The sequence below is a fragment of the Hymenobacter piscis genome (assembly GCF_018760735.1).
Classification (GTDB): domain Bacteria; phylum Bacteroidota; class Bacteroidia; order Cytophagales; family Hymenobacteraceae; genus Hymenobacter; species Hymenobacter piscis.
In genome coordinates this window covers 1-56290 of sequence record NZ_JAHHZN010000020.1, presented here as the reverse complement: position 1 = coordinate 56290, position 56290 = coordinate 1, and the positions used below count along the sequence as shown (strand labels likewise).

Sequence of the window (56290 nt, the reverse complement as noted above, 5' to 3'; positions counted from 1 at the left end):
GCCGCTACCAGTTGCTGCTGCGGAGCTTTTCGGGGTGCAGCAGGTGCACGTAACCGGGCGCCACATCCAGAATCCCACCCTGGCGGAACTCGCTGAGCGTGCGGCTCAGTGATTCGGGCGCCGTGCCGATGAGGGCGGCCATGTCGTCGCGGCCCAGCGGGATGCGCGGGTCGGCGGGGGTCAGCTGCTGCTGCTGGGCGTGCAGGTGCAGCAGCGTGTCGGCCACCCGGCGGCGCAGGGAGCTGTAGGCCAGCTCGAGGCGGTGCCCGGCCTGCTGCTGCACCTGGCCCACCAGCAGGCGCACAAAGCGGCGGCTCACCTCGGGGTGGCGCAGCAGCAGCCGGCTGAAATCGGTGGCCGGGATGTAGAGGATTGCGGCTTCGTCCAGGGTCACGGCCGTATCGTGGTGGGCGGTGCCGGCCAGCAGGGCCTGGTAGCCCAGAAACTCGCCGGGGCCGAGCAGGGCCGTAATCAGCTCCTTGCCGGCGGCGGTGGTTTTGCTCACCTTCACGCGGCCGCTCTGCACGAAGTACAGGCGGGTGGCCTCGTCCCCTTCGGCGTAGAGAATGTGGCGGCGGGGCAGCACGTGGGGCCGCCGGTCGGCCACCAGCGCGTCCAGGCCATCGGCGCGGCCGGCATCGGCCAGGAAGTCGTGCACGCCGGCGGCGGTGGCGGGGTAGTCGGGGCGCAGGTGCTGAAAGCGGGCCAGACGGCCGGCCACGGCCGATAGCAGCTCCGAGTCGTCGAAGGGCTTGGTGAGGTAGTCGTCGGCGCCCAGCTCCATGCCCCGGCGCAGGTCGGCACGTTCGGTTTTGGCCGTGAGGAAGATAAAGGGCACCCCCGCCAGCCGGGGATTCTGGTTGAAGATGTGCAGCACGCCGTAGCCATCGAGCACGGGCATCATGATGTCGCACACCACCAGGTCGGGGCGGGTTTCGAGGGCTTTTTCCACGCCCGCCTTGCCGTTTTCGGCCGTGAGCACCCGGTAACCGGCCATTTCCAGGATTTCGGCCGTGTTCTCGCGGATGTCGTCGTGGTCCTCAATCAGCAGGATGGTTTTCATAGGGCAGGGTGAAGGTGATGGTAGTACCATTGCCCAGCGCACTGCGCAGGGCAATGGTACCGCCGAGCAGCTCCAGGTAGCGGGCCACGATGTAGAGGCCCAGGCCGGTGCCGGGCAGGTTGGTGGCGTTGCGGGCCCGGAAGAACCGCCCGAACAGGTGCTGCTGGTCTTCCGCGGAGATGCCGATGCCCGGGTCCTGCACGCTGATGGTGAGCTGCCCGGCCCGGGCCTGGGCGCGCAGGTGCACCACGGCCGCGGGGCCGGAGTACTTGAGGGCGTTGGAAAGCAGGTTGACGAGCACCTTACGCAGCAGGGAGGCATCGAGCCAGAGCTGCTCGTCGCCGCTGAGGGCCAGTTCCACGCGCTGGCCGGGGCGGGCCAGGGGCTGCACGTCGGCCACGGTTTCGGCCAGCAGGGTGGGCAGGTGCACGCGGCCGGGCCGGGCCTGCACCTGCCCCTCCTCGATGCGCCCCACCGAGAGAAACTCCTCCAGGATGCTGTTGAGGTGGTTCACCGCCTGGCGGATGCGGGTCAGCTGGCGGGGGCGGCGGGCTTCCAGCTCGGCCAGGGAGTATTTTTCGAGCAGGGCAACTGAGGTGAGCACCACCGTGAGCGGGGTGCGGAACTCGTGCGAGGCCATGCTCACGAAGCGCGACTTGAGCTCGCCCAGCTCCTGCTCGGCCTGCAGGGCCTGGGCCAGCTCCTGCTGGCGCTGCTCCAGCTGGGCCAGCGTGTGGGTCAGGGCCAGGGTGCGGTCGGCCACCTTCTGCTCCAGCTCGGCATTGAGGCGCTCCACGCGCCGGCGCTCGGCCACCAGGGCCTGGTCGGCCTGGCGCTGGGCCGTAATGTCGAGGATGTAGGATACCACGAACAGCTCCTCATCGAGATAGAAATAGCTCAGGCTGACTTCGACCGGAAACACGGAGCCATCCTGGCGCTGGCCTTCCAGCTCGCCGCGGTGGGCCCCCATGGCCCGCACCGAGGGGTTGGCGTTGAAGCCCTGGCGCAGCTGCTCGTGGTGGCGGCCGGGTGCCGCGGGCACCAGCTGGTCGAGGCTGCGGCCGGGCAGCGAGCCGGCCGCGTAGCCGAACTGCTGGTGGGCCATCTGGTTGGCCGACACCATGCGGCCGGCCCGGTTGCAGACAATGATGCCGATGGTGGCGCTGGCCACCACGGCCTCGAAGCGGCGCACGCTCTGGGCCAGCTGCTGCTCGGCCTGGTGCAGGCGCTGCTGCCCGCTCAGGCGCACCAGCAGGTAGTCGTGGCCGTCGGCGGCGAAGGGTGTGAGCACCACCCGGGCCGGGAAGGTACTCCCGTCGAGGCGGGTTACGTCCACGTCGGTTTCCTGGAAGCCGTGGCGGCGGGCCTGGGCCAGCAGGTCCGTCCAGGCGGGCGGGCCCAGGGTGGGCGTGCGCAGCAGGGGGCGGGCATCAGCCAGCAGGGCCTGCTCGGAGGGGTAGCCCAGCAGCTGCACGCCGGCCGGGTTGACCTGCACGAAGCGCCCGCGCCGCACCTCGAACACCCCCACAAAACCGGGCGCCTGAGTGGTGGCGGCCTCCGTAAGGGCCTGGGAAAACGTGGCGGAAGGCATAGTGGGAAGGGAGTAGATGACGGGAGAGGCCGGGCGGCGGCCCGCGGGCGGAGCGCAAAGTAACCGGTTGGCGCCGGCATGACCAAGGTCACGGCCGCGGGTGAGCATGCTCATGGGGCCGGGGGATGGACGACGGTAGTTTTGCGGCTGTTCCCTTCCACTCATTTGTCCCTGGCTGTTGCGGCGTCCTCCCCTCCCGACCGAACCGGCACCCGCCGGACCGGCTCCCGCGGCGGCGCCAGGTGCCGCACCGTGTACGAACTGCCGGCCGCTGCGGGCAACGAGCCGCCGATTAAACCGGGCGCCATGAGCCAGTGGCCCCGGCATTCCGCTTCCGAACCTTGCTTCTCATCTGTTAACCCCTAACTCTTATGCTGACCCGTCGCTCCGCTTACCTGCTCGCCGCCGCCCTGCTCCCGGGCTTCTCCGCTGCCGCCCAGTCCGCCCCGTCCGGCCCGCAGGGCACCGATATTCTTACCTGGGCCGTGTGGTGGCTGGCCAGCCTGGTCCTGCTGCTGGTGCTCGTCACGGGAGCTTCGCTGGCGTCGGGGGCCCGCCGGTATGTCCGTCAAGCGCAAACGTCCGCTCCGGAAGCGGCCACCGCCCCGGCTTCGGCGCCGATGGCGGGCCCCGCTGCGCAGCCGGCCTTGCCCCGCCCGGTAGTGGCAGCGCCGGTTGAATACGCCGCCGCCTAAAGCTACGGTCTGCCTTCTGACGGCGGCCAGGCCGGGGCCGGGAGGCCGTGGCCCCGGGCTGTAGCCTGCTGCCACGACCTGCTGCCCCGGCCCCGCCGCCCTGAGCCGTGCTTCTGCTTCCGGCTTCTCACTTCCAGCTTCATCTGCCCATGCCTACCCTACTGGTTCCCATTGACTTCACGCCGGCCTCCGAAAACGCCCTGCGCTACGCCAACAAGCTGGCCCTGCGCCTGGGGGCCGATGTGGTGCTGGTACAGGCCGCGCCCGACGCCTACCTGCTCCCCGAACGCCAGGAAAACGCCCTGCAGCGCCTGAGGGCCCTGGCCGAGCGTCTGCGCTACCAGCAGCTCACCCGCCAGAATGGCCGCCGCATCAGCTACCATTACCACCTGTGCTCGGAGCCCCTGCCCGAGGGCCTGCAGGTGCTGGTGCAGGGCTACCGGGCAAGCCTGGTGGTGGCCGGCCTCACCCTCACGGACTGCGCCGCCGCCCGGGCGGCCGGTGAGCCAGTTACCCGGTTGCCGGAGCTGGTCAGCTGCCCGGTGCTGCTGGTGCCCCCCGGCCACCACGAGCTGGCCCGCCGCGTGGCCTTCACGGCCGACTTCGCGCGCCTCGATGCGGCCCACTGGCTGCCCCGCGTGGCGGCTTTCACCCGCGCCAGCGGCGTCTGCTTCGACCTGGTGCAGTTCTACGCCGCTGACCGCCGCGAGTGGCCCGCCGCCCAAATGGCCCTGCAGCATGCCACCGCCCTGCTGCCCGACGCCACGCCCCACCTGCTGCCCGAAGAGGACCTGCTGGAAGATTTCAGTGAGTTTGCCGAGCAGCGCCAGGCCCAGCTGCTGGTGCTCGGCACCACCGACGGCTGCCTCACCCGCCGCTATTTCAGCCCCCGCTACCGCCTCACCGCGGCCTATCACCTGCGCGTGCCGGTGCTGGTGCTGCCGCTGGCCCGCCAGCCCTCGGCCGCCCGCTGCGCCCGGTGTGGCCTGCTGCCGGCCGTGGCCACTCCCCTCCCGCTCACGTTCTGAGGTCGGACTTTCGGTTCCTGGTTTGGCTCGTCTGAGGTGGTCCAGTTACGATGGGCAGTTTAGGACACTGAATAGAAGAAGCTGTTGGCGCGTGGGATACGGTGTCTGATAGTCGATGCCGGAGTGCAGGCACTCGTGCTTGTAGCAGTCAAAATAGCCAGCCGCGCTGGCCTGGGCGTCGGTTAGGTCGGCAGCAGCGGGCCGCCCGCAGACTTCGAGCACCTCCGTTCTGAGGCGCGACCACGGACACAAAAACCTTTATGCGGTTTTCAGCCTGCGCATTATCGTAGCCGTTGCCCCGGCGGCTCTGTGAGCGCAGCGCCCGGTGGCAATGCAGCAGCCTGTGGTAGGTGTTGCCGCAGTACCGCCCTCCCCGGTCGGAGTGGATGACGAGGCCCGAGGTGGGCGGCTGCGACCAACAGGCCCAGCACTTACCTGCTGGCCAGGTCCTGAAAAGCGCACGGGAAGGCCTAATCGCCGTTGGCCAGTGGCAGGTAGCGCAGAGGCTCCGGCTGCCCCGGACGCGGTTGGCCGGAGTGGATTTGAGCTGATTCAGCCGCCGGTTCGGCGCGCAGCGCAGCCCGTGGGTCGAACCGGGGGCGTGCGACGTAAACGCTTCCGGACGGTTTTCGAGCTGACAAACTCTCTACCTGTTTCCGGACAAGACCCGGGTCGGCGTGCTGTGCAGCCTGATTTTCAGCGTAAAATACTCCTCACGTCCGCATCAACTTGTCCGGCGTCAGTGGCAGGGAACGGAGGCGCTGGCCCGTGGCGTGAAACACGGCGTTGGTGATGGCCGCGGCGGTGCCCACGCACCCAATCTCGCCGATGCCGCGCGCGCCCAACTCGCTGATATGGGGGTCGGGAATGTTGAGCCACTCCACCTGCATGTCGGGCGTGTCGGCCATGCTGGGCACGTGGTAATCGGCCAGGTTGCGCACCACGGCGCGGCCGTTGCGCGCGTCGTAGTGCGTCGCCTCCATCAGCGTGGCGCCCACGCCCATGGCCATGCCGCCGATGATCTGGGAGTGCGCCGTTTTGGGGTTCATCAGCCGGCCCACATCGTAGACCCCGCACAGCCGGGCCACGCGAATCGAGCCGCTGGCTTCGTCGACCCGCACCTGGGCAAACACGGCCCCGAATGAATAGAACGAGTACTTGTCGCGCTCTTCCCCCGGCTTGGCCCCATCGGTGGCCACGATGGAGGGCAGCCTGGCCCGGCGCAGAATCGCGCCGTACTCTTCCCCGGTACCAGGCTGGGCTTTCAGCACCAGGCGCCCTTCCCGGGCGTCAATCGCCTCGGCCGTCGCGCCGAACAAGGGTGATTGCGCGTCTCGTACAGCCAGGCTTATGAGCGCTGCCAGCACCGCCCGGGCGGCGGCCTGCGCCGCCGGACCCACGGTGGCCGTGGTGGTGGAGCCTCCCGACGTGGGCGCCGGCGGCAGGGCGGAATCTCCCAGCTCAAACCGCACCCGATCCACGGGCAGGGCCAGCGCGTCGGCGCTGATTTGGCGAAAGATGGTGTAGGCGCCGTTGCCCAGCTCGTGGGTGGCGCTCTGCACCAGGGCCCGGCCGTCGGCGAAAATAGTTGCCCGGGCCTGGGCCTCCTTCCGGCCGGCCGGGTACATGGTGGTGGCCATGCCGTAGCCCACAAGCTGGCTGCCTTCGCGCATGGAGCGCGGCCTGGGGTTGCGCTCATCCCAGCCGATGAGTTTGCGGCCCCGGGCGTAGCACTCGCGCAGGTGCTTGCTGCTCCAGGGCTTGCCCGTTTCCGGATTCTTGTCGGCGTAGTTGCGCAGGCGCAGCTCCACCGGGTCCAGGTTCAGCTCGGTAGCCAGCTCGTCGATGGCACACTCCAGCGCCCAGCCGCCCACGGTTTCGCCCGGCCCGCGCATGGGGCAGGGCGAGGGCAGGTGCAGGTGGGCCAGCTGGTGGGCAAAGCCCAGGTTGGGCACGGCGTACATCATCCGCGACACCCGGGCGCAGGGCTCGGTATAGCCGCTGGACTGGGAAGAGTGCGTCAGCGTGTCGTGGCGCAGGGCGGTGATGTTGCCGGCCCGCGTGGCGCCCAGCGACAGGGTTTGGCGGGTGGCGGGACGATGCCCGGCCACGGCGAACATGTCCTGGCGCCGCCACTCGATTTTTACCGGCCGCCCGACCACCCGCGCGGCCATGGCCGTGAGCAGGGCGGGGGCGTAGAGCCAGCCCTTGGCTCCGAACGCGCCGCCCACAAAGGGGCAGATGACGTGCACGCTTTCCTTGGGCAGGCCCAGGGACGTGGCCATGATTTCCTGCAGGATTTCCAGGCCGCGGGTGGTGTCGTAGAGGGTGAGGAAATCGGCGCCGTTGCGCTTTTCCCAGCGGGCGATGGAAGCCAGCGTCTCGATGGGGTTGTGGTGGGTGATGGCCGACTCGTAAACCCGCTCCAGCTTCACGGGGGCGGCAGCCAGGGCACCGGTGGGGTCGCCGACGGTCACCTGCAGCTTTTCCTCGTTGTTGCCCAGAAACGTTTCGGGCAGGGTTTTGCGGCTCGCCGCGGCCATGGCCAGGTCGGGCTCCTGCCCGGCGTAGCTCACGCGCACCAGCGAGGCCGCGTACCGGGCCCGCTCGTGGGTGTCGGCCACCACCACGGCCAGGGGCTGACCGGCGTACTCGATGGCAGCGCTTTGCAGGGGCTGGCTGGTTTCGGTAATGCCGCCTTCGCCCCGAAACAGGGTGCCGCCGATTTTCTCGGGAATGGGCTGCAGGCGGGGGGCGTTATCGTGGGTGAGCACGGCCAGCACCCCGGGGGCCTGGCGGGCGGCCGCCACGTCGATGCTTTGCACTGTGCCACGGGCCTGGGCGCTGTCTACCACGGCCCCGTACACCAGGCCGGGCACTTCCCACTCGGCGGTATAGCGCGCCGCGCCGGTGACTTTGAGGCGTCCGTCTACGCGGTCGAGGGATTTTCCGGTGGCTGGCATTGCGGGGAGTTAGGCTAAGAAGGGAACAGGTTAACGGGGCACGGCGAACTGGCCGGCCACGCCGCCCACACTGGCCGCGAAGGCCGTGCCGGCGGGTCCCTGCAGGGGCTGCAGGCCATTGGTTTCCAGCAGGGCGCGCACCATCAGGTTACGGCCCATGGGAATTTTATAGGCGTTGTGCTCCAGGGGCCTGGCGTCGGCAAAAGCGGCGTCGGCCGCGGCCCGGAACAGCGGCTCAGTCGGCACCTGGCCCGCGAGCAGGGCTTCGGCGGCCGTGACCCGCCAGGGCTTGGAGGCGACGGCCCCCAGCGCCACCCGCGCCCGGCCAATCGTGCTGCCGTTCATTTCCAGGGCCACGGCGCACGAAACCAGCGCATACGCGTAAGAGGCCCGCTCCCGCACTTTCAGGTAGTGGGAGCGGCCGCTGAAAGCCGGCAGATCGATGCTGGTAATCAGCTCGCCGTGCGCGAGCACCGTATCCCGGTGGGGCTGGTCGCCGGGCAGGCGGTGCAGGTCGGGAAACGCAATGGTGCGGGGGCCGTCCGGGCCCAGGGTCTGCACGCGGGCGTCGAGCGCGGACAAGGCCACGGCCAGGTCGCTGGGGTGGGTGGCCACGCAGGCCGCCGAGGCTCCAAACAGGGCGTGTACGTGGTTGTAGCCGCCGATGGCCGCGCAGCCGCTGCCCGGTTCCCGCTTGTTGCAGGCCTGGGTGGGGTCGCGGAAATACGGGCAGCGCGTGCGCTGCAGCGGGTTGCCGCCCATGGAGGCCATGTTGCGAATCTGCGTGGAAGCTCCCGCCAGCAGGGCCTCGCTCACGGCCGGGTAGCGTTGCCGGATGTCGGCGGAGGTGGCGGCCGCGGTGTTGGAGACGCCCGCACCGATGCGCACCCCACCCTCATGGGCGGTAATCTGCTTAAAGGGCAGTCCCGAGACGTCAACCAGCAAGCTGGGGTGGAGCACACCTTCCTTCATCAGGTCTACGTGGGAGGTGCCGCCGGCAATGAAGGTGCCGGCAGGGTCTTGGGCCACGGCGGCTACCGCCTGGTCGGCGGTTTCGGTGCGCTGGTACTGGAACGGATGCATGGGCAAGGTCGGGGTTAAGCGCGCTGGACTTCCTGAATGGCCGCAAGGATGTTGGGGTAAGCGGCGCAACGGCACAGGTTGCCGCTCATGGCCTCCCGGATCTCAACGGCCGAACCGAGCTGCGCAGTCTGATCCTGCAGCAGCGCCGTAGCCGCCATCAGCTGCCCCGGGGTGCAATAACCGCACTGGAACGCATCGTGCCGGAGAAAAGCGGCCTGTAGCGGGTGCAGCTCCTCCCCTTTGGCCAACCCTTCGATGGTCGTGATTTCCTTGCCCTGGGCCATGACGGCCAGCGTCAGGCACGAGAGGGCGCTTTGCCCATCGAGGTGTACCGTGCAGGCACCGCACTGGCCGTGGTCGCAGCCTTTTTTGGTGCCGGTCAGGTGCAGATTTTCCCGTAGCGCATCGAGCAGGGCCACGCGCGGGTCGAGCTGAAGCTGGTGGGTTTGGCCATTGATGCGTAGCGACACGGCAAGCGTGCTGTCGCCGCCGGCTGAATCTGCGGCAGCGTCGGCGCGCTGGTTGTCGGCATCAGCCGACACCGTACAGCCCGGCAGCAACAGGAGCGCGCTGGCCGCCAGGGTGGCGGTTACGAACGTGCGGCGGGAGAGCCCGCCGCCGGAGGCGTCCGTTTCGCGGGTGGCCGGCGCGGGTGCGTGCAGGGCTTCCAGCGCGGCCAGCACCTGGCCGGGCCGTAAAGGCTGGCCGGGCGCCACCACGGTTTTCCACCGCACTACGCCGTGTTCATCAAGCAGGAAGAGGGCCCGCTGCCCGGCCACGCCAAACTGCGCCGCCAGTGTTCCGTGGCAGTCGAGGGAATGCCACTCCTCGGCGGCAGTGTCGAGAAAGGCGGCTCCGTTGCCAAATTCGCTTGTAAGCCGCGCAAACAGCTCGCTTTGGTAGGCCCGCGTTGGGTCCCAGGCTTCGGGAGCGAAGGCCAGGATAACGGGGTGGCCGCGCAACGCCAGCAACCGGGACCCGTCGGGTAACACGCAGTCCGGAGCGAGGTCGCCGGTTTGCAAAGTAACTGGTGCTTCTTGCCTCATGCCGCTGACCTTACCTGAATGATTGAGTTGATACGCCCTATCCTTGGATACGTATGGGCGTGCGCAGCGTTGGATGAGCAACTGCTGTTACGGACGAGTGGCGCTGAATTGCTGGAAAAATGCTGTAATAAATAAAGGGGAAGAGTGGTCGAGGTGGTCGGGTTAATCCGGACAGAATTGAGGGGTAGCTTGCTGCTGCCATGCCCTAGAACTCATCTGAAAAAATCGACAAGCAGTTCAGGTGCGATGCCGCCTACCGTGCCGCGGCGCAGCGCCTGGCCGAGCAGAGCCGCCGCGGCGAGTGCTACGGCAACGCTCAGGCCGAGAACCGGAAGTCCCGCCTCAAAACGGAGGTGCTGGAACTGTGCGAGTGGCCTATGTTCGCCGCGCTGGCCGACGCCCAGACCAGCGCGGCCGGTTATTCTGACTACTACAGCTATGCCCGACTGCACGCTGGCATCGGCTACCAGATATCGTATCACGCTCACCAACAGCTTCTTCAATTTAGTGTCCTAAACTATCCAGCGTAACCGGACCACCTCAATTGTACCATGAGTGGGGAGCTGCCCATGGGCGTGTTGGCCCTTGTGCAGGCCTTTGGTGAGGTGTAGGGGCGCACCTACGGCGCCCAGATGCGCCGCAACGCCACCCGGCAGGGGCTGCGCCCCGGCGTGAAGTGGGCGCCGGCGGCGGCCGGCCCACGGGACACGCGCCGAATTCGGGCGCATCGGGAACAATTTAGTGAGCTGGCTTGTATACATGAACAAATGATCATACATTTGCCCTACGATATGACTCCGATGCCCGCTGCCGCCCCGACTGATCTGAACCTGACCACTGAGAAGATGGAGAAGGTGGCCTTTATTCTCAAGACCACGGCCCACCCCACCCGTATTGCCATTGTGCAGCTGCTGGCGGCGCACGAAAGCCTGTCGGTGACGGACATCAGTGAAAAGCTGAGCGTGGAGCAGAGTCTGCTCTCCCACCACCTGACGGGCATGAAGCTCAAGGGCATCCTCAGTTCCTCGCGGGAGGGCAAGAATATCTTCTACTCGCTGAAGATGCGCGAAGTGGTGGACGTGATTCAGTGCCTGGCCGGCTGCACCTTTCTGTAGGAGCGCGGCCTTTTTTTACCGCAATACATGAACACCCATTCATAATTACATACATTCACCTGTTCTCCAATGCTTCCCTACTTCGGTTACTTCGCGGCCATCTTCATCGGGCTTTCTTTGGGTATTATGGGCGGCGGCGGCTCCATTCTCACCGTGCCGGTGCTGGTATACCTGATGGGCGTGAGCCCGGTGCTGAGCACGGCCTACTCGCTGTTTGTGGTGGGCAGCACTTCCGTGGTGGGGGCTTCGGGCTACTTCCGCAAGGGGCTGGTGTCCATCCCCACGGCGCTGGTGTTTCTGCTGCCCTCGCTGGCGGCCGTGTTTGCGGTGCGCAAGCTGCTGATGCCGGCCATTCCGCACGAGCTGTTCACGGTGGGCAGCCTCGTCTTTACCAAGGATTTGCTGGTGCTGGTGGCCTTTGCCGTGCTGATGGTGGTAGCCGCCACGTCCATGATCCGCAGTAAGCAGGCCGAAGAGGTGCCGGAGCATCAATCAGGTGGCAAAGCACCGCTCAACTACCCGCTGATTCTGGGCATTGGCCTGGTGGTGGGCACGCTCACGGGCTTCGTGGGGGCCGGCGGGGGCTTTCTGATTATTCCGGCCCTGGTGCTGGGCGCGCGCCTGCCCATGAAGCTGGCCGTGGGCACTTCCCTGGCCATCATTGCCCTGAACTCGCTCATCGGCTTTACCGGCGATTTGAGCGCGGGCACCCCCATTGCCTGGAGCTTTCTGCTCGGCTTTCTGGCCTTTGCCCTGGTCGGCATCGTGCTGGGCACCTACCTGGCCCGCTTCATTCCGGGCGCCAAGCTCAAGCCGGCCTTCGGCTGGTTCACGCTGGCCATGGGCACATTTATTCTGCTGCGCGAGCTGATGTTCAGTCACGCGTAATCTTTTCTCCTCCAGCAACCGATCATCTTTTCCCACTCCACTTTTTTCAACCCGTTTGCCGTTATGAAAATCGAACAGTTTGAAGACAAGGGCCTGGCTCACTTTTCCTACGCCATCCTGAGCGAATGCGCCCGCGAAATCGTGCTCATCGACCCCGCCCGCGACCCCCAGCCCTACTACGACTACGCCAACGCCAATGACGCCAGGATTGTGAGCGTCATCGAAACCCACCCCCACGCCGACTTCGTGAGCAGCCACCTGGAAATTGCCCAGGCCACCGGCGCCATTATCCGCGTGAGTAAATTGCTGGGAGCCGATTACGCCCACGAGGCCTTCGATGAGGGCCAGGAGTTCACCGTGGGCAAGCTCACGTTCCGGGCCCTGAACACGCCCGGCCACTCGCCCGACTCCATCAGCATCGTGGTGAGCCGCGAGGGCCAGGACGAGGCCGTATTTACCGGCGACACGCTCTTCATCGGCGACGTGGGCCGCCCCGACCTGCGCGAGAAGGCCGGCAACATGACCGCCAAGCGGGAGGAGCTGGCGAAACAGATGTACCACTCGCTGCGCGACAAGCTGATGCCCCTGGCCGGCTCGGTGCTGGTGTACCCGGCCCACGGGGCGGGCAGCCTCTGCGGCAAAGCCCTGAGCGGGGCCAGCAGCAGCACCATCGCCGACGAGAAGTTCGGCAACCCCATGCTGCGGGACATGAGCGAGGAAGAGTTCGTGCGCGAGCTGCTCCAGGACCAGCCCTTCATTCCCAAATACTTCGGCTACGACGTGGCCCTCAACAAAGCCGGCGCCCCCGCCTACGCCCCCAGCGTACAGCAGGTGCCCCGCCTGGCGGCCGGCACCGAGCTGGAGGCCGGCGTGGTCGTTATCGACTCGCGTCCTGAAGCCGAGTTCAAGCAGGGTCACGTAGAAGGCGCCATCAACATCCAGCAGGGCGGCAAGTTTGAAACCTGGCTGGGCTCCATCGTGGGCCCCGAGGAGCGGTTCTACCTGCTGGCCGCCGACGAGGCCACGCTCGAGGACCTGATTCAGAAAACGGCCAAAATCGGGTACGAAGCCCTGATCAAGGGCGCGCTGGTGGGTACCCCGGCGACCGAGGCCACGATTCCTCAGCTGGATGTGGACCAGTTCCGCCAGCACCCCGAGAACTACACCATCGTGGACATCCGCAACGCTACCGAGCACCGCGACGAGCCCATTTTTGCCGAGGCCCTGAGCATTCCGCTGCCCGAGCTGCGGGAGCGGGCTTCTGAAATCCCCTCCGATAAGCCCGTGGTGGTGCACTGCGCCGGCGGCTACCGCTCGGCGGCGGGCTCCAGCATCGTGGCCGACGCGCTGGCCGAGGAGGCTACGGTCTACGACCTGGGCGAGGCCGTGAAGTCGTTTCAGTCGGCTTCGGCAGCTGCTCACTAGCAAGCGCGTTGATTCGCGCCCGGGGGAAACGGTGGCCCCGGTTGTCCGCCGCCTTGCTCATTTGCCTTTTCTCGTTTGCCATGTTTGACTTTTTGAAACCCTCGGCCCCGGCCTATCAGAACCTGACGCCCGCCCAGTTTGCTGAAGGGCTGCGCCGCGAGCCCGGCGCCCTGCTGCTGGATGTGCGCCGCCCCGACGAGTTTGCCGGCGGCCACCTGCCCGGAGCGGTCAATATCGACGTGACCGGCCCCGACTTCGCCCGCCGCGTGGCCGCCCTCGACAAAACCAAGCCCACCTACGTGTACTGCCGCAGCGGGGCCCGCTCGGCCAGCGCCGCCACGCAGCTCACCAAGGCCGGCTTTGCCGACGTGGCCAACCTGCTGGGCGGCGTGCTCGACTGGCCCCACGCGCTGGTGCGCTAGATTGGTCACCCAGCCTGTTACCTGCCAACCCGCCCGGCCGGCGGCCCTGCTGCCGGTCGGGCTTTCGTTTCCCCACTTTTCTTCTGAACTGCTTTCTATGCTGGAATTACTTCGTCAGCCCTGGCCCTGGTACGTGGCCGGCCCGCTGATTGGCCTGACGGTACCCGCCCTGCTGCTGGTGGGCAACAAGGCCCTGGGCATCAGCTCCTCGCTGCGCCACGTATGCGCGGCCTGCGTGCCCGCGGGCATCCCGTTTCTGAATTACAACTGGCGCGCCGAAATCTGGAACCTGTGGTTTGTGCTCGGCATCGGCCTGGGCGGCTACGTGGGCTACCAGCTGCTGGGCCACCCCGACACCATTGCCATTTCGGCCGAAACCGTGCGCGACCTCAAAGCCCAGATGGGCCTGACCGACTTCTCGGGTCTGCTGCCCCGGGAGCTGTTTGCGCTGGAAAACCTCGCGAACTGGAAGGGCTGGGTGTTTCTGGTGCTGGGCGGCTTTCTGGTGGGCTTCGGCACGCGCTACGCCGGGGGCTGCACCTCGGGCCACGCCATTTCGGGCCTCTCCAACTTGCAGTGGGTGTCGCTGGTAGCCGTCATTGCCTTCTTCGTGGGCGGACTGCTGATGACCTGGGTGTTCTACCCCATGATGTTCTAACCTCACTTGCCATGAGCGCCTCTTCGCTGCCCGTCGAGTTCTGGGATGCCCGCTACGAAAGCGAGCAGTACGCCTACGGTACCGAGCCCAACGCCTACTTCCGCCAGCAACTGGATAAGCTCGTCCCCGGCCGCCTGCTGCTGCTGGCCGAGGGCGAGGGCCGCAACGCGGTGTACGCCGCCCGCCAGGGCTGGCAGGTGACGGCCGTGGACTTCAGCCACGAGGCCCGGGCCAAAGCCCAGCGTCTGGCTGTGGCCCAGGGCGTGCACCTGGACTACCAGGTGGCCGACCTCACAGCCCTGAGCTGGCAGCAGCCGGGGCACTACGATGCCATCGGGCTGATTTACGCGCACCTGCCGCCCATGGCCCGCTGGGCCGTGCACGCGGCCGCGGCCGCCAGCCTGGCCCCGGGCGGCCACCTGCTGCTGGAGGCCTTCAGCCCCCGCCAGCTGGGCTTGTCTTCGGGCGGCCCCAAAGTAGCCGAGCTGCTCTACGAGCCGGCTGATCTGGCCAGTGACTTTGCCGCGCTGCGCGTGCTGCACAACCAGGAAGCGGCCGTGGTGCTGCACGAGGGCGCCTTCCACGCCGGCCCGGCCCGGGTGGTGCGCCTGCTGGCAACCCGCGCCTGATTTTCACTTCTTTTCTTACTTGATATGAAAAACCTTAAATACCTGGTGCTGGGCGTGTTGTTCGGCATTATCCTGACCAAGAGCGAAGTCATCAGCTGGTTCCGCATCCAGGAGATGTTCCGCTTCCAGGCCTTCCACATGTACGGGGTCATCGGCTCGGCCATTGTGGTGGGCATGCTCTCCATTCAGCTCATCAAGCGCAACCGCCTGCGCACCATCAACGGCGAGGAAATCAAGCTGGCCGATAAGAAGTACAACCACGGCACCTGGATCGGGGGCACCATCTTCGGGCTGGGCTGGGCCCTGACCGGCGCCTGCCCCGGTCCGCTCTTTGCCCAGCTGGGCAGCGGCGTGGCCTCGGCCGCCGTGCTGATTCTGGCCGCCCTGGCCGGCACCTGGACCTACAGCGCCCTGCGCGAGCGGCTGCCTTTGTAGCGGCTGCCGCCGCAGCGCCGGCTCCCCTTTTCCCGTTTCTCGTATGTCTCGTTGGTTTCTGCTGGGAGCCGCGCTGCTGGCCGGCGCCCGGCTCAGTGTGGCTCAGTCCGCCCCTCCCGATCCGCTGCTGACCCACCCGGCGCCGGCCGCCCCGGCCGCCGCTACTGCCAGTAACCGGAAGTTTCCGGAGGCCGATTCGGCGGCGGCTCGCACGCCGGGGGAGGCACTGCGCCGGGGCGAATTCAACGCCCACGCCCGCACCATCTTCATGGCTACCCGCAACCGGGGCGCGGCCGCCGACTACTACGCACTGGGCGCGGGCGCGGGCCTGCGCTACGAGAGCCGCGCCTGGCATGGCCTGCAAGTGGGCGTGGAAGGCTTCTTTCTTAAAAACCTCTTTTCCAGCGCCCTGGCCGCTGCCCCCGGGCGCCCGGCCAGCCGCTACGAGCTCAGCCTCTTCGACCAGGAGCACCCCCACCACCGCGAAATCCTGCACCAGGTGGAAGAGCTCTGGGTACGCTGGCAGCCCCGCCCCGGCCTGCAGCTCACCTACGGCCGCCAGCGCCTCGACACGCCCCTGCTCAACTCCCAGGACTCGCGCCTGAGCCCCAACTTCGTGCAGGGCCTGTGGCTGGTGGCCCGGCCCGGGCCCGCAACCACCGTGCAGGGCGGCTGGCTTACCCACGTGGCGCCCCGCTCCCTGGACCGCTGGTATTCCCTGCGTGAGTCCATCGGGCGCTACTCCATGGGCCTGGCCCCCGACAGCAGCCGCGCCGACTACCTGAGTCACGTCTCGACCCGCGGGCTGGCCGTGCTGGGCCTGCGCCACACCTGGGGCCAGCGCGTCAGCGGGCAGGCCTGGCAGTATTTCGCCGACCACCTGCTGACGACCACCTGGCTGGAAGGCTCCGTGGCCTTGCCGCGCAAAGCCGGCACCTGGACGGCCAGCACCCAGCTGCTGTGGCAGCACGGCCTGGCCGGCCGCCGCGAGCAGCCAGTCAGCCAGCAGTACCTGGTGCCGGGCGAACAGGCCCGCGCCCTGAGCGGGCGCCTGGCCTGCCAGCAAGGCGCGTGGCACTACGCTGCCCACTACACCCGCCTCACGGCCCACGGGCGCTTCCTGTTTCCGCGCGAGTGGGGCCGGGAGCCGTTCTACACCACCCTGCCCCGCGAGCGGCTGGAAGGAGCCGGCAACGTGCACGCCGTGGGCGGCCGCGTGGCCTGGCAGCATCCCGCGCGGCCGCTGCACCCCCCCGGGCCCCGGCTGGAAGCCGGCTACGGGTACTACAACCTGTCGCGCCAGGCGGGGCTCAACAAGTACAGCCTGCCCGATTTTCACCAGCTTAACCTGAGCCTCACCCAGACCTTTGCCGGCCCGGCCCAGGGCCTGCGCCTGCGTACGCTCTACGCGGCCAAGTGGGGGGCCGACCGCTCAGCCTATCTGCCTGCCCACGCGGTCAACAAAGTGGACCTGCACCACCTGACCCTGGCGCTGGATTACGCCTTCTAGCCAGCAGCCGGCCCTGGGGCGGCGCGGAGTGGCCGGATGTTGCTTTTTGGGCGGCTGTCGGCTCGGCGCAGGGGCTATACAGCTAGCGGCGCAGGGCTAGCGGCGGGCGGCGGCTTTTTCCAGCCGCTCGTTCAGGGCCTGGCCCAGGCGGGAGTCGGGCAGCCGCTCGGCCAGCAGCAGCTGCAGCCCCAGGGCATCGAGCTGATGCAGGGCGGCGTACAGCCCGTGGGCGGCCTCGGCCAGGTCGCCGCGGCCGGGGCTCAGCACTACCTGCTGGGCGGCGGGCAAACCGGGCAGCGGCTCGCGCAGGGTAAGCGCGCCGGTCGTGGCGGCCTCAAACGCGGGCACTACCCCCAGCCCCGGCCCGAACAGCTGCAACGGCGTATGGGGAGAATAATGGTAGGGCAGCAGGCCCGGGCTGGCAGCCGGGCGGGCCTTTTCCGGCGCGGTGCGCAGGCGGGCGGCCGGCACCACGGCCTGCAGCATTTCCAGGGAAATTACGCCCGGCCGGTACAGCACCGGCTCGCCGGCCGGTCCGAAGCCGACTACCGTGCTTTCAATACCGGCCTGGCAGGCCCCACCGTCGAGCACGTAGGGAATCCGGCCGCCGAGCTGGCTGAGCACGTGCGCGGGCCGGGTGGGACTGATGTAGCCGAAGGGATTGGCCGACGGGGCCGCCAGCGGAAAGTCGAGCTGCCCGAGCAGCTCCTGCACCAGCGGATGGGCCGGAATGCGCACCGCCACATCGGGCAGGCCGGCCGTAACCAAATCGGGCACCACCGCCGGGTTGCGGGGCAGCAGCAGCGTGAGGGGACCCGGGCTGAAGGCGGCCAGCAGCTGGTGGGCCGCCGCGGGCACGGCCTCCAGGCGCACGTAGGCGCCCAGCTGGGCCACGCTGGCAAAGTGCAGGATGAGCGGGTTGGTAAGCGGGCGGCCCTTCACGGCAAAGATGCGGCGCAGGCTGTCTTCGCGCAGGCCGTGCCCGGCCAGCCCGTACACGGTTTCGGTAGGAACGGCCACCAGCTCGCCCGCGCCAAGCAGCGCGGCCGCGTGGGCCACATCGGTGCCGACCGCAGTGGTCCGGGCCGGCGGCGGGAGTTGGGAGGAAGAAGACATGCGGCTACGGGTGTTCCGCCGGCAGTACCGGCCGGCAGCGGGAAAAAGACAAAGCAGCAGCAAAGTAAACGCTTTTCCGGCGCGGCAGATTAAGCGCCGGCCCCCGGCCCCGCCCGGATGGAAAGCAGACGGGCCCGCCAGTGCCCCTGCCAGCGTTTACAGGCCGTAGGTCAGGGTCAGGTAGTAGAGCCCGCCCACGCTCGGGCCGCCCAGGTAGGAGACGTAGTAGCGGTTGAGTACGTTGCTGGCCCCCAGCTTGAGGCGCAGCTGCGCGGCCGGGATATGGTAGCTGAGCTGGGCGTCGAGCGTGCAGTAGGCGGGCACCGTGCCCGTCACCAGAAACGTCTGCGAGAAGTAGCTTTGCTGATGGCGGTAGTTGAGGCCGAAGCCGACGTTCGGCACCACGTTTTCGTTGGTCACGCTCAGGTTCCAGGCCCAGCGCGGGGTGTTGAAGCCGTCCTCCAGCCCGTCGCCGTTCTGGGGGCGGCGCAGGCGGGTGTAGGTGGTATTGGCCCCCAGCAGGTAGCCGCGGCCCAGCTCGTAGCGCGCCCCGGCCGAGCCGCCGTAGTTGCGCACCCGGCTCTTGGAGTTGGTCCAGAGGCGGTAGCGGGCCTGGCCGGCGCGGGCGTTGAGCGCGGTAGCCACCGTGTTCAGGTCGGCGCCCACCAGCGGCTCCCCGGTGGCCGACTGGGGCACGTAGGCCTCCACCTGGGCGATGAAGTCGCGGTAGGCGTTGTAGTAGAAGTCCACGTCGAGCAGCAGCCGGCCCTGGGGCAGCACGGCCGCCTTGTAGCCCGCTTCCAGCGAGCGGATATACTCCGGCTTGAGATAAGTATAGGCGTTTTTCACCAGCCGGCCCTGGTTGGCGGCAATGGCCTGCCGGCGCTTCTCGGCGGCAGGCTCGGCGGTGGTACTGGCGTTGACGGCCGCCGTCACGGCCGCGTTGAAGGCGTCGATGCTGGTGCGCAGGTAGCTGTTTTCAAACACGCCGTCCGACATCACCCGCAGCCCGCCGATGCGCCTGACCTGCCCGCTGTTCACGTTGCTGAAGCCCTCGAACAAACTCGCAAAGCGGTAGCCGCTCTGGTAGCTGAGGCGGAAGTTCTGCTGCCGGGTGGGCGAAAACACGGCCGTCAGGCGCGGGTTGAGCTTCACGGCGAAGTAGTCGTTCTTGTCGGCGCGCAGCGTGGCCGTCAGCCGCAGCCGGTCGGCCAGCAAACGCCCGCCGGCCTGCACGAAGCCGCCGGTTTTGCCGTAGGTCAGCTTGTCCCGCAGCGGGTCCCGGCCCGGCTCGGGGTTGATGAAGTAGTTGCCGTCGGGCACAACCACGTAGGTGCGGTGGTCGGCTCCCGCCAGCAGATCCAGACCCGCCGGCAGGTGGCCGCCCCGCCGCCGCCAGGCTTCGGCCAGGTTCACCTGCAGCTCGGCGTGCAGCAGGTCGGCCTGCACACGCAGGGCCGCGCCCTGGTCCCAGTTGTTGATGTCCTGCAGCTGGCTCAGCCGCTCCCGGAAGGCGGGCGTACCCGGTTGCAGGCGGCCGGCATCGGCCGCCAGGCGGGCCGTAGCGTGGGCTGTGGCCACCGGCTGGCCGGCGGCCACGGCCGCGTTCCAGGCGGCGGTGTACTGCGCGTTCCAGGCGGCATCGGGCCGGAAGCTGCGGTCCAGGTTTTCACCCATGGAGCGCAGGTTATAGCTTTTGCCCGTGTTTTCCAGCGTGGCATACGCGCGAGCCTGCACTACGGGCGTGGTCAGCGTGAGGGCGTGCTGCTGCAGGCCATAGTCCTGCAGGCGGAAGCGGTTAGAGCGCTGGTATACGTTGTCGAAGCCGGCCACCCGGTAGGTGTAGGCCAGCTCCACGCCGGGCCGGAAGCGGTAGTGCAGGGCCGCGTCGGCTTTCAGGCTCTTGATGGTGTAGTCCACCAGGTCGCGCTCGTCGTAGCCGGTGCGGGCCACCACGTACTGCCGGCCGCCCAGCGTGAGCGTACTGCGGTTCGACGACTCGGTGCCGTAGCGGCTGACCGGGTCGCGGGCCGGGTTGTCGGCCCCCAGCAGGCCGGTGGTGGCGTTGCCTTGGGCAAACAGGTCAGTCTGGTCGTTGGCCACCCAGTCGTAGGCGCGCAGGTAGCTGCCATTCACCTTAAAAGCCAGCCGGTCGGGCACCAGCACCTGGGCGTAGCGCACGCTGGATTCGGAGAACAGGTGCCCGGCAATGCCGTCCGGGCCGGCCGCACCCACGTTGGGGTCCTGCAGGTGGTTGAGGCCGGTTTGCTGGCGTACGCTCAGTCCCGTAAACCGGAACGGACTTCTGGTCTGGAAGTTGGCTAGCCCGTTGATGGCGTTCAGACCGTAGAGCGCGGCCGCCGTGCCGGGTACCACCTCCACGCTCAGGATATCCAGGTCGCCGGGGCCGAGCACGTTGCCGATGGGACCGCCGATGTGCGGGGCCTGGTTATCAATGCCGTCCACGAGCTGGGCGAAGCGCACGTTGGTGGTGTTGGCGAAGCCGCGGGCGTTGATGACTTTGAAGCCCAGGCTGGGGGCCAGCACCTGCACGCCCTTCAGGTGCTCGATGGCCTCGAAAAACGAGGGCGCCGGCGTCAGGCGCAGGGCCCGGGCGTTGAGCTTCTCCACCGTCACCGGCGACTGCAGGAAGCTCTCCTCCACCCGCGAGGCCGTTACCACCACTTCCGTCAGGGTAGTGCGCGCGGTATCCGCCGGGGCCGGACGACGGGAGGGCAGCGGAGCGGAGCTTTGCGCGGCCACAGCGTGGGCCAGAGCCAGGGTAATGATTCCGGTGGCCATCTGCGCCCTGAAGCGTAAAAAATGGGGCATATGCTTAGGCGAAAAGCGGTGTCGGGTGGCCGAAAGACGGGCAAAGGGAGGGGCCACCGGAAACGGTGCGGGCCGCTTCGGACCCAGGGTTATATCCGGACAAATATAACGACCTGGCCGGCTTCTGCCCGCACTCGGCCAATCTCAGCCATTAAGCCGGGCTGTTTCGGCGGCCAGAAAGGCCTGGAAACGGGCCTGCAGGGCCTGGAACTCGGCTACTACCTGCTGCCCGGCGGGCGTCAGTGACGCCCCACCCCCGCGCTTGCCGCCGGTCTGAGTTTGGACCAGGGGCGTGCGCACCTGCGCATTCATCGAAGCCACCAGGTCCCAGGCGCGCTTGTAGGACATCTGCATGGCTTTAGCGGCCTGCGAGATGGAGCCCAGGACGGCAATGTGCTCGAGCAGCTGCAGACGGCCCACGCCCATAAACCGGTCGGTGGGGCCTTCCAGCCACAGCCGGCCATCGAAGCGGAATGGCACGTCGGCCAGCAACAGCTCTTTCATAGGGCGCATTTGAGAGGGGTTTAGCAGCGGAGAACCGTAAAGTAGCGTCATTTTGCGGAGCGCGGCCTCCTCCGGGCCGTCGGCGCCGGCCGGGCGGCCCGGAGGAGGCCGCGCTCCGGCCCGGGCAGCCAGTGGCTGAACGGGGCTGAGTGCCCGGCTGACTGCCGGCTGTTTCAACGAAGCGGGCCGGAAGGGCTGGCAAGCGCCCGGTGTAATTTCTTCCGTAGTTCCCCGGAAAGTTGGAGGTTGCACCACACCAGGGGTGTAGCCTGCCAGGTATCCTGAAAAACCGGCTTTTTAAGCCCCCAAACAGAAAAAAAATCAGAGCCCCTTTTCTGATTTTCTATTCTTCTATTTCTTCTTTCTTCTATACACCATAACTACTTGATAATCAATTTTTTGAATCGTTTAAATACGGAAGAAATTACACCGTGCTACGGAAGAAACTACACCCAACTACGGAAGAAACTACACCCAACTACGGAAGAAATTACACCCATCTACGGAAGAAACTACACCACCTACGGAAGAAACTACACCATCTACGGAAGGAATTACACCGACTACGGAAGAAACTACACCATCTACGGAAGAAACTACACCCACCCCGGCAACTACGGAAGAAACTACACCCGCCCGGACAACTACGGAAGAAATTACACCCGCCTGCCTTACCTGCCGGACTGCCGGGCCGGCACTACGGAAGATTATAAGAAATTTCCGTAGTTTAGGCGAGCCTTATTTTACCTTCCTCATGGAACCCTCCCTCTATCCTCAGGCCCGGCAGGCCAATATTCTGGTCCGGTCCCCTTTAAAGCTCACCCACATGGAGGCGCGCATTATTGCCCTGGCGCTGGGCTGCATCCATTCCAAGTCGCTGGAGTTGCCGCAGATCCGGATTCCCATGAAGCGCATTATTCCCAAGGCCAAATCCGGCCCGGTGTACGAGCAGATTGATGCGGCCTGCAAAACGCTGATGGGAAAGGTGGTGAGTATTGCCCGTACCAACTCCCGGGGCAAGATGAACATCAAAAACTACGGCATCATCAGCTTCATGGAAATTGATGAGGGAACGGGGTACGTAACGGGCAACTTTGCGCCCGAGATAAAGCCGTTTCTGCTTGAGCTGGCCAGTGAGTACACCACCGTAGAGATTGAGACCATACTCACACTCAAGAGCGCCCACGCGCACCGGCTCTACTGGGTGCTCACCAGCTGGGATGACGTGGGCAGCTGGGAAGTGGAGATTGACGCGCTGCGCGAGCAGATGGTGGGCACGGACGACACGGCGTACACCATTTTCTACGATTTCAAGCGCTACGTGCTGGAGCCCGCCATTAAGGAGCTCCACGACATCGGCTGGATGGTGGGCTGGGAGCCGATCAAAGCCGGGCGCAAGGTCAGCAAGATCCTCTTTACCATCCCCAAGCACATTATCCCCGGAAACGGGCAGGACGCGTCCATCATCGACATCACGCCCCCGGGCCGGCCGAAGCAGAAGGCCTCGGATCAGCTGACTCTGGGCATTATTGCGGAAATGCCCACGCTGCACCAGCGCATTATTGCCCGGCTGCAGAAGCTGCAGGTGTCCGATGCGCAGATCCGGACCGTGCTCGAGTACCTGGGCGATGATGAGGCCAGCTTCACGAAGCTGCTCAAGTCCACGCACCAGCTGCTGGTCAACTACGAAACCAAGTCCAAGGTATTCGACAACATTGGCGGCACGACGGTAAACCACCTCAAAACTGAATTCGCCGGTCTGTTCACCAGGCTCTGATCCTGGGCCACCGGGCCAGGGCCACCAAAGTCCTGCGCTGCCAGGCTTAGCGGAAAACAGAAGAGCCGGCTCCGGTACTTCCCGGCCCGCAGCCCCCGGGGCCGCAGCAAAGCATTATGCCTGACGCATGAAAGAAGACCCCACGGCCATCTGGCTGCAAGCGGGCTACGACCTGTTTGCCGCCACCGGCCCCGCCGGCCTGAAAGTGGAAGTGCTGGCCCGCAGGGTGGGCATCAGCAAGTCCTCGTTTTACCACCATTTCGCCGATTTGGAAGTGTTCATCGGGCAGCTGCTGCGCTGCCACGTCGGGCGGGCGCGGCAGCTGGCCCGGCGCGAGGCGGCGTGCGGCAGCCTCGACCCCGAGCTGATTACCGTGCTGCTCGAGCACCGCACCGACCTGCTGTTTCAGCGGCAGCTGCGGGTGCACCGCCGCCACGGCCCCTATGCCGAGTGCCTGGCCGAAGCCTCGGGGCCGGCAGCCGAGGCGTTTCTGGCCCTCTGGGCCCGGGAGCTGCCTTCGCACCTGGCGCCCCACCTGCTGGGCGGCGTGTTTCAGCTGGCCCTGGAAAACTTCTACCTGCAGCTAACCGAGGCCACGCTTACCCGCGAGTGGCTTTCGGCCTACTTCGGCCAGCTCACGCAACTGGTGCGCGCGCTCAGCGCGGGCGGGGCGCCGGCTCTGGACGGTGGCGGCTAAAATCCGCGCCGGCGGGGCCTTACCTATGCGGCGGATTCACCAATTCAGCCTCATTATGCCGCACCCGTCCTACTTCAGCTCGCACACATTTCACCGGTTCTGGCTTAAGATTACCGCCCTGGTGGTCGGCTCGTTCGGGCCGGTCTTTACGCTGGGCACGCGGGCGGCCACGGCCGGCCCCGCCCGCTTTACGCTGGACCTGCTGAGCTGGCCGCTGGACGGCAGCGCCCCCTTCGCCGCCCCCGACATGCGCTTTCTGTCGGCCCTGACGGGTGGGTTTCTGGCCGGCTGGGGCGTGATGATCTGGCTGCTGGCCGGCCGCGTCTACGACCAGGCCCCCGAAGACGTGCGTAAAGCCGTGCTCGGGGGCCTGCTCACCTGGTTTGTGCTGGACAGCGCCGGCTCGGTGGCCTCCGGCAACCCGGTCAACGCGGGCATCAACGTGCTGGTGCTGCTGCTGGCCGTGGGTCCGCTCTGGCGGCCGGCCCGCGTCTGAGCGCGGCGGGCCGGCCGCCAGAGCAGCGGGGCCGGCACTCATTTCACCACGAGGCGGCCGCGCAGCATGCCCATGCCGCAGGTGAACTCATACGTGCCCGCCTGCCGGGGCAGCAGCTCTACCAGCGTGGTCTGGAAAGCGGGCAGGTCGCGGCGGATGCCGAAGTCGGGCAGCAGCAGCTCCTCGGAGCAGGAGTTTTCCTCGTCGCGGTAGAAGCGCAGCTGCACGGGCCGGCCGCGCTCCACCTCAATCAGGTCGGGCGAGTAGCCGCCCTTCACGGTAATGGCCACCTGCTGCCCGCCGCTGGCGGTGGAAACGGCGCTGGCCGCCGGGCGGGCAGACAGGAAGAAGTACCAGACTACCAGGGCGGCCAGGGCCAGCCCCGCCAGGGTCACGATGATTGCAGTAAGGTCCATGGGTGGTTAGTTTTTGGCCGGAGAGAAGCCGCGCAGGCGCAGCGAGTTGGAGAGCACCGATACCGAGCTCAGGGCCATGGCCCCGGCCGCCAGCATGGGCGAAAGCAGGATGCCGAAGAAGGGGTACAGCAGCCCGGCGGCCACGGGAATGCCCAGCGTGTTATAGACGAAGGCGAAAAACAGGTTCTGCCGGATGATGCGAATCGTCTGGCGCGAGAGCTCAATGGCCGTCACCACGCCCTGCAGGTCGGAGCGCATGAGCGTGATGCCGGCCGCTTCCAGGGCCACGTCGGTGCCGCCGCCCATGGCCAGCCCGATATCAGCCTGGGCCAGGGCCGGCGCGTCGTTGATGCCGTCGCCCACCATGGCCACCACGCGGCCCTCGGCCTGCAGCTCCTTTACCTTGCCGGCCTTATCGGCCGGCAGCACCTCGGCGAAGTAGCGCGTGATGCCCACCTGGCCGGCCACCTGGGCGGCGGTCAGGGGGTTGTCGCCGGTCATCATTACCACCTCCAGGCCCATGCGCTGCAGGCGCCGGATGGCGGCGGCTGACGTGTCGCGCACGGTATCGGCCACGCCCAGCACGCCGACGGCCTGGCCGGCCACGGCCACGTAAAGCACCGTTTGGGCCTGGGCCAGCAGGGCGTCGGCGGCCTGGCGCACGGCCGGGGGCAGCGTGATGCCGGCCTCATCGAGCAGGCGGAAATTGCCGATGAGTACGGGCTGACCATCTACTACCGCCTGCGCGCCTTTCCCTTCGAGGGCCTGAAAACCCGTGGCCGGAAGCTGGGTGGCGCCCCGGGCGTCGGCGTAGCGCACCACGGCCTCGGCCAGGGGGTGCTCACTCTGGCGCTCCACGGCGGCCACCACCTGCAGCAGGGCGGCGGCGTCCTGGCCGGGGGCGGGCACGAAGTCGGTGACGGCGGGCTCGCCGCGGGTGATGGTGCCGGTTTTGTCGAGCAGCACGGTGTTTACCTGGTGGGCTTTTTCCAGGGCCTCGGCGCTGCGGATGAGCACGCCATGCTCGGCTCCTTTGCCGGTGCCCACCATGATGGCCGTGGGCGTGGCCAGGCCCAGCGCGCAGGGGCAGGCAATGATGAGCACGGCCACAAAGCTGACCAGGGCCAGCGGCAGGCGGCTTTCCACCGGGGCCAGGTCAAACCAGAGCACGAACGTGAGGATGGCAATGACGACGACCGTGGGCACGAACACGGCACTCACCTTATCGGCCAGCCGTTGGATGGGCGCGCGGCTGCCCTGGGCGTCTTCCACCAGCTTCACAATCTGGGAAAGCAGGGTGTCGGCGCCTATTTTGGTTACGCGGAAGCGGAAGGAGCCGGTTTTGTTGAGCGTGGCCCCGAACACTTGGTCGCCGGCGCGCTTTTCCACCGGCAGGCTTTCGCCGGTGAGCATGGCCTCGTCCACGGCCGAGTGGCCTTCCTCGATCAGGCCGTCGGTGGCCACCTTCTCGCCCGGCCGCACCAGCACAATGTCGTTGAGCTGCACCTGCCCGATGGGCACGTCCACTTCCTGGCCGTCGGGGCGCACCACGCGGGCGGTTTTGGCCTGCAGGCCCATCAGGGCCTTGATGGCGGCCGAGGTCCGGGTTTTGGCCCGCAGCTCCAGCAGCTTGCCCAGCAGAATCAGGGCAATGATGGTGGCGGTGGTATCGTAGTACACCTCGGGCATGAGGCCCTGGCGCGTAAACCAGCCCGGCACCACCGTGGCGGCCAGGCTGTAGAGGAAGGCCGCGCCGGTGCCCACGGCAATGAGCGTGTCCATGTTGGCGGCCCGGTGCCGGAAGCCGTTCCAGGCCGAAACGTAGAACTCGCGCCCGCTGTAGAGCAGTACCGGCAGCGTGAGCACGAGCAGGCCGTAGTTAAGTGCCTGCATATTGACGCGCTGCATAGCCGCCGGCCAGAGCATGAGCATGCTCAGCGGCATGATGAGCAGGGCCAGGCCCGCGGCCACCCAGAAGCGGCGCCTGAGCGTGCGGTAGGCCCGGGCCTTCTGCTGGTCGATGGCCGCCTGCCGGTCGGCGGCCGAAGTGTCGGGGGCGCGCTCCAGCACGCCGTAGCCGGCCTTTACCACCGCTTCTTTCAGCGTGGCGGGGCTGGCCTCGGCGGGCAGGTAGTCGATGGTGGCTTTTTCGGTGGCAAAGTTGACCACGGCCCGCTGCACGCCCGGCGTGCGGGCCAGCGACTTCTCGACAAACGACGCGCAGGAGGCGCAGGTCATGCCTTCAATGTCGAGGGTTTCGGTTCTGGTGGCTGGTTCCATAAGTGTTGGTAGAAGGAGGCGCCGGCGCCGGCCGGCGGTTTTGGCCGGCCGGCACCCGTATGCCCGCTGCAAAGGAACGACGCTCCGGCCCCGTAACTGGTACGGAATCCAACCGGAAACATGCATAATTCGCACCGGGCACGGCCGCTCCGCCCTACACAATCCGGCCGCCGACTTGCATAATTTCGCCGGCCGGCGGTGCGGCGGCGTGGGCGGCACCGGCCGAAAACCCCTGCCGGGCAGCGCAGGCCGGCTTTTGCCGAATGCCCGGCGGCAGCGGCAGACCAATAGCAAAACCCTCAGGGGGAAATGCCAGTAAATAGCAGGTCTGCATTTTTCGCGCAGCTGGCTAGTTTTGCAGTTGCTTAGCGCCCCGTATGTTCCGTAGCCTGTTCCCATTGCGCCGTTTGCTGGCGACGAGCTTCCTGCTCGTCTTCGTCAACGTGTTCGTGGGCCAGTGCTACTGCGCGAGCCTGAAGGCGGCTCCCGCAGCCCCCAACGTAACCGGGTTGGCCGCGGCCCGGCCCGCCCATCCCGGCTGCCCCGGCCACGCCACAATGTCGGCCCCTGCGAAGCCGGCGAAAGCCTGCCACGGCCCGGCCGGTTCCCATCCGGCCGGCAAGCACGACTGCTGCAAAGACAAATCGGCGGCCCTGCTCAAGTCGCTGGCCGCGCCCGGCGAAAAGCCCCTGCTCACGCCCGCGCCGGCCCTGCTGCCCGTCAGCCACGACTTCTTTTTCCGGCCGGCCGCCGGCGCCTGGGACCGCACGCGCGCGGTGGTCCTGGTGCCGGCCGGGCACCTGCCGCCCAAAATCCCCGACATCCGGATCTTCATTCAGTCCCTGACGATCTGATTGACTGACGCACTCCAGGCTCGCCCCGGTATAGCACTGCTATGGCCGGCGGCGAGCCTTTGCGTGTGCCTGTCTGTGGGCTGCCCAGGTGCCCCCGCCGGCCTTTTTTTGCCCGATTCAGGTGCCCGGGCCGCAGTAGCCCGCACCGTCGGCTGGTTCCTTTCCCTCTGGTCGGAAACGATTTGCCGCCCGTTATGCGGGCCGGCCGGCCACCAGCGTTGCTGCCTGCTCGGGCCGTTACTCCAGGCGCAGATTCCCGCTCAGCTGCTTTGCGGCGGGCCGGCTGCTCAACCCCCAACTTTTTTTGTATGTCCCGTTTACCACTTTTCCTGCTGGCCGTGGCCAGCCTGCTGGCCACGGCCGGCTGCTCCTCCGATTCGGCCTCCAGTAGCGCCACCAACACCGTAGAGACGCCCGCCAACGGCCCGGCCGAAGGTACCGCCGACCACGCCGGCGGCCACATCTACGCCTGCCCCATGCACCCCGAAGTGACCAGCACCCAGGACGGCGAGAAGTGCCCCAAGTGCGGCATGAAGCTGGAGCACAACGACCAGGCCGGCAACGGCAAATCCTACACCATGCAGCTCGTGCCCACGCCCATGCAGGTCACGGCCGGGCAGCCCGTCACGCTGGCCTTTACGCCCCGCGAATCCGGCAACGAGGCGGTGCCCGTGCCCCTGGCCGTGGTCCACGAGAAGAAGATGCACCTCATCATCGTCAGCAAGGATCTGGGCCAGTTCTACCACGAACACCCCGAGTACACGGCCGCCGGCGACTACAAAGTGCAGTACACCTTCCCCAAGGGCGGCGACTACGTGCTGTTTCAGGACTACACGCCCACCGGCGCGGGCCACCAGCTGGGCCGCCAGCCGCTCACGGTGGCCGGCCCGAAGTACGCGCCCGTCCGGTTCAAAAACGACGACATGCAGTGGGAAAAGGACGGCTACCAGGCCATGCTTTCCTTCGATAAAGACCTGAAAGTGGGCCAGCTGCTGGGCATGAAAATCAGCATCAGCAAGGGTGGCCAGCCGGTAACCGACCTGGACAACTACCTCGGGGCCCTGGGTCACGTGGTGGTTATCAGCGAGGATACCCAGAACTATCTGCACGTGCACCCCAACGAGCAGGCCGACAAAGGCCCCAACATTGGCTTCAATACCAACTTCGAGAAGCCCGGCCTCTACCGCGTATTCCTGCAGTTCAACCACGCGGGTAAAATCCACACCGGCGACTTCACTATCAACGTGAAGGCCTAACCCCCATTTTCACTTGAGTTGTCAGCTGCTCGTTGTCAGCTATTCGTTGTCAGTCAGGTCTTTGCAAAGTGTTTGACTGACAACGAATAACTGACAACGAGCAGCTGATAACCCGCTACTTCGACCAAAGCCATGAATATCTCCGCCTTTCTGTTCGCCGCCCTCTGCGCCGGCTCCCTGCTGACCACCAGCTGCAACAACGATAAAGCCGCTGACACCACGGCCACGACCACCGAAACCCCTGCCGCCGACGGGGCGCACGACATGGCCGCTATGGACCACGGCAGCGCGAGTGCGGCCGGTAGCTCGCCGCAGCTGGTGGCCATGAACGAGATGATGCAGAAAATGCACGCCACCAAACCCAAGGGCAACACCGACCACGACTTTGCCCACCACATGCTCGAGCACCACAAGGGCGCGGTAGCCATGGCCGACATCCAGCTGCGCGACGGCAAAGACGCCACCATGCGCCGCATGGCCGAGCAGATCAAGGCCGACCAGCAACGGGAAATTGCCGAGCTGGAAGCCGCCGCCACCCGCCTCGACAACGCCCCCACCAACTACCAGCCCAACGACCCGGCCGACCCCTTCACCAGCAAAATGAAGGCCTCCATGGACGGCATGATGCAGAATATGCCCAAGCCGGTAGCCGACCCCGACATGAACTTCAACATGCTCATGACCGTGCACCACCAGAGCGCCGTGGACATGGCCAAGGCCGAGCTGGCCCACGGCAAAGACACCCGGCTCAAAGAGTTGGCGCAGATGATGGTGGACGCGCAGGAAAAGGAAATCAAGCAGCTCCAGGCCTGGCATCAGCAGAACGCCGATAAGATGTAAGCCCCACTGAGAAGCCGGCCGCCCCGCCGCCTGGCGGCGTGTCTGGCTTTTCTGCACCTGCTCCAGCAGGAGTTTTTCCCGTTCTCGCTGCCGCCCTGTTGCTGGCCGCCGCGGCCCCGCTCAGCGCCCGTTTTGAAAAGCTGGATGTGGGGACAAAAGCCGGCAAAGCCGTTACCGCGGCGTATGCCTGCCCCATGAACTGCGAAAACTCAGCCAGCACTAACCCTGGCAGTTGCCCGAAGTGCGGCATGGCCCTCGTGAAAAAGTCGTAGGCGGGTGCCGTTCGGGCCGCTGGCTGCGGCAACCGCGGGCCATTTCCCGGCTGATTTTAACCTGATTGTATGAAGTTCCTGAACGTAAGAAGCGGGCTTTGCGGGCTGCTGACGCTGGTGCCGCTGCTGCTTTGCGCCGGCGCGGTGCGGGCCCAGACCGTCGTCAGCCTGGACAGCGCCGAGGCCCAGACCCTGCGCCGCCACCCCCGTCTGCGGCAGTCAACGCAGGAAATTGAGGAGCAGCGCGCCCTGAAGCGGGGCTCCTTCGCGCCGGCCAACCCGGATTTCCTGTTCTCGGCTCCTACGGGCGAGATGTGGGCCCCGGGCGTGGTGCAAACCCTCGATTTGCCCAACGTGTACCGGCGGCAGCGGCAGGTGGCCGAAGCTGGTATCACGCTGGCCGAGCGCAACCGCGACGTGAGCCGGGCCAGCGTACTGCGCGACACCCGTCTGGCCTACCTGAGCCTGCAGTTTGCCGAGGCCCAGGTGCGCCAGCTCACCTACCAGGACAGCTTGTTTCAAGGGCTACGTCTGGCCACCGAGCGCCTGTTTGCGGCCGGCGAGGTCACCTCTTTGCAGCGCATCAGCACCGACGCCGAAGCCCGGCAGGTGACCGTGCTGCTGCAGCAGGCCCGGGCCGACCAACGGGCGGCCCAGCGCCGCCTGGGGCTGCTGCTGGGTCGCCCCGCCGAGGCCCTGGCCACCAGCACCGACCTGAGCCGCACCGGCCAGGAGCTGGCCCAAGCCGGCACGGTGCTGCTCAGTAGCCTGCCCGCCGACGACAGCACGGCCCTGACGGGCAGCCCCACGCTGGCCGCCGCCACCCAGAGCGTGGCGTTGAGCCAGTCGGGCATCAGCCTGGTGCGGGCGCGGCGCACGCCGGCCCTCACGGTGGGCTACCAGAACCAGGCGTTTGAGAACTCGGCCCTGCGCTACCGCTTTCAGTTTGGCGTGTCGCTGCCCGTGTGGTTCTGGACCTACCGCTCCCAGCTGCAGGCGGCCACGGCCCGCGCCCGGGCCGCCGGCTACCAGCTGCAGAGCCAGCGTCTGGAGCTGAGCACCCAGTACGAGCAGGCCCTGGCCGATACGCGCAAGTTTGCGGTTTCGCTGGCCTACTACGAGCAGACCGGCCTGCCCCAGTCGCGGGCCATCATCAGCCAGTCGCAGCGCCTGTTCCGGGCCGGCGAGGCCAGCTACCTGCAGCTCATTCTGAGTCTGAACCAGGCCTTTGCCATTCAGAATACCTACCTGACCACCATCCGCGACTACCGCCAGGCGTTGGTCGAGCTTACTTACCTGCGGGGTGAATAACATGAAACAGCTACTTTTTCTGCTCCTGGGTTTGCTGCTGACCGGCGCGGCCCACGCCCACGGCGGCGAAGACCACGGCGACGGGCCCAAGGCCGCCACGCCGGCCGGGGCCACCTCCTTTTCCGTGGCGGCCCTTTCCGAGCAGTTCGAAGTGCTGCTGCGCTACGAGCCCCTGGAAGGCGGCCAGCCCGCCGACCTGCGCCTGTTCCTCTCCGATTACGCCACCAACGCCCCCATCAAGGGTGCCAAACTCACGCTCACCAACCCCGAAGACGCCGCGCTGAAATGGGTTGTAACCGAGCAGGAGCCGGGCATCTACCTGGTTGAAGGAGAGTTTCCGGCCAACAAACCCTACAGCTTCGCCCTCAACATCGTGGCCGGGGAGCGGGCCGATCTGGTGCTGCTCGAGGGCATTAAGGTCGGTGAGAAGCTGCCCGTAGCCGAGGCGCCGCCCGCCGCCGCCGCCGGACTCTTTTCGTCCTGGCAAACTATTGCCGCCCTGCTCGGGGCCTTCGGGCTGGGCATCGGCCTGACGGTTCTGCTGCTGCGCCGCCGCCGGCCGGCCGCGCCCGTTTCCACCTCCACTCCCACTGCCCATGAAAACCACGCCTAAACTTCTGGCCGCCACGGTCGCCGCCGCCCTGGGGCTGGCCCTGCTGCTGCCCCCTCCCGGCCGGGTGCAGGCCCACGGCGGCGAAGACCACGGCGGCGAGGCCAAAGCCAGCACCGGCGTGGCCCTCACCGACGAAGTGCTGCTGCCCAAGGAAAGTCAGTTTCTGTTCGAGGTGCGCACCCAGCTGGCAGCCTACTCCACCACCTACAGCCGGGCTACCCTCTACGGCACGGTGTCGGCCGCGGCCGGGGGCGAGGGCCGGGTGGTGGTGCCCCAGACCGGGCGCATCGTGAGCCTGAGCGCGCGGGTGGGCCAGCCGGTGCGGGCCGGGCAGACGCTGGCCGTGCTGGAGCAAACCCTCGACGCCACCCAGCAAATCGGCCTCAGCACCGAGCGCGCCAACGCCCAGGCCGAGCTGCGCGCCGCCCAGCAGGACTACGCCCGCCTGCAAACCATTGCCGACATTGCCGCCCGCAAAGACGTCATAGCCGCCGAGCTGCGCCTGCGCCAGGCCCGCCAGAACGCGGCCATTTACAACGGGCAGGCCCGGCAGCGGCGCGTGAGCATCACCTCACCCGTGAGCGGCACCGTGGACGTGTTCAACCTGGCCGTGGGCCAGCAGGTCAATCAGGGCGACGAGCTGTTTCGCGTCATCAACCCCGGCAAGCTGCGCGTGGAAGCCCAGGTGTTTGCCCGGGATCTGGCCAAAATCACGCCCGGGGCGCAGTTTCGGGTGGAAGGCCTGCAGGGGCAGGCGGGCGTGCCGGCCCGGCTGGTGGTGTTCAGCAACGTGGTAAACCCCGTGAACCAGGCCCGGCAGCTGGTGCTGGAGCTGGATGCCCCCGAAGGCAGCGCCTACCGCGCCGGCCAGGCCGTGAACGTGCAGGTGCTGGGCCCGGCCGGCAACGGCAAGCCCCAGCTGGTGGTGCCCACCGCAGCCATTACCGACCTCAACGGCAAGCCGGTGGTGTTTGTGCACACCGCGCCCGAGCACTTCCGGATTCGTTACGTGCAGCCGGGGGCCGTGAACGGGCAGCAAACCGTGCTGGCCGAGGGCCAGGTCAACGAAAACGACAGGGTGGTCACCCAGGGCACTTACCAGCTCAAATCCATCTACCTGAACCAATGAGCTTTTAGCTTTTAGCTGATGGCTATGAGCTGTTGGCTTTTTTCTGACCGGCAGCTAACCGCCAGTGGCTGTCAGCCATCAGCTAATGACTGCTTTGAACAGAAGCTAACAGCCAACCGCTGTCAGCTAACAGCTTAAAATAACATGCTCGATAAAATCATTCGCTTTGCCCTGCAGAACCGGCTGCTGATGCTGGCCTTCGCCGTGGGGCTGGTCATGGCCGGCCTGTACACAGCCCGGCAGCTGCCGGTGGACGTGCTGCCCGACCTGGACCGTCCCCGCGTGACCGTGTTTCTGGAAGCGCCCGGCATGGCCCCCGAGGAAGTGGAAGCCCTGGTGACGCTGCCCGTGGAAACGGCCCTGAACGGGGCCACCGGCGTGTCGGCGGTGCGCTCCAACTCGGCCATCGGGCTGGGTATGGTGTTCGTGGAGTTCGACTACGGCACCGACATCTTCACGGCCCGCCAGATTGTGAGCGAGAAGCTGCAAACCACCGGCGAGCAGCTGCCGCAGGGCATCACGCCGGTGCTGGGCCCGATTTCCTCGGTGATGGGCCAGATCATGCTGGTGGGGCTGTCTACTTCAAGTAGTAATGAGCAATTAGCAATTAACAGTAAGCAGTCGGTCAAAGCCGATTCGGCTGGCTCCCCCTCTCCACGGGAGAGGGGGCCGGGGGGTGAGGCCACCACTGCCGCCGACCTGCGCACGCTGGCCAACTACACCGTGCGCCAGCGCCTGCTCAGCATCCCCGGCGTGGCCCAGGTAATTCCCATCGGCGGCGACAACCTGCAGTACCAGGTGCTGCTGGACATGCCCCGCCTGAACGCCACCGGCCTCACCGTCAATCAGGTGGAAGACGCCCTGCGCCGCTCCAATCTGAACACCACCGGCAACTTCTTCGACCGCAATGGCTCGGAAGTGCTCATCCGCAACCTGGGCCGGTTGCGCTCGGTAGCCGACATCGAGAACATCATCGTGGGCTACCGCGCGCAGTCGCCGGTGCGGGTGGCCGACGTGGCCCGGGTGGAGTTCGGGGCCCGGTTCAAGCGCGGCGACGGCAGCGTGAACGGCCGCCCGGCCGTAATTCTGAGCATCGAAAAGCAGCCCGGCGCGGCCACCGTGGGCCTGACCGCAGCAGTGGAAAAGGCCCTGGTGGAGCTCCAGCCCTCGCTGCCGAAAGATGTGCAGGTGAATACGCGCCTGTTCAAGCAGTCGGAGTTCATTGAGTCGAGCATCAGCAACGTGGAGGAAGCCCTGCGCGACGGGGCCATTCTGGTGGTCATCGTGCTGTTTGCCTTCCTGCTGAACGTGCGCACCACGCTCATCTCGCTGGTGGCCATCCCGCTGTCGTTGCTCGTAACGGCCCTGGTGTTTCGCTTCGCGGGCATCTCCATTAATACCATGACGCTGGGCGGGCTGGCCATTGCCATCGGCGAGCTGGTGGACGACGCCATCGTGGACGTGGAAAACGTGTACCGGCGCCTGCGCGAAAACAAGCAGCGGCCTGACCCGCAGCCGGTATTGCGCGTCATCTACGCCGCGTCGTCGGAGGTGCGCAACTCCATCGTGTACGCCACCATCATCGTGGTGCTGGTGTTTTTGCCGCTATTTGCGCTGGAGGGCATGGAAGGCCGCATTTTTGCGCCCCTGGGCATTGCCTACATCACCAGCATCGTGGCCTCGCTGTTCGTGTCGCTCACCGTCACGCCGGTGCTGTGTTACTACCTGCTGCCGCGCATGAAGCAGATGGACCACCCCGAAACCGACGGCGGGCTGGTGCGCTGGCTGAAAAGGAAGGATACGCGCCTGCTCACCTGGGGCCTGCAGCGGCCCAAACTCGTGCTGACTACTACGGCGCTGCTCTTTGTGCTGGCCGCGGCCATGGTGCCCTTCTTCGGCACCGAGTTCCTGCCGCCGTTCAACGAAGGCTCCCTGACGGTCAACTTTTCGGCCCCGGCCGGCACCTCGCTCACCGAAAGCAACCGCCTGGGCACGCTGGGCGAGCAGCAGATGCTCAAAATTCCGGAGGTGGCCTACACGGCCCGCCGCACCGGCCGCGCCGAGCTCGACGAGCACGCCGAATCGGTGAACAACTCCGAGATTGAAGTAGCCTTCAAGACCGAGGAGGAACTGGAGAAAGAAGGCCGCACCCTGCGCAGCCGCGACGAAATCCTGGCCGACATGCGCCAGAAGCTCAGCCTGATTACGGGCGTGAACGTGAACATCGGCCAGCCCATTTCCCACCGCCTCGACCACCTGCTCTCGGGTGTGCGGGCCCAGGTGGCCATCAAGGTGTTCGGCAACGACTTGCTGGAATTGCGCCGCTACGCGGGCGAAATCCGCGCCGCCGCCGCCACGGTGCCCGGCGTGGTGGACCTGCAGGTGGAAAAGCAGGTGCAGATTCCGCAGCTGCTCATCCGGCCCCGCGACGAGGCCCTGCGCGCCTACGGCATGGGCCGGGGCGAAGTGGTGCGCGACTTGGAAACCCTGTTTCAGGGCGCCGTAGTGTCGCAGATGATCGACGGGCAGAAGCGCTTCGATCTGGTCGTGAAGCTGCCCGAAGCCCAGCGCAACGACCTGGAAGCCATCAGCCAGACCCGCATCGAGACGCCTGCCGGGGCCCTGATTCCGGTGAGTCAGGTAGCCGACGTGGTGTACGAGCCCGGCCCCAACACCATCAACCACGAAAACACCCAGCGCCGCATCACCATCTCCCTGAACGTGGCCGAGCGTGATCTGGGCTCCACGGTGCAGGAAATTCAGGCCAAGGTGCGGGCCCAGGTGAAGCTGCCGCCGGGCTACTACCTCACCTACGGGGGCCAGTTCGAGAGTCAGCAGTCGGCCTCGCAGAAGATTCTGTGGCTGAGTTTGTTTTCCCTGGCCGGCATCTTCCTGGTGTTGTTCTCGCACTTCAAATCCTGGCTGATGGTGGCCCAGATCATGCTCAACATTCCGCTGGCCCTCATCGGCTCGGTGGTGGCGGTGCTGCTTACGGGCGGCACGTTCAGCATTGCCTCGCTGGTGGGCTTCATCACCCTCACCGGCATTGCCTCGCGCAACGGCATCATGATGATTTCGCACTACATCCACCTGGTGGAGCACGAGGGCGAAAAGTTCGGCCTCCCCATGATTGTCCGCGGCTCGCTGGAACGCCTGGTGCCGGTGCTGATGACGGCCCTGGTGGCGGCCCTGGCTCTGGTGCCGCTCACGCTGGCCCAGGACGCGCCGGGCAAGGAAATCCTCTACCCGGTGGCCACCGTCATCCTCGGCGGCCTGCTCTCCTCCACCTTCCTCGACATCATCGTGACGCCCGTGGTGTTCTGGCTGGTGGGTGAAAAAGCCCTGGCCCAGTACTTTGCCGCGCACCGGGAAACCGGCGTTGATGACCACCCCCAGGAGCTGGACGCGGCCCCCCTGACCCCGCCGGCTGACGCCGGGCAGTAGGCTGCCTGCCTGGCACGCACGGCGCGTTTCACAGGCTGCGCAGCCTGCCCGCGTCCGTAAATCCGGCCGCCGCAAGTACGCGGCTCGGCAGCAGGAGGCTACTGTGCGTGAAGCCGCCTCCTGCAGTCAGGCTGGAGCAGCGAAGTACACCAGATGACAACGGCGCCCTACCGGGAGGGCGGCACCACCCGGCGGGAGGCAGGCAGAGCGGAGCCTCTCGAAAGGCAGAGGCCCGGGCCGCGTCAGCCAGCGGGGGCGTAGTCCTGAAAGATCAGCGTGCTGTTGAGCATGGCCGCCGCGCCCATGCCGGCCGCGGCCGCGGCCACCACCTGCTGGAACGGGCTGGTCAGGTCGCCGGCCGCGTACACGCCGGGCACGCTGGTCAGGCCCATGCCGTTGGTTTGCACGTAGATGCCGTCGTCGGTGAAGGCGCAGCCGAGCTGGGCAGCTAGGTCGGTGCGCTGCTGCTGCGGCACGCGGGCAAACACGGCCGCCACCGCGAGCCGGGACTCGTCGGCAAAGGCCACTGTCAGCTCACCGGTCGGCGCGGAATTAAGGGCCGTCACCGGCGTTTCCACCACCCGAATGCCCAACTGGCCGAGCGTGACGAGCTGGGCGGCGTCGAGTTCGGCGGGGCCGTCGGTGCAGAGTACCGGGCCGGGGGCCCAGTGATGCAGCAGCACGGCCAGGTGAAAACCCGCCGCGCCGCGCCCGTAGAGGACCAGCGGCTGGTCGCGGACTTCCCAGCCGTGGCAATAGGGGCAGTGGTACACGCCCCGGCCCCACAGCTCCCGGAAGCCCGGAATGGCGGGCAGCACGTCCAGTACGCCGGTGGCCAGCAGCAGCGTGCGGGCCGTTACCGCCGTGCCGTCGGTCAGCTCCAGGGCAAAGCCGCCCGGCACGGCGCGGGCCGTTTGGGCCAGGGTGGTCCGGATTTCCACCCCGTCGTAGGGCTGTAGCTGCTCGCGGCCCAAGCGCAGGAGCTCGGCGGGCGGGGTGCCGTCGCGGGTGAAGAAGTTGTGGGCGTGGGCGGCCGGGGCATTGCGGGGCGCGCCGCCGTCGAGCACCAGCACGCGGCGGCGCGAGCGGCCCAGGGTGAGGGCCGCGCTCAGGCCGGCGTTGCTGGCCCCTATGATAATGGTGTCGAAATTCACGGAGGAGATGATTGGTGAGCGATGAGATGAGGCGGATTGCCGGGGGCGGGCCGGAGGGCTTGTCACGCAGATGCGCCGGACCGTGAAAGTGGGAGCAGCAGCGGCCGTCGCCGGGCTGCCCGCCGCCGGCCCGCTGGCAGCATTCTATATGTAGCAACGTAGCAAAAAACAGCCGGCGGTGGCCGGTTAGCAGCCGTGTGGACCGTGCCGGCCCCGGCAGCGCCGGAAGCCTGCTTCCATTCTGAATGCGGGTAGCTTGAGGCTGGCAGCAGCGAGGGGCGAAGAGTCCTGCGGGAGCAACAGGACGGAAGTAAAAGTAAGAAGATATTTTTATTATGCAGCAACGTTGCATAATTTGCCGGCCGTTACGGCCCGGTCGGCCGCTGGTGGCCGGGCTCCTCTTCCGCCTCTCGCTGCGCGAGAACACACTCTCCCCCTTTTTGCCCATGCGTCTACTTGTTACCCTGTTGTTTTTTCTGAGCGCCCTTGGCCTGCGGGCGCAAGCCATCCGCGGCGAGGTGCGCGACGCGGCCACCGGCGGGCCGGTGGTGGGCGCCACGGTGCAGCTGCTGGGCACCAGCCAGGGCACCGCCACCGACACCGACGGCAAGTTTTCCCTGGCCGGGGAAAGCGGCACGCTGCAGGTGTCGTCGGTGGGCTACACGCCCATCACGGTGCGCAGCCGCGGGCAGTTTCTTACGGTGGACCTGGCGCCGGCCACGGCCAGCCTGCAAAGCGTGGAAGTGGTGGGCCGCGCCAGCCGCGACTACACCAGCGAGTACTCGTTTTCGGCTACGCGCACGGCCGTGCTCAACAAGGAGCTGCCCCAGGCCATCGGCACGGTAACCAAGGAGCTGATGGCCGACCGGCAGGCGTTTCAGCTGGCCGACGCGGTGAAGACCGTCAGCGGCGTGACGCCCTCCAGCTTCTACAACCAGTACGCCATCCGGGGCATCAGCCAGAACGAGGAAGGCCAGATTATCAACGGCCTGCGCACGCGCCAGTACTACTTTCTGCAGCCCCTGACGGCCAACATCGAGCGGGTGGAAGTGCTGAAAGGGCCCGCCAGCGCCACATTTTCGTCGGTGGACCCCGGCGGCAGCATCAATCTGGTAACCAAGAAGCCGCTGGCCGTGCGCCGGCGGGAGGTGGGGCTGGCCGTGGGCAGCTTCGGCACGCTGCGCGGCACGCTGGACTTCACCGGGCCGCTCAACGAGCAGAAAACCCTGCTCTACCGGGTGAACGGGGCCGTGCAGCAGGCGCGCAGCTTCCGCGACCTGGTGCGCAACAACGCCGTGCTGCTCTCGCCCTCGTTTTCCTACGTGCCCAACGAGCGTACGGCCCTCAACGCCGAGCTCATTTTCAACAACCAGGACGGCAACCTCGACCGGGGCCAGCCCATCTTCGGGGCGGTGGCCGGCCAGACCGACCTCAACAGCACGCCCATCGGCCTGAACCTGGCCGCGCCCAACGACTTTTTCACGTCCCGCGAGCTGCTCATCACCGGCAACCTGGCCCACAAGCTCACCGACTTCCTGAGCGTGAACGCCACGTACATGAAGCAGACCTGGACCGAGAACCTGCAGGAGCACCGCACCACCAACGCCTTTGCCGTGGACCTGAGCAACCAGCCCGTGCCGTCGTTGGCGGCCATGCAGTTTGTGCAGCGCCAGCAGTTCTGGAACGTGGACAACCTGAACGCCTACCTGAACCTGCGCCTGAGCACCGGGCCGGTGTCGCACGAGCTGCTGGCGGGTTACGACCTCTCGGACTGGGAGAAAACCCGGGGCGGCGGGCAGAACGCGGCCCGCGGCTTGCTGCTGACCAATGGCACCGTGGCGGGCTCGTTTGTGCCGGCCAACGCGGCCAGCTACCAGACCATCACGGCGGGTGGCACCACGCTGCCGCGCCCCAACGTGCCCTACTTCGACCTGAATACCCCCGCCTACACGATTCGCAACGGGCACGACTACGTGCTGAACGTGCGCACCGCGCTGCCGGCCGCCCTGACCACCACCCAGGCGTTCTACGCCCAGGAGCAGCTGCGCTGGAAAAAGCTGCTGGTGCTGCTGGGGCTGCGCCACGAGTCGTTTCGCGACATCACCAACTACGAGGCCCCGGGCGAACGGTCGTTCCGGCAAACCGCGCTGCTGCCCCGCGTGGGGCTGACCTACGCCGTGCTGCCCGTGCTCAACGTGTACGCCACTTACCTGAAAGGCTTCCAGGGGCAGTCGAACACGGTGTCGCTGATGCCCAACACCGGCGCGTTTTTCAACACGGCCACCTCGGCCAACCGGTTTGAGCCCCTGCGCAGCGACCTGAAGGAGGTGGGCGCCAAGGCCACGCTGGCCCAGGGCCGCCTGAGCGTGAACCTGGCCGCCTACGAAATCAACCAGCGCAACCTGCTGCTCAACGCCAACCTGCCCGCCTTCCCTGACTCGCTGGTAACGCGCGGGGCCGAGCGCAGCCGCGGCCTGGAAGTGGATGTGGCCGGCTACCTCACGCCCGAGTGGCAGCTCAACGCCGCCTACAGCTACATCGACGCCGTTATCGTGCGCGACAACGACGCCAGCCTGGCAGGCGCCCGCAAGCAGAACACGCCCGTCAACAGCGGCAACCTCTGGACCCGCTACAACTTCCGCCCCACCTCGCCCCTCGGCGACCTGGGCGTGGGCGTGGGCGTGCAGTACAGCGGCAGCAAGATTCCGTGGTTTACCCGCGCCTTCGAGGTACCGGCCTACACCCTGCTCGACGCGGCCCTGTACTACACCCCGGCCGGCAGCAGCGTGCAGGTGGCCCTGAACGTGAACAACCTCACCAACCGCACCTACTGGGTGGGGGCCCAGAACTACCTGCGCCTGTTTCCGGGCGCCCCCCGCAACGCCGTGCTCACGCTCACCTACCGCTTTTAGGAGGCTGGCGCCTTCTTTACTTTTCCTTCTTACGTTCCCGTTTATGCCTCTTTCCCCTTTCCGGCTGATTGCCCGCCACCAGTGGCACACGCTGCTGCGCGAGCGGGCCGTGTGGCTGCTGCTGGGGCTGGTGCTGCTGGTGGCTGCCTACGCTGCCGCCGCCGGCTGGACCACCTACCGCCAGCAGCAGGCCACGCAGGTGCACTACCAGCAACAGGCCCGGCGCGACTGGCTCAGCAACCCCGACAAGCACCCGCACCGCATGGCCCACTACGGCCACTTCGCGTTCCGACCCCGCGCCCCGCTCAGCTTGTTCGACGGCGGCATGGACCGGTTTCTGGGCAACGCCATCTTCCTGGAAGCCCACCGGCAGAACCCCGTCAACTTCTCGGAGGCGGGCTTTTCCACCGGGCTGCTGCGCTTCGGCGACCTGAGCCTGGCGTTGCTGCTGCAGGTGCTGCTGCCGCTGCTGCTGTTTTTTCTGGGGGCGGGCACCGTGGCCGCCGACCGCGAAAACGGCACGCTCCGGCTGCTGCTGACCCAGGGCGTGAGCTGGCCGCAGCTGCTGCTGGGCAAAGCCGCCGGGCTGCTGGCCGTGGGGCTGCTGCTGGGCGTGCCGCTGCTGGCGCTGACCGGCGGCCTGTGGCTGGCGGCGCAGGGCGGCGCGCCCTCCCTGGATGAAGTGCTGCGGTTTGGGCTGCTGACGCTGTTCTACGGGCTGTACCTGGCCTTGTGCTGCGGGGTGGCCGTGCTGGTTTCGGCCGCCAGCCGCACCGCCCGCACCGCGCTGGTGGGCCTTATTGGCGGGTGGCTGCTGCTCACGATGGTGCTGCCGCGCGCCGCCCAGGCTTTGGGCAGCTACGTGTACGCGCTGCCTTCCAAAACCGCGTTCCAGACCGCCATTCAGGCCGATATCAGCCGCCAGGGCGACAGCCACAACCCCGACGACCCGCACTACCAGGCCCTCCGGGATTCGGTGTTGCGCGCCCACGGCGTCGCCACCACCGACCAGCTGCCCTTCAACTACGGCGGCTACGTGATGGCCGAAGGCGAGAAAATCAGCGCCGGCATCTACACCCGGCACTACCGCCGCCTGCTCGACACCTTCCGCCAACAAAACCAGTTCGCCCGCTCCGTGGCCTTTCTCGACCCCTACCTGGCCCTGAAGAACCTGTCGATGGCGCTGGCCGGCACCGATTTTCTGGCCTACACCCGCTTTCAGCAGCAGGCCGAAGCCTACCGCTACGCCCTGGCCCAGCAGATGAACCAGCTCCAGATCGAGCACATCCCCAACCGGAAGCGCCCGCCCACCGAGAAAGACCACACTATTGACCGGGCCTACTGGCAGCGCGTGCCGGAGTTCCGCTACCAGGCCCCCACGGTGCAGCAGGTACTGCGCGCCGAGTGGGTGTCGGTGGCCGCCTTCGGGTTCTGGGGGCTGCTGCTGCTGGGTCTGGGCCGCCGCGCCGCCACCCGCCTGACGGCCCTGTAGCCGGGGCCGGCACTTACTTTCACCTCACTTTCCGCTAGGATGCTGATCTTATTGTTTCAGAGTTTTTTGCGCGCTACCGGCGTGCGGCTGGGTTTGGGCTTTCTGCTGGCCGCGGGGCTGATCAGCCTGCTGGTGGGCCGGCAGTTTCTTGACCGTCAGCAGCGCCACCGCCACGAGGTGGGCGCGGCCCAGCAGGCCGAGCTGCGGCAGCTGGCGCAGTTTCACGCCAAGGAAATGGGGCTGATGCTCTACTACGCCCAGTTTGGGCTGGTGAACGAGACTCCCCCACTGGCGGGCCTCAGCATCGGGCAGCGCGACGTGAACCCCGCGGTGCAGCGCGTGACCATCCGGGGCCTGGAGGCCCAGAAGTACGACGCCGACCTCCACAACCCCACCAACCTGCTGCTGGGCAACCTCGACTTCAGCTTCGTGCTGGTGTACCTGTTCCCGCTGCTCATCATTGCCTTCACCTACAGCGCCGTGTCGGAGGAGCGCGAAAACGGCACCTGGCGCCTGGTGGCCGTGCAGAGCCGCTACCTGCCGGGCTTTCTAACCCAGCTGTTTGCCGTGCGGCTGGCCGTGGTGCTGGCCGTGCTGGCCGCGCTGCTGCTGCTGGCCGTGCCGGTGCTGGGCCTGCCGCTGGATGCCTCGCTTGGGCTGTTTGCGGGCACGGCCGTGGGCTACGTGCTGGTGTGGTTTGGCATCTGCTTCTGGGTGGCTTCGCTAGGCAAGGCCTCCGGCACCAACGCCATGCTGCTCGTGACGGCCTGGCTGGGGCTGCTGCTGGTGGTGCCGGCCGCCGTCAACCAGTACCTGCTCGTGCGCTACCCGCTGCCCGAGGCCCTGGCCACCACCGTGCGCCAGCGAAAGGGCTACCACGAGAAATGGGACCTGCCCCAGGCGCCCACCGTGGCCCGGTTTTTCGCCCACTACCCGCAGTTCCGGCACTTCCCGCTGCCGGCCACCAGCTTCAACTGGCTCTGGTACTACGCCATGCAGCAGATGGGCGACGACGAGTCGGCCCCGCAGGCGGGCGAGCTGCGCCGCAAGCTCTACCAGCGCGAGGCTGCCAGCCGCCAGCTGGCGCTGCTGCTGCCCTCGCTGCACGCCCAGCTGGGCCTCAACGATCTGGCCCGCTCGGGCCTGGGCAACCAGGTGCGCTTCCTCGACGAAACTTCCCGCTTCCATGAGCAGCTGCGCCTGTATTTCTACCCCCGCATCTTCGGCGAGCAGCCCGTGGCCGCCGAGCCCTGGGACCGGCACCGCGTGCAGGTATTTACTGACCGCGCCCCGCTGCGCCCGGCCGGCCTGCTGCTGCCCCCGCTGCTGCTGGCGCTGCTGCTGGCCGGTCTGGGCTGGCGCAACTTCCGCCGCCACCTCTACCAGCTCTAGCCGCCCGTTTCCTCTTCCCCGAAGCCGCCCCGGCGGCCCTACTTTCCCTGCTTTCCGCATGCTGCAAGCCCTGAACCTGACCAAGCGCTACCCCGCCGGCGCGGCCGGCGCCGCCGACCGCCCGGCCCTGAACAACCTGAACCTGACCATCGCGCCGGGCGAAATCTTTTGTCTGCTGGGCCAGAACGGGGCCGGCAAAACCACCACCATCAACCTGTTTCTGGGGTTTCTGCAGCCCACGGCCGGCCAGGCCCTGGTGGGCGGGCTGAGCGTGGCCGAGCACCCGCTCGAAACCCGGCGGCTGCTGGCCTACCTGCCCGAAACGGTGATGCTCTACCCCAACCTCACGGGCCTGGAAAACCTCGATTTCTTCGCTTCCCTGGCCGGCTTTCGCTACTCCGCTGCCGAGCGCCGCGACCTGCTGCTGCGCGCCGGGCTGCCCGCCGAGGCCCACGCCCGACGGGTGGGCACCTACTCCAAGGGCATGCGCCAGAAAGTGGGCATTGCCATTGCCCTGGCCAAGCAGGCCCGGGCCCTGCTGCTCGACGAGCCCACCTCCGGCCTCGACCCCAAAGCCAGCAACGAGTTTTCCGAGCTGCTGCTGGCCCTGGGCCAGGCCGGCACGGCCATCCTGATGGCCACCCACGACATTTTCCGGGCCAAGGAAGTGGGCACCCGTATCGGTATCATGCGCGAAGGCCAGCTGGTGGAAACCCTGCCCACCCACAGCCTCACGGCCAGCGAGCTGGAAACCATCTACCTGCAAACCGTGTAGCCCGGGCCGGCGGCCCGGCGGCCGTTGTCGTGCGGAGCTGCCGGCCGCCAGCAGAAAAGCCCCCTCGTTCCAACCGGCGGAATAAGGGGGCTTTGCTGCTGGAGGCGGCGGCTTGGTCAGGCCGCCGGGGGCCTAGTGGCCGTCTTCGCTATCGGCATCGGCCCCAACGAAGGCCAGGCGCAGCGGCTCGCCGGCCACGCTGAAGGTCTGCTTGTCGGCCAGGTCCTGCTTACGCAGCATGTGCACCTTGCCCTGGGGCGCGTTCGACACATACACGTAGCGGCGGCTGGCAGCCAGGTACGGGGTGGCCGCTTTGGCATCGAGCACGCCGCTGAGCGAGCGGCTGGCCCGGAGCGCGCCGGTGGCCGCGTCGTAGAGGCTCAGGGTGCCCTCCTCGTCCAGCACCAGCAGGGTTTCGCCTTCCTCGTCCAGGGCCACGCGCATCAGCTTGATAGTAGTGCCCACCTGCGTCATGGTATTGCTCACCGGGTCGATGCGGAACACGCCGTAGTTGTTGCGCGAGCCCAGGAAAGTGCGGGCCTTTTTGGCGTAGTAAATGGTCGAGAGCTAGTTGGAGCCCGCCCCGGCCGGGTACGGAATCAGCCGCTGCTCGCCGGTCTGCCGGATAACCAGCACCCCGCTGGCCGAGCCAAACAGGGCCTGCTGCCCGTCGCCGGCCTCGCCGTGAATGCCCTGGGTGCTCACTGTGGGGGCGGCCACTACCGCGCCCTGGGCATTTACCAGCTTCACCTGCTCGGGCAGGGCGCCGGCCACCGTGTTGTTTTTATGCGTCACGGCGTAGGTGCCGTTGTCGAAGCGGGCCAGCGCCCCGTGGTGGGCGGGGCCGGTGGCAAAGTTGGCCGGCGCGGGCTGGGTGTGCAGTTCGCCCTCGGCCACGTAGCTGATGGAGGCGTCGCCGTCGTTGAAGATGCTGATCTGGTTGTGTGAGCTGTAGACGTGGGTGGGCTTGACGGCGGCCGACCGGGTCAGCCCCCACTTCGGGGTCCCCTTCACGTGCACGTGGTCGTCGTGGCGCTCAATGCCCGTGTCGAAGAATTCCACCAGGTTGTTGTTGGTATTGACCAGCGTCGCCCAGCGGCCCGTCGAGGAGGTGTAGACGGCGCTGCCCCCGAACGAGGACGTGAAGGCGGTCTGCTCGTTTTTGGCCGGATTGAGCAGGGTCACGGCCGTGCTGGTTTTGTCAGTAACGAGCACCCGGGCAAAGGCACTCTCGGTTTCCGGCTTGGCGGGCTCATCGTCCGATTTGTCGCAGGAGGTAAACGCGCCGGCCGCCGCAACGGCCAGCAAAGGGTAGAGCAGTTTGTGCTTCATAGCGCAGCAGCTGTAAAAGATGAATGATGCTGCAAAGCTAGTAAACGAAGCATTGTTGCAAAAAGATTATCGACCAAATAATGGTAATAGAATTGAAATCAGGGCTGTAAAAGGCTTACATGCAGGCCTGGCAGAATAAGTAATAATGAAGCAATGTTTCAATAATAGATGCCGGCGTCAAAGCATCTGGCCGGCAGCGGGCCGGCCAGAATCGGGAGCATCTCACACGTACTGACAGGCTTACCGCCGTCCTGGCCCCGCGTGGCACCTGCTGCCGGCGGCCGGGCAGTTCAGGACGGCTGGCACTCGCGGCAGACGCCGGACAGCAGATAGTCGCGGGTCCGGGCCTCGAATTTGGCCGGCAGCGTCACGGCCGGAATGGCCACCTGGTTGAGGCAGAAGATGTGCTGGCAGGCCGTGCACTTGAAGTGCACGTGGTTGTCGAAGTGGGCCTGGGCGCTGCACTCAATGGAGCAGGCCGCGAACCGGATGGTGTCGGAGGCGTCAATCACGCGGTGAATCAGGCCGCTTTCTTCGAACGACTTCAGCGTCCGGTAAAGCGTGATGCGGTCCGTATCGGGGGGCAGCAGCTGCTCAATCTCCCCCCCCGACAGCGCGTAGGTGGCCTCCGAGAGAACCTGCAGTACTGCTCTGCGCACGGGCGTCTGGCGAAGGCCGTGTTTGCTTAAAGTCTGGGCAAGGCGGTCGGGGGCGGGCATAAGCGGAAACTAAGTCGTAGAAGGAAGCGCGGGCCGCAGAGCAGCCGCAATGAAACCGGGGCAAAAGTAACAAAGTTGCAAGTGTCAGCAGCCGGCGGGCTGCCCGTAACCGGCGCGCCGGCCACATGGCGCCTCCCCGCCGCCTGTGCCGCCGGCACTGGTCCCGCACGACACGCCCGCGTATCAGGCTGCCCGCCCCGCCCCGCGCCGGCCTTGCGGTACCGTAACCATTCGCCGCCCCGCGGCGTGCCCGGCGTTGCCGCGGCCATTAGCACGTGCCCGGAGGCGCCCCGGGAGGCGCTGCCGCAAATTACACTATGTCGTAAACATACGGCGTATTGTGTCGTATATTTACGACGCGGTGGGCGCCCAAACCGGCCGCCGCCCCCACCTTCTGATCCTACCGGCCCATGACTTACGCTAAAACCGCGGCCTTTACCCAGCCGCAGCAGCAACTGGCCCGGGTGGCCAGGGCCCTGGCCCACCCGGCCCGGGTGGCCATCATCCAGCTGCTGGCCAGCAAGCACACCTGCATCAGCGGCGACATTGCCGCCGAGCTGCCGCTCTCGCGCACCACCGTTTCCCAGCACCTGCAGGAGCTCAAGGCCCTGGACCTGATCCGCGGCGAAATCGACGGGCTCACCGTCTGCTACTGCCTCAACACGGAGCTGCTGCAGCAGGTCCACCAGCAGTTCACGGCCTTTTTCATCGAGGCCACGAGCGGCGCGGTTTGCGGCCCGGACGATGCCTGCGCGTGCTAATACCATTTTCCACTCCACTCTTACCGACCATGAAAATCTCCGAAATCAAGCAAGCCCTGACCGAAGTGGAAGCCGTCAGTTTCCGCCTGCCCACGGGCGAGTACCTGCCCGCCCACTTCCACGTGACGGAAGTCGGGCTGGTGAGCAAGCACTTCATCGACTGCGGCGGGGTGGAGCGCCGGGAAACGGTGGCCAACTTTCAGTTGTGGGAAGCCGGCGACTATGACCACCGCCTGGCCCCCGCCAAGTTTCTGCACATCCTGAATTTGTCGGAGCGCATTCTGGGCCCGGAGGACCTCGACATCGAAGTGGAGTACCAGCAGGCCACCATCGGCAAGTTCGGCCTGAGCCGCGAGGGCAACGACTTCGTGCTCACGCCCAAGCAAACCGCTTGCCTGGCTCAGGATGCCTGCGGCATTCCCGACGCCCGGCAGCTGGCCCTGCCCCAGCTGCAAATGGCCGGTGCAGCCTGCACGCCTGGCGGCGGGTGCTGCTAAACGTGCGCCCAACGGCGCGGCCCTTCCCGGGGTCGCGCCGTTTTGCTTTTTCCTTCTCCCCTTCCTTTCCTTGCGTTCTTCCCGCTCCATGACGATTGCCTTTTTCTCCGATGTGCACGGCAACCTGCCGGCCCTGGAAGCGGTGCTGGCCGATATGGACCGGCGCCAGCCCGACCTGATTTTCTGCCTGGGCGACCTGGTGGGCTACGCGCCCTGGCCCAACGAAGTGGTGCGCGAAGTGCGCCGCCGCGGCATCCCCACGCTGGCCGGCAACTACGACCAGGGCATCGGGCTGGCCAGCAGCAACTGCGGCTGTGCCTACGAGACGGACACCGAAAAGGACCTGGGCGCCCAGAGCATTGCCTACACCAACCAGGCAGTGGGCGATGAGGAGCGGCGCTACCTGCGCCTGCTGCCCAAGCACCTGCGCCTGGAGTTTCAGGAGGAGCCCTGCACGCTGAGTTTGCTGATGGTGCACGGCTCGCCGCGCAAAATCAACGAGTACCTGTTTGAGGACCGGCCCGAGGCCAGCTTCCGGCGGGTGCTGGAGGAGGCCGGGGCCGACATCCTGCTCTTCGGCCACACCCACAAGCCCTACCACCGCACTTTTGCCTACGAGCACGAGGGCGAAACCCGCTACCGCCACGCGCTCAACATCGGCTCGGTAGGTAAGCCCAAGGACGGCGACCCACGCGCTGCTTACCAGTTGCTGCACCTGGACGAGGACACCACGCTCACCGACCCCAGCAGCGTGCGTTCGGAGCTAGTGCGCGTGGCCTACGACGTGGAGCAAGCGGCCCGGGCCGTGGAGGCCTCGCCCCTGCCCAACGAGTACGCTGACATGCTCCGCCGGGCCTACTAACCGGCCCGCGCCCCCCTTTGCCCTGCTCACCTCCCCTTGTTTCCCGAACCCCGGCCGGCCCGGGGACACGGCACGCCCATCCAGCCCCTATGTCCGCCCCTTCCTCTACTTCCTTGGCTGAGCTGGCCTGGCTGTTTCTGCGCCTGGGTACCACGGCCTTTGGCGGGCCGGCCGCCCACGTGGCCCTGATGGAAGAGGAAGTAGTGCGCCGCCGGGGCTGGCTCAGTGAGCAGCAGTTTCTGGATTTGCTCAGCGCGGCCAACCTCATTCCGGGTCCCAATTCCACCGAGCTGGCCATCCACATCGGCTACGAGCGGCGCGGGTGGCGGGGGCTGCTGGTGGCGGGCACCTGCTTTATTCTGCCGGCCATGCTCCTGGTGCTGGGCTTTGCCTGGGCCTACGTACGCTTTGGCACGCTGCCCGCCCTCGCGGGCGTGCTCTACGGCGTGAAGCCCGTGATAGTGGCCGTGGTAGCGCAGGCACTCTGGAACCTGGGCAAATCGGCGCTGAAAACCGGGCCGTTGCGGCTGGTGGCCGGGGCAGCCCTGCTGCTGGGGCTGCTGGGCGCCAACGAGCTGGTGCTGCTGCTCGGGGCGGGCCTCGTGATGGGCGCGCTGCGCTGGCCCACGCTGCCGCGCAAAACCGTACCGCCGGCCCTGCTTCAACTCATCGGGGCCGTGGCGGTGCTGGCTCTGCTGCCCACCCTGCTCGGGTGGGGGCCAGGCGCCGCTTCGGCCGCCGGAGCTGCTGGCGCGCCCGGGCTATGGCCGCTGGGGCTGGCCTTCGTTAAAATCGGCTCCGTGCTCTACGGCAGCGGGTACGTCCTGCTGGCCTTCCTCGACGCCGACCTGGTGCAGCGCCTTCACTGGCTTACCCAGGGCCAGCTGCTCGACGCCGTGGTGGTAGGCCAGGTGACGCCGGGGCCGGTGTTCACGACGGCCACCTTCGTGGGCTACCTGCTGCAGGGCTGGCGCGGGGCGCTGGTGGCCACGGCCGGTATTTTCCTGCCGGCTTTCATTTTTGTGGGGCTGAGCGGCCGGCTGGTGGGGCAGCTGCGCCGGTCGGCCCTGGCCGGGGCTTTCCTCAACGGGCTGAACGCGGCCTCCTGGGCCCTGATGGCGGCCGTGGCGCTGACGCTGGCCCGCACGGCCCTGGTCGATGTTCCGGCGGTGCTGCTGGCCGGCCTCAGCGCCGGGCTGCTGCTGCGCTACAAGGTGAACTCCGCCTGGCTGGTGCTGGGCGGCGCGGCCCTGGGCTACGGTCTGCACCAGGGGCTGTAAACGAAGCCTGTTGGCGGGGCCCTGCCCCGGCCGCCTAGCGCGCCCGCGCAGGGCCCCGCCAACAGGATTTTGGCCTCCGGCCTACCACAACCGATGCCGATGAACTACCGGAATCGGTTGCGGAGATTTTCGTATAAGCAGAAGCGTGTCAGTATTTTACCAGTAGCAGGATTGGAATAAATTCCAGCTCCGGAGGGGGTGTATCCGCCCCCGCGGCCAGCTGCTCCTTTTTCTTTCCCACCCTTTCCATCCTGCTATGCTGACACGTAGACTTTCCGTATTGCTGTTGCCCGGCTGCCTGCTGGCGGCCGAGCTCCGGGCCCAGAACGCGCCCGTTGTACAACCCGCCGAAACCGGCACGCCCGGCACCGACTGGACCAGCCCCACCCAGGCCGGCGTGCAGTACGTGACGGTGGTACCCACGGCCACTATCAACTCCCAGAACCCGGGCACGGCGGCCCGCATCATCACGTACTCCGTGACATTTCCGGGGCCCGGCAGCTACGATCTGTACGCCCGCGTGCGCGTGGGAAGTGCCGGCGCCAACGACGACAGCTTTTTCTATGGCAACGGGTTCGGCAGTAAGCAGCCCGCCGATGATGCCGACTGGATTACCGTCAACCAGCTCAACGGCGTGGGCTACACCGGGCCCACGGAGGTAGTGGCCGGGGCCGGCGGCGGCCAGCAGCAGGTGTGGAAGTGGCTCAATCTGTCGGCCTTTAACGGGGGCGAGGCCCCGGTCAGCTTCACGGTAGCGGCCGGCAACCTGACCCAGACCTTCCAGATCGGGGCCCGGGAAGACGGCCTCGACCTCGATCAGTTCGTGTTCGGGGAAACCGGCCGCTACTTCACGGTGGCCAACCTGGATGCCGGTGTGCAGGGCTCCCCTACCCCGCCCGTGGTGTTTACGCCCACCGGGCCGCCCCTGGCCGCGGGCAAAACCAAGTACCTGGGAGGCGTGTACAGCAATCCGCAAAAGCCGTTTTTCAACCACTATTTCAACCAGGTGACGCCCGAAAACGCGGGCAAGTGGGGCAGCGTGGAGGCCGTTCGCGACGTAATGAACTGGGCCGAGCTGGACTCGGCCTATGCCCTGGCCGAGCGCAACGGCTACCCCTTCAAGCTGCACACCCTGATCTGGGGGGCCCAGCAGCCGCTCTGGATTGAAGACCTGCCGGCCGCCGAGCAGCTGCAGGAAATCAACGAGTGGTTTGCGGCCGTAGCCCAGCGCTACCCCAACATCGCGCAGCTTGAGGTAGTGAACGAGCCCACCAACGATTTGCCCCTCAACGGCTCCACCGGCAACAACGGCCCCAACACCCCCGGCAGCGGGGCCGGCAACTACTACAACGCCCTGGGCGGGGCCGGGGCCACCGGCTGGGATTGGGTGATTACCTCGTTTGAGCTGGCCCGGCAGTATTTTCCCACTACCCAGCTGCTGCTCAACGATTACGGCGTGGCCAGCTCCCCGGCCAGCGCCCAGCGCTACCTGGGCATTGTGAACCTGCTGGCCGCGCGCAACCTGATCGATGGCGTGGGCATTCAGGGGCACGCTTTTGAAACCCGCAACGTGCCGGCTGCCGACTTTGCCGCCAACCTCACGCTGCTGGCCTCGGCCGGCAAGCCGCTCTACATCACGGAACTGGACATCGACGGGGTGAACAGTGCCACGCCCCCCCAACTCGACGATGCCGTTCAGCTGGCCGAGTACCAGCGTATCTTCCCCACGCTCTGGGAGCATCCGGCCGTGCGCGGCATCACGCTCTGGGGGTACCGGCCCGGGCACTGGCGCACGGCCCAGGGCGCCTACCTGGCCAACGGCGACAACACGGAACGCGCCGCACTGGTGTGGCTGAGAGACTACGTGCGCTCTACCGTGCTCGGCACCCGTGCCACCCAGCCGAATGCCGCCCTTACGCTGGCGCCCAATCCGGCCCGAAACGGCCGCTTCCGGGTGCTCGGCGGCGCGCACATCCAGGCCATCCGGGTATTCGACCTCAATGGGCGCCTGGTACAGGAAATCCCGGGTGCCGGCCGTGCGGAAGCCGAGGTAGTTCTGAACGTGACGCCCGGCCTGTACCTGGTGCAGGTGCTCGAAGCCCGCAGCCTCACCTCCCGCAAACTGGTGGTGGAGTAGCGCCGAGCGTAACGAAAGCAAGCCGCTACGCGCCGAGTTGCGCTGCGTGGATATGGAGCGCGATACGTTAAAAAAGTCGTGACCATCTTTGCGCAACCGCCCTCCGTGATGAGCTGCTGCCAACTTATTCAGGCGTGCACCGAGCCCTGGCCCGTGCGGCTGATCGGCCGCCCGTTGGCGGTTAGTACCACCGGTACTCTACCCTACTATTTTAGTTGTTTGATAGTGAGTGATTTTCCAGCTAATCCAGCGCATTAGGGCCTCCACCATGCGGGCCATGGGTTCGTGCGGGCTCGTGGCGGGGCGGGTGAGTTGGCGTAAGATGTTAAGGCCGTGGCGGCTCAAGCTGGTGGCCCGGTAGCCGTGGTTCTTACGGGCAATCGGGGCGCGTTTGGCGTGGGCCACCGTGCCCACACTCAGGCACAAGGCGTAGGCTAAACTAACCAGGGCGACAAGCTTGCGCAACTTGTGGCGACAACGCAAATGACTGGCCTCCAGGTTAAAGCCGCGGCCTTTCAGGTTTTGGAAGCATTGCTCAATCGTCCACCGTTTGGCGTAAAGCTGGTCCATGTAGGGCCGGCCCACGGTGCCAAACAAGAACAGAAACTCGCCCTCGGCCAAGGCCTTGACCCAGACCTGTCCCCACACGCCGTCGGCTTGTACGTGGGCGAAGCGGCGCACCTGTCCAACGGCCAGGCCCAGGTCGGTTACGGCCGCCCGCCGCCCGTTGGCATAGGTGAGCTGATGGTGTTTGGGCAGGCGCATGACAAAATTCAATCCGTTGTCCTGGAGCCACTTTAGCCACACGTGCCCTACAAACTCCCGGTCGCCCAGCACGAGCCCAATGCGGTGCTTACCCAGCACCTGTACACAGGTTTGCAGCAGGGCAATGCGGTCAGCTGCACTGGAATTGCCGCTGCGGTTGTCGAGCAACTCCCAATACAAGGGCAGTTGAAACGCGCCCTGGCCGACGGTGATGAGCAGGATATTAACCTGGCACTGGCCAAAGTCCCACTCCGTGCGGTCCAGGCACAGGCGCAGCTTGCCCGTAGCGGGCAACAGGGTCAGCAGCAAGTGCGCTAACAGGCCGTAATCGAGCGTCACCTCGCGGAAGAAATCCTGAATGCGGGTTTCGTTGGAGGCCACTTTAACGTGGTCATTGAGGTGCTGGGCGACTTCGCCAAACTGCACGTTGCGGCTCTTAATGAGCCCGATAACGAACTGGGCAATAAACTTTTGGCGAGACAAGTGGCGCACAATCGGCACCTGTTGCAAAAGGGTCGTAAGTTTGGCCTTGAGGCGTTGCTTCACGGGGAGGAACGGGCTGAGAAGTGTAGGAACTCCAAAGGTCGGGCCTCCCCGTTTTAGCCCTCAAAGTTTAGTAGGGTAGAGTATACCACCGGTTATTAGAGCGCGTTTGGGAATTAGGTTATTGGGTAAACGGAGCCTGTTATGGACTGGTGGCTCGAAAAACGCCTTTTGCCAGCAGTAGCGTACCAAAGGCCAGGAAGTGAAATTGGTGCATGGTCAGAGCCAGGCGTTCGTAGTCGCGGGCCAGGCGTCGGAAACGAGCGGCCCAGCCGAAGCGGCGCTCGACGACCCCGCGGCGGGGCAGCAGCACAAAGCCGGTTTGGCCTTCGGGTTTGGCAATGACCTGTAAGTCAATGTTGTGCACGGCCGCGGCGTACGTGGCGTCTTCGCCCGTGTAGCCCTTATCGACGTAGGCCACCTGCACTTTCTGGCCCGTAACCTGCTGCACCTGCTCACAGAGCGCGTCGACCTGTCCGCGGTCCGGCTCGTTGGCCGGCGTCACGACAGCGGCCAGCAGGTGAGCCAGCGTGTCGACGGCTATGTGCACCTTGCTGCCCTTGCGCCGTTTGGCCCCGTCGTAGCCGGCGCGGGCCCCGCTTTCAGGCGTGCTTTGCACGGTACGCGAGTCCAGAATGACCGCCGTGGGCTCGGCCTCGCGTCCAGCCAGCAGCCGGGCGAGCTCGCGCAAATCGGCCATTATGTGCTCGAAACACCGATTATCGCGCCAGCGCGCCCATTGCTGGTGGACGGCGGGCCAGGGCAGCAGGTCGTGGGGGAGGTAGCGCCAGCCGCAGCCAGTTTTGACCAGGTAGCGCAAGGCGTTGAACACGCTCCGGAGCGCGTGCTGCCGTTGCGACGCGTCTTCCCGCACCAGGGCCAGATAGGGCGCCACAAATGTCCATTCGTCATCCGTCACGTCGCTGGGGTAACCGATTCGCTGTGCCATACCCCCAAATTACGCCACCAATGCATAACAGGCTCTAGCTGCACGAGCGAAAGGTCGCTAGCAGGAGAATATCAACTACTAGTTCAGCTGGACCACGATATCGAAACCTTGTCGTTGCAAGAAGACCGAACGTATCGGTATTATTACCGACGTGGCGGTAGAACGTTTCGCAATGAGGGCACGTGGCACATGGAGCGCAAAAGCGGCTACGTTTACGCGGTATTCGAAAACTGGCGCATGCGGCGGGAGGACTGCCTCAGCCGCGAGCAGGAGTCCGCGATTGCCTCGTTTAATGTAGATGGTGACATGCTATGGTTAATCAAGGATTTACCCGAGTGTGCCTATAAGAAAGTTAATTGACCGTTTAAGTAAACGATAACGGAATTTTTCTCGACTGCTATTCTGGTTCGGCATCGAGCGCGAGCCGGTCAGGTACCTGCAACGCATGAGCCTGCTGCACATACTCGGGGTAAGTAAGCGGGCCGTATACCCTTCGGGCGCGGTGAGCGATGATCCAATAGTTCGTTTTGTGGACGAAAAGGGATTGGTAGTACGGGTCGTGGGTGAGCAGGCTATCGGCGACCCGCTCGCTGTCGCGTATGTCTGCGTCCAAGTTGGCCGAGTACTCCCGAAGCTGATGTCGCAGGTCGGACCCGAGTCCGGAGCGGTATTCGTCGTACACGGGGCGTTGGGCGGCCACGATGAAGTCCTTATTGAAGCTGTAACGCACCACTTTGCCGTGGATGGACGGCATGCCCTCCCAGCCCGACAAAAGCTCCTTCCTGTCCAGCCCTTCGTTGCGGTAGTGGTACCCGCCGCTGAGCTCCTCGGCCTCGTCGCTCATGTTGCAGCCCCCCAGCAGGACGGCGGCGCCCAGGGCCGTGGCTAGGCGCGCAAACGAAAGGGGACGGAACAGGGCAGTGGCGTGCACGGCAGGAAGAGTAAAACAACAGAGGACGCACACTCGGCGCCCTTACTCTAGTGGGTGCCTTGACCAAATCAAAAATAGGCTCGTTTTTCTTAAACAGGAGGCGGAACCAACGTGTCGGACCAACGAAGTGAGCCGTTTCTTACGGCTCTACGTTTAGAGGCTATGCTTTCTCCTTCTCCAATTATGGACCTGCACTTCGTTCGCCGCGGCACCGGCCGCCCCCTGTTACTGGTTCACGGTCTCGGCGGCAGTTGGCGGTCCTGGAACGCCATCCTCGACACGCTGGCGACCGAGCGCGACGTTATTGCCGTGGACTTGCCCGGCCACGGGCAGACCCTGGCACTGTCCGGCATTCATTCCATCGGTACTCTGGCCGATGCAGTGACCGACTTTCTGACCCGGCACGACCTGCTTGGCATCGACGCCGTGGGCAGTTCCATGGGTGCGCGGCTGGTGCTGGAGCTGGCCCGGCGCGGCGGCGTGCTCGGCGCGGTGGTATCATTGGATCCTGGTGGGTTCTGGCAGGGCTGGCAGATTCCGGTTTTCTACCATTCAGTGTCCTTGTCCGGGAAGCTGGTCAAGGCCCTGCAGCCGGTGATGCCCGCGCTGGCCGGCTCGGCCGTGGGGCGCACCGTGCTGCTGCCGCAGTTTTCGGCCCGGCCCTGGGCCGTGGATGCGCAGTTGGCCCGCGACGAGATGTACAGCTTCGCCCACTCGCCTGCTTTCGACGAGTTGCTTGACCAGTTGGCCCACGGTGAAGTGCAGCGGCCCGCGCCCAAGGGTAGCATTGCCGAGCCTCTGGTCATTGGCTGGGGCCGGCAGGACCGGGTGTGCCTGCCCAGCCAGTCGCGCCTGGCGCTGGAGAAGTTTCCGGATGCGCGCCTGTATTGGTTCGAGCACTGCGGCCACTTTCCGCAGTGGGACCAACCGGCCGAAGCGGCGCGCCTGATTCTGGCCGTCACCGGCGGGGAACTCCTCCCCGAGGAGTTCATGGTCCAGGCGAATCCTGCGAAGGCAACGCCTAAATTGCCCCACGCGGCCCTGGTGGGAGCCGCGCTGGCGCTACTGGCTGGCGGGCTTTGGCGGTGGTCGGCGCAGCGAAAACTGCAGCGGCCGCTTGGTGCGTAACCGGGAGTCCGCAAGTTGGCGGCTCCCACCAGCCCACAAGCTTGTCCCGGTCCTGCGAACGCTCCGCCTAGCGACCGGTAAGCGATTCATGGTCCGGAGTGTGCCCTGTGAAACTCCTCGTTTACCTTCGGACCGTTATTGTGAACTAGGGTCATTGCATCAAACGCACAGTTAGCTCGCTACGGTTTCTGGCTGTGGGTCGAGTTGGCTCAGCACCTGCCACAGGAACTGGTCGTCGCGGGCGGCCTTTTTGCGTTTTCGACGCAGACTCAT

50 protein-coding genes are annotated in these 56290 nt (G+C 66.4%); 32 read left to right on the top strand and 18 right to left on the bottom strand.

Features of this window, described 5'->3' with window-relative positions:
- Window positions 1-4 precede the first annotated feature (4 nt).
- Window positions 5-1063: a response regulator gene (locus tag KLP40_RS17250; RefSeq protein ID WP_215595069.1), complete on the bottom strand. Its 1059-nt coding sequence runs from the start codon at window positions 1061-1063 to the stop codon at window positions 5-7.
- Entirely contained in the window at window positions 1041-2654 is a 1614-nt protein-coding gene (locus KLP40_RS17245; protein WP_215595068.1) for a sensor histidine kinase, read from the bottom strand. The genes KLP40_RS17250 and KLP40_RS17245 overlap by 23 nt, the downstream gene beginning before the upstream one ends.
- A gap of 371 nt (window positions 2655-3025) precedes the next feature.
- On the opposite strand from KLP40_RS17245, the gene KLP40_RS17240 reads away from it, so the two are divergent.
- Window positions 3026-3349 (top strand): hypothetical protein, encoded by a 324-nt coding sequence (locus KLP40_RS17240; protein WP_215595067.1) that lies wholly within the window; start codon window positions 3026-3028, stop codon window positions 3347-3349.
- A gap of 149 nt (window positions 3350-3498) precedes the next feature.
- Window positions 3499-4377 (top strand): universal stress protein, encoded by an 879-nt coding sequence (locus KLP40_RS17235; RefSeq protein WP_215595066.1) that lies wholly within the window; start codon window positions 3499-3501, stop codon window positions 4375-4377.
- Window positions 4378-5090: 713 nt separating this feature from the next.
- On the opposite strand, the gene KLP40_RS17230 is transcribed toward KLP40_RS17235, so the two are convergent.
- The 4 genes from KLP40_RS17230 to KLP40_RS21305 all read right to left on the bottom strand — a co-directional run bounded on the left by KLP40_RS17230 (window position 5091) and on the right by KLP40_RS21305 (window position 9972).
- Window positions 5091-7340, bottom strand: coding sequence for a xanthine dehydrogenase family protein molybdopterin-binding subunit (locus KLP40_RS17230; protein ID WP_215595065.1), 2250 nt, complete (start codon window positions 7338-7340; stop codon window positions 5091-5093).
- A gap of 30 nt (window positions 7341-7370) precedes the next feature.
- Window positions 7371-8423, bottom strand: coding sequence for an FAD binding domain-containing protein (locus KLP40_RS17225; RefSeq protein ID WP_215595064.1), 1053 nt, complete (start codon window positions 8421-8423; stop codon window positions 7371-7373).
- A gap of 14 nt (window positions 8424-8437) precedes the next feature.
- Window positions 8438-9445, bottom strand: coding sequence for a 2Fe-2S iron-sulfur cluster-binding protein (locus KLP40_RS21575; RefSeq protein WP_317196788.1), 1008 nt, complete (start codon window positions 9443-9445; stop codon window positions 8438-8440).
- Window positions 9446-9681: 236 nt separating this feature from the next.
- The gene (locus tag KLP40_RS21305) at window positions 9682-9972 is read right to left on the bottom strand and encodes a hypothetical protein (RefSeq protein WP_246558971.1); all 291 of its coding nucleotides are present in this window, start codon (window positions 9970-9972) and stop codon (window positions 9682-9684) included.
- Between the two features lie 288 nt (window positions 9973-10260).
- Here KLP40_RS21305 and KLP40_RS17210 point away from each other — a divergent pair, with 288 nt between their 5' ends.
- The 8 genes from KLP40_RS17210 (at window position 10261) to KLP40_RS17175 (ending at window position 16551) form a co-directional block, all read left to right on the top strand.
- The gene (locus KLP40_RS17210; protein ID WP_246558970.1) at window positions 10261-10584 is read left to right on the top strand and encodes an ArsR/SmtB family transcription factor; all 324 of its coding nucleotides are present in this window, start codon (window positions 10261-10263) and stop codon (window positions 10582-10584) included.
- Between the two features lie 69 nt (window positions 10585-10653).
- Window positions 10654-11472 (top strand): sulfite exporter TauE/SafE family protein, encoded by an 819-nt coding sequence (locus KLP40_RS17205; protein ID WP_215595062.1) that lies wholly within the window; start codon window positions 10654-10656, stop codon window positions 11470-11472.
- Between the two features lie 63 nt (window positions 11473-11535).
- On the top strand, window positions 11536-12897 hold the full coding sequence (locus KLP40_RS17200; RefSeq protein WP_215595061.1) for an MBL fold metallo-hydrolase: 1362 nt from the start codon (window positions 11536-11538) through the stop codon (window positions 12895-12897).
- An 80-nt stretch (window positions 12898-12977) separates the two neighbouring features.
- The gene (locus KLP40_RS17195) at window positions 12978-13319 is read left to right on the top strand and encodes a rhodanese-like domain-containing protein (RefSeq protein ID WP_215595060.1); all 342 of its coding nucleotides are present in this window, start codon (window positions 12978-12980) and stop codon (window positions 13317-13319) included.
- A 97-nt stretch (window positions 13320-13416) separates the two neighbouring features.
- Window positions 13417-13977, top strand: a complete 561-nt coding sequence (locus KLP40_RS17190; RefSeq protein ID WP_215595059.1) for a YeeE/YedE family protein — start codon at window positions 13417-13419, stop codon at window positions 13975-13977.
- Window positions 13978-13988: 11 nt separating this feature from the next.
- Complete coding sequence (locus KLP40_RS17185; protein WP_215595058.1) at window positions 13989-14606, top strand: class I SAM-dependent methyltransferase; 618 nt, start codon at window positions 13989-13991, stop codon at window positions 14604-14606.
- 24 nt (window positions 14607-14630) lie between these two features.
- A complete protein-coding gene (locus tag KLP40_RS17180) occupies window positions 14631-15041 on the top strand; it encodes a DUF6691 family protein (RefSeq protein WP_215595057.1) in 411 nt (136 codons plus the stop codon).
- 43 nt (window positions 15042-15084) lie between these two features.
- Entirely contained in the window at window positions 15085-16551 is a 1467-nt protein-coding gene (locus KLP40_RS17175; RefSeq protein WP_215595056.1) for an OprD family porin, read from the top strand.
- Between the two features lie 96 nt (window positions 16552-16647).
- Here KLP40_RS17175 and KLP40_RS17170 read toward each other — a convergent pair whose 3' ends face one another.
- The 3 genes from KLP40_RS17170 to KLP40_RS17160 all read right to left on the bottom strand — a co-directional run bounded on the left by KLP40_RS17170 (window position 16648) and on the right by KLP40_RS17160 (window position 21003).
- Window positions 16648-17667: an L-threonylcarbamoyladenylate synthase gene (locus KLP40_RS17170; RefSeq protein ID WP_215595055.1), complete on the bottom strand. Its 1020-nt coding sequence runs from the start codon at window positions 17665-17667 to the stop codon at window positions 16648-16650.
- A gap of 156 nt (window positions 17668-17823) precedes the next feature.
- On the bottom strand, window positions 17824-20499 hold the full coding sequence (locus KLP40_RS17165) for a TonB-dependent receptor (RefSeq protein WP_246558969.1): 2676 nt from the start codon (window positions 20497-20499) through the stop codon (window positions 17824-17826).
- A 144-nt stretch (window positions 20500-20643) separates the two neighbouring features.
- Window positions 20644-21003: a winged helix-turn-helix domain-containing protein gene (locus KLP40_RS17160; RefSeq protein WP_246558968.1), complete on the bottom strand. Its 360-nt coding sequence runs from the start codon at window positions 21001-21003 to the stop codon at window positions 20644-20646.
- Between the two features lie 399 nt (window positions 21004-21402).
- Here KLP40_RS17160 and KLP40_RS17155 point away from each other — a divergent pair, with 399 nt between their 5' ends.
- The 4 genes from KLP40_RS17155 to KLP40_RS17140 all read left to right on the top strand — a co-directional run bounded on the left by KLP40_RS17155 (window position 21403) and on the right by KLP40_RS17140 (window position 23973).
- A complete protein-coding gene (locus KLP40_RS17155; protein ID WP_215595053.1) occupies window positions 21403-21729 on the top strand; it encodes a hypothetical protein in 327 nt (108 codons plus the stop codon).
- 28 nt (window positions 21730-21757) lie between these two features.
- Window positions 21758-22780 carry a replication initiation protein gene (locus KLP40_RS17150; protein ID WP_215595052.1) on the top strand — a complete coding sequence of 341 codons (1023 nt, stop codon included), beginning with the start codon at window positions 21758-21760 and terminating at the stop codon, window positions 22778-22780.
- 127 nt (window positions 22781-22907) lie between these two features.
- Window positions 22908-23477: a TetR/AcrR family transcriptional regulator gene (locus KLP40_RS17145; protein ID WP_215595051.1), complete on the top strand. Its 570-nt coding sequence runs from the start codon at window positions 22908-22910 to the stop codon at window positions 23475-23477.
- 55 nt (window positions 23478-23532) lie between these two features.
- Window positions 23533-23973: a hypothetical protein gene (locus KLP40_RS17140; protein WP_215595050.1), complete on the top strand. Its 441-nt coding sequence runs from the start codon at window positions 23533-23535 to the stop codon at window positions 23971-23973.
- Window positions 23974-24011: 38 nt separating this feature from the next.
- Here KLP40_RS17140 and KLP40_RS17135 read toward each other — a convergent pair whose 3' ends face one another.
- Together KLP40_RS17135 and KLP40_RS17130 are read right to left on the bottom strand one after the other, a co-directional pair.
- Complete coding sequence (locus tag KLP40_RS17135; protein ID WP_215595049.1) at window positions 24012-24389, bottom strand: cupredoxin domain-containing protein; 378 nt, start codon at window positions 24387-24389, stop codon at window positions 24012-24014.
- A gap of 6 nt (window positions 24390-24395) precedes the next feature.
- Window positions 24396-26669 carry a heavy metal translocating P-type ATPase gene (locus tag KLP40_RS17130; RefSeq protein ID WP_215595048.1) on the bottom strand — a complete coding sequence of 758 codons (2274 nt, stop codon included), beginning with the start codon at window positions 26667-26669 and terminating at the stop codon, window positions 24396-24398.
- 398 nt (window positions 26670-27067) lie between these two features.
- Here KLP40_RS17130 and KLP40_RS17125 point away from each other — a divergent pair, with 398 nt between their 5' ends.
- The 8 genes from KLP40_RS17125 (at window position 27068) to KLP40_RS17095 (ending at window position 36388) form a co-directional block, all read left to right on the top strand.
- Window positions 27068-27523, top strand: a complete 456-nt coding sequence (locus tag KLP40_RS17125) for a hypothetical protein (RefSeq protein WP_215595047.1) — start codon at window positions 27068-27070, stop codon at window positions 27521-27523.
- A 308-nt stretch (window positions 27524-27831) separates the two neighbouring features.
- A complete protein-coding gene (locus KLP40_RS17120; protein ID WP_215595046.1) occupies window positions 27832-28779 on the top strand; it encodes a heavy metal-binding domain-containing protein in 948 nt (315 codons plus the stop codon).
- 132 nt (window positions 28780-28911) lie between these two features.
- On the top strand, window positions 28912-29619 hold the full coding sequence (locus KLP40_RS17115; RefSeq protein ID WP_215595045.1) for a DUF305 domain-containing protein: 708 nt from the start codon (window positions 28912-28914) through the stop codon (window positions 29617-29619).
- 194 nt (window positions 29620-29813) lie between these two features.
- A complete protein-coding gene (locus KLP40_RS21300) occupies window positions 29814-29891 on the top strand; it encodes a heavy metal-binding domain-containing protein (RefSeq protein WP_246558976.1) in 78 nt (25 codons plus the stop codon).
- A gap of 69 nt (window positions 29892-29960) precedes the next feature.
- Entirely contained in the window at window positions 29961-31202 is a 1242-nt protein-coding gene (locus KLP40_RS17110) for a TolC family protein (protein ID WP_215595044.1), read from the top strand.
- A 1-nt stretch (window position 31203) separates the two neighbouring features.
- A complete protein-coding gene (locus tag KLP40_RS17105; RefSeq protein ID WP_215595043.1) occupies window positions 31204-31815 on the top strand; it encodes a hypothetical protein in 612 nt (203 codons plus the stop codon).
- Window positions 31799-32944 carry an efflux RND transporter periplasmic adaptor subunit gene (locus tag KLP40_RS17100; RefSeq protein ID WP_215595042.1) on the top strand — a complete coding sequence of 382 codons (1146 nt, stop codon included), beginning with the start codon at window positions 31799-31801 and terminating at the stop codon, window positions 32942-32944. The genes KLP40_RS17105 and KLP40_RS17100 overlap by 17 nt, the downstream gene beginning before the upstream one ends.
- A gap of 144 nt (window positions 32945-33088) precedes the next feature.
- Window positions 33089-36388: an efflux RND transporter permease subunit gene (locus KLP40_RS17095; RefSeq protein ID WP_215595041.1), complete on the top strand. Its 3300-nt coding sequence runs from the start codon at window positions 33089-33091 to the stop codon at window positions 36386-36388.
- Window positions 36389-36630: 242 nt separating this feature from the next.
- Here KLP40_RS17095 and KLP40_RS17090 read toward each other — a convergent pair whose 3' ends face one another.
- On the bottom strand, window positions 36631-37542 hold the full coding sequence (locus KLP40_RS17090) for an NAD(P)/FAD-dependent oxidoreductase (RefSeq protein WP_215595040.1): 912 nt from the start codon (window positions 37540-37542) through the stop codon (window positions 36631-36633).
- Window positions 37543-37988: 446 nt separating this feature from the next.
- Between KLP40_RS17090 and KLP40_RS17085 the strand changes: the two genes are divergently transcribed.
- Genes KLP40_RS17085 through KLP40_RS17070 form a run of 4 tightly spaced genes read left to right on the top strand, consistent with a single transcriptional unit; the run spans window position 37989 to window position 44113 of the window.
- Window positions 37989-40454 carry a TonB-dependent receptor gene (locus KLP40_RS17085; protein WP_215595039.1) on the top strand — a complete coding sequence of 822 codons (2466 nt, stop codon included), beginning with the start codon at window positions 37989-37991 and terminating at the stop codon, window positions 40452-40454.
- Between the two features lie 43 nt (window positions 40455-40497).
- Complete coding sequence (locus KLP40_RS17080; RefSeq protein WP_215595038.1) at window positions 40498-41946, top strand: DUF3526 domain-containing protein; 1449 nt, start codon at window positions 40498-40500, stop codon at window positions 41944-41946.
- Window positions 41947-41985: 39 nt separating this feature from the next.
- The gene (locus tag KLP40_RS17075; RefSeq protein WP_215595037.1) at window positions 41986-43338 is read left to right on the top strand and encodes a DUF3526 domain-containing protein; all 1353 of its coding nucleotides are present in this window, start codon (window positions 41986-41988) and stop codon (window positions 43336-43338) included.
- A gap of 58 nt (window positions 43339-43396) precedes the next feature.
- Window positions 43397-44113: an ABC transporter ATP-binding protein gene (locus tag KLP40_RS17070; protein ID WP_215595036.1), complete on the top strand. Its 717-nt coding sequence runs from the start codon at window positions 43397-43399 to the stop codon at window positions 44111-44113.
- 132 nt (window positions 44114-44245) lie between these two features.
- Here KLP40_RS17070 and KLP40_RS17065 read toward each other — a convergent pair whose 3' ends face one another.
- The 3 genes from KLP40_RS17065 to KLP40_RS17055 form a co-directional block, all read right to left on the bottom strand.
- Window positions 44246-44617: a lactonase family protein gene (locus KLP40_RS17065; RefSeq protein ID WP_215595035.1), complete on the bottom strand. Its 372-nt coding sequence runs from the start codon at window positions 44615-44617 to the stop codon at window positions 44246-44248.
- Window positions 44618-44680: 63 nt separating this feature from the next.
- Window positions 44681-45445 carry a hypothetical protein gene (locus KLP40_RS17060; protein WP_215595034.1) on the bottom strand — a complete coding sequence of 255 codons (765 nt, stop codon included), beginning with the start codon at window positions 45443-45445 and terminating at the stop codon, window positions 44681-44683.
- 290 nt (window positions 45446-45735) lie between these two features.
- Window positions 45736-46164: a Fur family transcriptional regulator gene (locus tag KLP40_RS17055; RefSeq protein ID WP_215595033.1), complete on the bottom strand. Its 429-nt coding sequence runs from the start codon at window positions 46162-46164 to the stop codon at window positions 45736-45738.
- 410 nt (window positions 46165-46574) lie between these two features.
- Here KLP40_RS17055 and KLP40_RS17050 point away from each other — a divergent pair, with 410 nt between their 5' ends.
- The 5 genes from KLP40_RS17050 (at window position 46575) to KLP40_RS17030 (ending at window position 51701) form a co-directional block, all read left to right on the top strand.
- Window positions 46575-46925, top strand: coding sequence for an ArsR/SmtB family transcription factor (locus tag KLP40_RS17050; protein WP_215595032.1), 351 nt, complete (start codon window positions 46575-46577; stop codon window positions 46923-46925).
- A 29-nt stretch (window positions 46926-46954) separates the two neighbouring features.
- Window positions 46955-47422, top strand: a complete 468-nt coding sequence (locus tag KLP40_RS17045) for a DUF6428 family protein (protein WP_215595031.1) — start codon at window positions 46955-46957, stop codon at window positions 47420-47422.
- 88 nt (window positions 47423-47510) lie between these two features.
- Window positions 47511-48284: a metallophosphoesterase family protein gene (locus KLP40_RS17040; RefSeq protein ID WP_215595096.1), complete on the top strand. Its 774-nt coding sequence runs from the start codon at window positions 47511-47513 to the stop codon at window positions 48282-48284.
- Between the two features lie 89 nt (window positions 48285-48373).
- Window positions 48374-49564, top strand: a complete 1191-nt coding sequence (gene chrA / locus KLP40_RS17035; protein ID WP_215595030.1) for a chromate efflux transporter — start codon at window positions 48374-48376, stop codon at window positions 49562-49564.
- A 256-nt stretch (window positions 49565-49820) separates the two neighbouring features.
- Complete coding sequence (locus KLP40_RS17030) at window positions 49821-51701, top strand: endo-1,4-beta-xylanase (RefSeq protein ID WP_215595029.1); 1881 nt, start codon at window positions 49821-49823, stop codon at window positions 51699-51701.
- Between the two features lie 198 nt (window positions 51702-51899).
- Here KLP40_RS17030 and KLP40_RS17025 read toward each other — a convergent pair whose 3' ends face one another.
- The 3 genes from KLP40_RS17025 to KLP40_RS17015 all read right to left on the bottom strand — a co-directional run bounded on the left by KLP40_RS17025 (window position 51900) and on the right by KLP40_RS17015 (window position 54889).
- On the bottom strand, window positions 51900-53012 hold the full coding sequence (locus tag KLP40_RS17025; RefSeq protein WP_215595028.1) for an IS4 family transposase: 1113 nt from the start codon (window positions 53010-53012) through the stop codon (window positions 51900-51902).
- A gap of 139 nt (window positions 53013-53151) precedes the next feature.
- Window positions 53152-53958: an IS5 family transposase gene (locus KLP40_RS17020; RefSeq protein WP_215595027.1), complete on the bottom strand. Its 807-nt coding sequence runs from the start codon at window positions 53956-53958 to the stop codon at window positions 53152-53154.
- Between the two features lie 397 nt (window positions 53959-54355).
- Window positions 54356-54889: a hypothetical protein gene (locus KLP40_RS17015; protein ID WP_215595026.1), complete on the bottom strand. Its 534-nt coding sequence runs from the start codon at window positions 54887-54889 to the stop codon at window positions 54356-54358.
- A gap of 162 nt (window positions 54890-55051) precedes the next feature.
- Here KLP40_RS17015 and KLP40_RS17010 point away from each other — a divergent pair, with 162 nt between their 5' ends.
- A complete protein-coding gene (locus KLP40_RS17010) occupies window positions 55052-56017 on the top strand; it encodes an alpha/beta fold hydrolase (protein WP_246558966.1) in 966 nt (321 codons plus the stop codon).
- The last annotated feature ends 273 nt before the right edge of the window (window positions 56018-56290 follow it).

Bases quoted from the DNA above. Each gene is read 5' to 3' on its own strand.
- KLP40_RS17040 (WP_215595096.1), top strand. From the start codon at position 47,511: ATGACGATTGCCTTTTTCTCCGATGTGCACGGCAACCTGCCGGCCCTG.
- KLP40_RS17105 (WP_215595043.1), top strand. From the start codon at position 31,204: ATGAAACAGCTACTTTTTCTGCTCCTGGGTTTGCTGCTGACCGGCGCG.
- KLP40_RS17230 (WP_215595065.1), bottom strand. From the start codon at position 7,340: ATGCCAGCCACCGGAAAATCCCTCGACCGCGTAGACGGACGCCTCAAA.
- KLP40_RS17070 (WP_215595036.1), top strand. From the start codon at position 43,397: ATGCTGCAAGCCCTGAACCTGACCAAGCGCTACCCCGCCGGCGCGGCC.
- KLP40_RS17210 (WP_246558970.1), top strand. From the start codon at position 10,261: ATGACTCCGATGCCCGCTGCCGCCCCGACTGATCTGAACCTGACCACT.
- KLP40_RS17095 (WP_215595041.1), top strand. From the start codon at position 33,089: ATGCTCGATAAAATCATTCGCTTTGCCCTGCAGAACCGGCTGCTGATG.
- KLP40_RS17175 (WP_215595056.1), top strand. From the start codon at position 15,085: ATGTCTCGTTGGTTTCTGCTGGGAGCCGCGCTGCTGGCCGGCGCCCGG.
- KLP40_RS17240 (WP_215595067.1), top strand. From the start codon at position 3,026: ATGCTGACCCGTCGCTCCGCTTACCTGCTCGCCGCCGCCCTGCTCCCG.
- KLP40_RS17100 (WP_215595042.1), top strand. From the start codon at position 31,799: ATGAAAACCACGCCTAAACTTCTGGCCGCCACGGTCGCCGCCGCCCTG.
- KLP40_RS17205 (WP_215595062.1), top strand. From the start codon at position 10,654: ATGCTTCCCTACTTCGGTTACTTCGCGGCCATCTTCATCGGGCTTTCT.
- KLP40_RS17245 (WP_215595068.1), bottom strand. From the start codon at position 2,654: ATGCCTTCCGCCACGTTTTCCCAGGCCCTTACGGAGGCCGCCACCACT.
- KLP40_RS17135 (WP_215595049.1), bottom strand. From the start codon at position 24,389: ATGGACCTTACTGCAATCATCGTGACCCTGGCGGGGCTGGCCCTGGCC.
- KLP40_RS17010 (WP_246558966.1), top strand. From the start codon at position 55,052: ATGCTTTCTCCTTCTCCAATTATGGACCTGCACTTCGTTCGCCGCGGC.
- KLP40_RS17130 (WP_215595048.1), bottom strand. From the start codon at position 26,669: ATGGAACCAGCCACCAGAACCGAAACCCTCGACATTGAAGGCATGACC.
- chrA (WP_215595030.1), top strand. From the start codon at position 48,374: ATGTCCGCCCCTTCCTCTACTTCCTTGGCTGAGCTGGCCTGGCTGTTT.
- KLP40_RS17045 (WP_215595031.1), top strand. From the start codon at position 46,955: ATGAAAATCTCCGAAATCAAGCAAGCCCTGACCGAAGTGGAAGCCGTC.
- KLP40_RS17185 (WP_215595058.1), top strand. From the start codon at position 13,989: ATGAGCGCCTCTTCGCTGCCCGTCGAGTTCTGGGATGCCCGCTACGAA.
- KLP40_RS17170 (WP_215595055.1), bottom strand. From the start codon at position 17,667: ATGTCTTCTTCCTCCCAACTCCCGCCGCCGGCCCGGACCACTGCGGTC.
- KLP40_RS17050 (WP_215595032.1), top strand. From the start codon at position 46,575: ATGACTTACGCTAAAACCGCGGCCTTTACCCAGCCGCAGCAGCAACTG.
- KLP40_RS17150 (WP_215595052.1), top strand. From the start codon at position 21,758: ATGGAACCCTCCCTCTATCCTCAGGCCCGGCAGGCCAATATTCTGGTC.
- KLP40_RS17250 (WP_215595069.1), bottom strand. From the start codon at position 1,063: ATGAAAACCATCCTGCTGATTGAGGACCACGACGACATCCGCGAGAAC.
- KLP40_RS17080 (WP_215595038.1), top strand. From the start codon at position 40,498: ATGCCTCTTTCCCCTTTCCGGCTGATTGCCCGCCACCAGTGGCACACG.
- KLP40_RS17115 (WP_215595045.1), top strand. From the start codon at position 28,912: ATGAATATCTCCGCCTTTCTGTTCGCCGCCCTCTGCGCCGGCTCCCTG.
- KLP40_RS17055 (WP_215595033.1), bottom strand. From the start codon at position 46,164: ATGCCCGCCCCCGACCGCCTTGCCCAGACTTTAAGCAAACACGGCCTT.
- KLP40_RS17110 (WP_215595044.1), top strand. From the start codon at position 29,961: ATGAAGTTCCTGAACGTAAGAAGCGGGCTTTGCGGGCTGCTGACGCTG.
- KLP40_RS17160 (WP_246558968.1), bottom strand. From the start codon at position 21,003: ATGAAAGAGCTGTTGCTGGCCGACGTGCCATTCCGCTTCGATGGCCGG.
- KLP40_RS17085 (WP_215595039.1), top strand. From the start codon at position 37,989: ATGCGTCTACTTGTTACCCTGTTGTTTTTTCTGAGCGCCCTTGGCCTG.
- KLP40_RS17060 (WP_215595034.1), bottom strand. From the start codon at position 45,445: ATGAAGCACAAACTGCTCTACCCTTTGCTGGCCGTTGCGGCGGCCGGC.
- KLP40_RS17145 (WP_215595051.1), top strand. From the start codon at position 22,908: ATGAAAGAAGACCCCACGGCCATCTGGCTGCAAGCGGGCTACGACCTG.
- KLP40_RS17020 (WP_215595027.1), bottom strand. From the start codon at position 53,958: ATGGCACAGCGAATCGGTTACCCCAGCGACGTGACGGATGACGAATGG.
- KLP40_RS17190 (WP_215595059.1), top strand. From the start codon at position 13,417: ATGCTGGAATTACTTCGTCAGCCCTGGCCCTGGTACGTGGCCGGCCCG.
- KLP40_RS17030 (WP_215595029.1), top strand. From the start codon at position 49,821: ATGCTGACACGTAGACTTTCCGTATTGCTGTTGCCCGGCTGCCTGCTG.
- KLP40_RS17140 (WP_215595050.1), top strand. From the start codon at position 23,533: ATGCCGCACCCGTCCTACTTCAGCTCGCACACATTTCACCGGTTCTGG.
- KLP40_RS17235 (WP_215595066.1), top strand. From the start codon at position 3,499: ATGCCTACCCTACTGGTTCCCATTGACTTCACGCCGGCCTCCGAAAAC.
- KLP40_RS21300 (WP_246558976.1), top strand. From the start codon at position 29,814: ATGAACTGCGAAAACTCAGCCAGCACTAACCCTGGCAGTTGCCCGAAG.
- KLP40_RS17200 (WP_215595061.1), top strand. From the start codon at position 11,536: ATGAAAATCGAACAGTTTGAAGACAAGGGCCTGGCTCACTTTTCCTAC.
- KLP40_RS17180 (WP_215595057.1), top strand. From the start codon at position 14,631: ATGAAAAACCTTAAATACCTGGTGCTGGGCGTGTTGTTCGGCATTATC.
- KLP40_RS17195 (WP_215595060.1), top strand. From the start codon at position 12,978: ATGTTTGACTTTTTGAAACCCTCGGCCCCGGCCTATCAGAACCTGACG.
- KLP40_RS17165 (WP_246558969.1), bottom strand. From the start codon at position 20,499: ATGCCCCATTTTTTACGCTTCAGGGCGCAGATGGCCACCGGAATCATT.
- KLP40_RS17075 (WP_215595037.1), top strand. From the start codon at position 41,986: ATGCTGATCTTATTGTTTCAGAGTTTTTTGCGCGCTACCGGCGTGCGG.
- KLP40_RS17120 (WP_215595046.1), top strand. From the start codon at position 27,832: ATGTCCCGTTTACCACTTTTCCTGCTGGCCGTGGCCAGCCTGCTGGCC.
- KLP40_RS17225 (WP_215595064.1), bottom strand. From the start codon at position 8,423: ATGCATCCGTTCCAGTACCAGCGCACCGAAACCGCCGACCAGGCGGTA.